Origin of the sequence: Ancrocorticia sp. (assembly GCF_052089425.1) — a bacterium.
GTDB lineage: Bacteria > Actinomycetota > Actinomycetes > Actinomycetales > Actinomycetaceae > Ancrocorticia.
In genome coordinates, this window is sequence record NZ_JBQCZW010000005.1 from 1 (window position 1) to 57,671 (window position 57,671).

53 protein-coding genes (2 of these 53 only partly in view) are annotated in these 57,671 nt (G+C 59.5%); 33 read left to right on the forward strand and 20 right to left on the reverse strand.

The genetic code is table 11. The features are described from left to right. Window positions 1-239: 239 nt before the first annotated feature. From ACTHV6_RS03100 to ACTHV6_RS03125, 6 genes are all read right to left on the reverse strand, one after another. Window positions 240-860 carry a 4Fe-4S dicluster domain-containing protein gene (locus ACTHV6_RS03100; protein WP_441385803.1) on the reverse strand — a complete coding sequence of 207 codons (621 nt, stop codon included), beginning with the start codon at window positions 858-860 and terminating at the stop codon, window positions 240-242. 48 nt (window positions 861-908) lie between these two features. Further along, entirely contained in the window at window positions 909-2,066 is a 1,158-nt protein-coding gene (locus tag ACTHV6_RS03105; RefSeq protein ID WP_441385804.1) for a hypothetical protein, read from the reverse strand. 154 nt (window positions 2,067-2,220) lie between these two features. Continuing rightward, the gene (locus tag ACTHV6_RS03110; protein WP_441385805.1) at window positions 2,221-4,695 is read right to left on the reverse strand and encodes a molybdopterin-containing oxidoreductase family protein; all 2,475 of its coding nucleotides are present in this window, start codon (window positions 4,693-4,695) and stop codon (window positions 2,221-2,223) included. 357 nt (window positions 4,696-5,052) lie between these two features. Then, entirely contained in the window at window positions 5,053-6,156 is a 1,104-nt protein-coding gene (locus ACTHV6_RS03115; RefSeq protein WP_441385806.1) for a DUF559 domain-containing protein, read from the reverse strand. Window positions 6,157-6,342: 186 nt separating this feature from the next. Further along, the gene (locus ACTHV6_RS03120) at window positions 6,343-6,600 is read right to left on the reverse strand and encodes a hypothetical protein (protein ID WP_441385807.1); all 258 of its coding nucleotides are present in this window, start codon (window positions 6,598-6,600) and stop codon (window positions 6,343-6,345) included. 830 nt (window positions 6,601-7,430) lie between these two features. Beyond that, window positions 7,431-7,997: an ArsR/SmtB family transcription factor gene (locus tag ACTHV6_RS03125; protein ID WP_441385808.1), complete on the reverse strand. Its 567-nt coding sequence runs from the start codon at window positions 7,995-7,997 to the stop codon at window positions 7,431-7,433. Window positions 7,998-8,170: 173 nt separating this feature from the next. Here ACTHV6_RS03125 and ACTHV6_RS03130 point away from each other — a divergent pair, with 173 nt between their 5' ends. Then, window positions 8,171-9,565 (forward strand): MFS transporter, encoded by a 1,395-nt coding sequence (locus ACTHV6_RS03130; protein ID WP_441385809.1) that lies wholly within the window; start codon window positions 8,171-8,173, stop codon window positions 9,563-9,565. A gap of 59 nt (window positions 9,566-9,624) precedes the next feature. Here the strand turns inward: ACTHV6_RS03130 and ACTHV6_RS03135 are convergent, their stop codons facing one another. The 6 genes from ACTHV6_RS03135 to ACTHV6_RS03160 all read right to left on the reverse strand — a co-directional run bounded on the left by ACTHV6_RS03135 (window position 9,625) and on the right by ACTHV6_RS03160 (window position 14,837). Next, window positions 9,625-10,368, reverse strand: a complete 744-nt coding sequence (locus ACTHV6_RS03135) for a glutamine amidotransferase (protein WP_441385810.1) — start codon at window positions 10,366-10,368, stop codon at window positions 9,625-9,627. 84 nt (window positions 10,369-10,452) lie between these two features. Continuing rightward, window positions 10,453-11,877 (reverse strand): ABC transporter permease, encoded by a 1,425-nt coding sequence (locus ACTHV6_RS03140; RefSeq protein ID WP_441385811.1) that lies wholly within the window; start codon window positions 11,875-11,877, stop codon window positions 10,453-10,455. A gap of 2 nt (window positions 11,878-11,879) precedes the next feature. Further along, window positions 11,880-12,659, reverse strand: a complete 780-nt coding sequence (locus ACTHV6_RS03145) for an ABC transporter ATP-binding protein (protein WP_441385912.1) — start codon at window positions 12,657-12,659, stop codon at window positions 11,880-11,882. Between the two features lie 16 nt (window positions 12,660-12,675). Further along, window positions 12,676-13,701 (reverse strand): efflux RND transporter periplasmic adaptor subunit, encoded by a 1,026-nt coding sequence (locus ACTHV6_RS03150; protein ID WP_441385812.1) that lies wholly within the window; start codon window positions 13,699-13,701, stop codon window positions 12,676-12,678. Between the two features lie 142 nt (window positions 13,702-13,843). Continuing rightward, window positions 13,844-14,206: a hypothetical protein gene (locus ACTHV6_RS03155; protein ID WP_441385813.1), complete on the reverse strand. Its 363-nt coding sequence runs from the start codon at window positions 14,204-14,206 to the stop codon at window positions 13,844-13,846. A 100-nt stretch (window positions 14,207-14,306) separates the two neighbouring features. Beyond that, window positions 14,307-14,837: a molybdopterin-binding protein gene (locus ACTHV6_RS03160; protein WP_441385814.1), complete on the reverse strand. Its 531-nt coding sequence runs from the start codon at window positions 14,835-14,837 to the stop codon at window positions 14,307-14,309. 206 nt (window positions 14,838-15,043) lie between these two features. On the opposite strand from ACTHV6_RS03160, the gene ACTHV6_RS03165 reads away from it, so the two are divergent. The 5 genes from ACTHV6_RS03165 (at window position 15,044) to narI (ending at window position 23,141) form a co-directional block, all read left to right on the forward strand. After that, complete coding sequence (locus tag ACTHV6_RS03165) at window positions 15,044-16,408, forward strand: nitrate/nitrite transporter (RefSeq protein ID WP_441385815.1); 1,365 nt, start codon at window positions 15,044-15,046, stop codon at window positions 16,406-16,408. 47 nt (window positions 16,409-16,455) lie between these two features. Then, entirely contained in the window at window positions 16,456-20,151 is a 3,696-nt protein-coding gene (locus ACTHV6_RS03170) for a nitrate reductase subunit alpha (RefSeq protein ID WP_441385816.1), read from the forward strand. Continuing rightward, window positions 20,151-21,683 (forward strand): nitrate reductase subunit beta, encoded by a 1,533-nt coding sequence (gene narH, locus ACTHV6_RS03175; RefSeq protein WP_441385817.1) that lies wholly within the window; start codon window positions 20,151-20,153, stop codon window positions 21,681-21,683. Before ACTHV6_RS03170 ends, narH begins: the two co-directional genes overlap by 1 nt. A gap of 97 nt (window positions 21,684-21,780) precedes the next feature. After that, window positions 21,781-22,374: a nitrate reductase molybdenum cofactor assembly chaperone gene (gene narJ / locus ACTHV6_RS03180; protein ID WP_441385818.1), complete on the forward strand. Its 594-nt coding sequence runs from the start codon at window positions 21,781-21,783 to the stop codon at window positions 22,372-22,374. Then, entirely contained in the window at window positions 22,371-23,141 is a 771-nt protein-coding gene (narI, locus tag ACTHV6_RS03185; RefSeq protein WP_441385819.1) for a respiratory nitrate reductase subunit gamma, read from the forward strand. Before narJ ends, narI begins: the two co-directional genes overlap by 4 nt. A gap of 49 nt (window positions 23,142-23,190) precedes the next feature. Here narI and ACTHV6_RS03190 read toward each other — a convergent pair whose 3' ends face one another. Continuing rightward, the gene (locus ACTHV6_RS03190; RefSeq protein ID WP_441385820.1) at window positions 23,191-23,937 is read right to left on the reverse strand and encodes a Rossmann-like domain-containing protein; all 747 of its coding nucleotides are present in this window, start codon (window positions 23,935-23,937) and stop codon (window positions 23,191-23,193) included. Window positions 23,938-24,116: 179 nt separating this feature from the next. On the opposite strand from ACTHV6_RS03190, the gene glyA reads away from it, so the two are divergent. The 18 genes from glyA (at window position 24,117) to ACTHV6_RS03280 (ending at window position 42,251) form a co-directional block, all read left to right on the forward strand. Then, the gene (glyA, locus tag ACTHV6_RS03195; protein WP_441385821.1) at window positions 24,117-25,406 is read left to right on the forward strand and encodes a serine hydroxymethyltransferase; all 1,290 of its coding nucleotides are present in this window, start codon (window positions 24,117-24,119) and stop codon (window positions 25,404-25,406) included. Beyond that, the gene (locus ACTHV6_RS03200; protein ID WP_441385822.1) at window positions 25,407-26,291 is read left to right on the forward strand and encodes a bifunctional methylenetetrahydrofolate dehydrogenase/methenyltetrahydrofolate cyclohydrolase; all 885 of its coding nucleotides are present in this window, start codon (window positions 25,407-25,409) and stop codon (window positions 26,289-26,291) included. A 10-nt stretch (window positions 26,292-26,301) separates the two neighbouring features. Then, window positions 26,302-27,096 carry an exodeoxyribonuclease III gene (locus ACTHV6_RS03205; protein WP_441385823.1) on the forward strand — a complete coding sequence of 265 codons (795 nt, stop codon included), beginning with the start codon at window positions 26,302-26,304 and terminating at the stop codon, window positions 27,094-27,096. A gap of 6 nt (window positions 27,097-27,102) precedes the next feature. After that, window positions 27,103-28,179: a YihY/virulence factor BrkB family protein gene (locus ACTHV6_RS03210; protein ID WP_441385824.1), complete on the forward strand. Its 1,077-nt coding sequence runs from the start codon at window positions 27,103-27,105 to the stop codon at window positions 28,177-28,179. Beyond that, the gene (locus ACTHV6_RS03215; RefSeq protein WP_441385825.1) at window positions 28,179-29,270 is read left to right on the forward strand and encodes a mannose-1-phosphate guanylyltransferase; all 1,092 of its coding nucleotides are present in this window, start codon (window positions 28,179-28,181) and stop codon (window positions 29,268-29,270) included. Before ACTHV6_RS03210 ends, ACTHV6_RS03215 begins: the two co-directional genes overlap by 1 nt. A gap of 171 nt (window positions 29,271-29,441) precedes the next feature. Continuing rightward, complete coding sequence (locus tag ACTHV6_RS03220) at window positions 29,442-30,530, forward strand: BMP family lipoprotein (RefSeq protein ID WP_441385826.1); 1,089 nt, start codon at window positions 29,442-29,444, stop codon at window positions 30,528-30,530. Window positions 30,531-30,641: 111 nt separating this feature from the next. Next, the gene (locus tag ACTHV6_RS03225; RefSeq protein WP_441385827.1) at window positions 30,642-32,195 is read left to right on the forward strand and encodes an ABC transporter ATP-binding protein; all 1,554 of its coding nucleotides are present in this window, start codon (window positions 30,642-30,644) and stop codon (window positions 32,193-32,195) included. Next, window positions 32,192-33,373, forward strand: a complete 1,182-nt coding sequence (locus ACTHV6_RS03230) for an ABC transporter permease (protein WP_441385828.1) — start codon at window positions 32,192-32,194, stop codon at window positions 33,371-33,373. The genes ACTHV6_RS03225 and ACTHV6_RS03230 overlap by 4 nt, the downstream gene beginning before the upstream one ends. Next, window positions 33,370-34,668, forward strand: a complete 1,299-nt coding sequence (locus ACTHV6_RS03235) for an ABC transporter permease (protein ID WP_441385829.1) — start codon at window positions 33,370-33,372, stop codon at window positions 34,666-34,668. The genes ACTHV6_RS03230 and ACTHV6_RS03235 overlap by 4 nt, the downstream gene beginning before the upstream one ends. Window positions 34,669-34,675: 7 nt before the next feature. Then, complete coding sequence (locus ACTHV6_RS03240) at window positions 34,676-35,101, forward strand: cytidine deaminase (RefSeq protein WP_441385830.1); 426 nt, start codon at window positions 34,676-34,678, stop codon at window positions 35,099-35,101. Next, a complete protein-coding gene (locus tag ACTHV6_RS03245) occupies window positions 35,097-36,389 on the forward strand; it encodes a thymidine phosphorylase (RefSeq protein WP_441385913.1) in 1,293 nt (430 codons plus the stop codon). Before ACTHV6_RS03240 ends, ACTHV6_RS03245 begins: the two co-directional genes overlap by 5 nt. Window positions 36,390-36,401: 12 nt before the next feature. Continuing rightward, entirely contained in the window at window positions 36,402-37,061 is a 660-nt protein-coding gene (gene deoC / locus ACTHV6_RS03250; protein WP_441385831.1) for a deoxyribose-phosphate aldolase, read from the forward strand. Window positions 37,062-37,237: 176 nt separating this feature from the next. After that, window positions 37,238-38,176: an ABC transporter ATP-binding protein gene (locus tag ACTHV6_RS03255; protein WP_441385832.1), complete on the forward strand. Its 939-nt coding sequence runs from the start codon at window positions 37,238-37,240 to the stop codon at window positions 38,174-38,176. After that, complete coding sequence (locus tag ACTHV6_RS03260) at window positions 38,173-38,976, forward strand: ABC transporter permease (RefSeq protein WP_441385833.1); 804 nt, start codon at window positions 38,173-38,175, stop codon at window positions 38,974-38,976. Before ACTHV6_RS03255 ends, ACTHV6_RS03260 begins: the two co-directional genes overlap by 4 nt. A 32-nt stretch (window positions 38,977-39,008) precedes the next feature. Next, a complete protein-coding gene (locus ACTHV6_RS03265; RefSeq protein ID WP_441385834.1) occupies window positions 39,009-40,301 on the forward strand; it encodes a sensor histidine kinase in 1,293 nt (430 codons plus the stop codon). After that, a complete protein-coding gene (locus ACTHV6_RS03270) occupies window positions 40,294-40,905 on the forward strand; it encodes a response regulator transcription factor (protein WP_441385835.1) in 612 nt (203 codons plus the stop codon). Before ACTHV6_RS03265 ends, ACTHV6_RS03270 begins: the two co-directional genes overlap by 8 nt. Window positions 40,906-41,088: 183 nt before the next feature. Further along, window positions 41,089-41,448 carry a cupin domain-containing protein gene (locus ACTHV6_RS03275; protein WP_441385836.1) on the forward strand — a complete coding sequence of 120 codons (360 nt, stop codon included), beginning with the start codon at window positions 41,089-41,091 and terminating at the stop codon, window positions 41,446-41,448. After that, entirely contained in the window at window positions 41,445-42,251 is an 807-nt protein-coding gene (locus ACTHV6_RS03280; RefSeq protein ID WP_441385837.1) for a class I SAM-dependent methyltransferase, read from the forward strand. The genes ACTHV6_RS03275 and ACTHV6_RS03280 overlap by 4 nt, the downstream gene beginning before the upstream one ends. A 148-nt stretch (window positions 42,252-42,399) precedes the next feature. Here the strand turns inward: ACTHV6_RS03280 and ACTHV6_RS03285 are convergent, their stop codons facing one another. Both ACTHV6_RS03285 and ACTHV6_RS03290 read right to left on the reverse strand, forming a co-directional pair. Further along, window positions 42,400-44,076, reverse strand: a complete 1,677-nt coding sequence (locus ACTHV6_RS03285) for a phospho-sugar mutase (protein WP_441385838.1) — start codon at window positions 44,074-44,076, stop codon at window positions 42,400-42,402. Continuing rightward, on the reverse strand, window positions 44,073-44,891 hold the full coding sequence (locus ACTHV6_RS03290; RefSeq protein ID WP_441385839.1) for a purine-nucleoside phosphorylase: 819 nt from the start codon (window positions 44,889-44,891) through the stop codon (window positions 44,073-44,075). Before ACTHV6_RS03290 ends, ACTHV6_RS03285 begins: the two co-directional genes overlap by 4 nt. A 34-nt stretch (window positions 44,892-44,925) precedes the next feature. On the opposite strand from ACTHV6_RS03290, the gene dapE reads away from it, so the two are divergent. The 3 genes from dapE to ACTHV6_RS03305 all read left to right on the forward strand — a co-directional run bounded on the left by dapE (window position 44,926) and on the right by ACTHV6_RS03305 (window position 47,085). Continuing rightward, window positions 44,926-46,011: a succinyl-diaminopimelate desuccinylase gene (gene dapE / locus ACTHV6_RS03295; RefSeq protein WP_441385840.1), complete on the forward strand. Its 1,086-nt coding sequence runs from the start codon at window positions 44,926-44,928 to the stop codon at window positions 46,009-46,011. After that, on the forward strand, window positions 46,008-46,829 hold the full coding sequence (locus ACTHV6_RS03300) for a TIGR00730 family Rossman fold protein (protein ID WP_441385841.1): 822 nt from the start codon (window positions 46,008-46,010) through the stop codon (window positions 46,827-46,829). The genes dapE and ACTHV6_RS03300 overlap by 4 nt, the downstream gene beginning before the upstream one ends. Before the next feature lie 88 nt (window positions 46,830-46,917). Further along, the gene (locus ACTHV6_RS03305; RefSeq protein WP_441385842.1) at window positions 46,918-47,085 is read left to right on the forward strand and encodes a DUF3117 domain-containing protein; all 168 of its coding nucleotides are present in this window, start codon (window positions 46,918-46,920) and stop codon (window positions 47,083-47,085) included. 79 nt (window positions 47,086-47,164) lie between these two features. Here the strand turns inward: ACTHV6_RS03305 and ACTHV6_RS03310 are convergent, their stop codons facing one another. The 5 genes from ACTHV6_RS03310 to ACTHV6_RS03330 all read right to left on the reverse strand — a co-directional run bounded on the left by ACTHV6_RS03310 (window position 47,165) and on the right by ACTHV6_RS03330 (window position 52,529). Further along, window positions 47,165-47,794, reverse strand: a complete 630-nt coding sequence (locus ACTHV6_RS03310) for an O-methyltransferase (protein ID WP_441385843.1) — start codon at window positions 47,792-47,794, stop codon at window positions 47,165-47,167. Window positions 47,795-47,899: 105 nt separating this feature from the next. Further along, on the reverse strand, window positions 47,900-49,021 hold the full coding sequence (locus ACTHV6_RS03315; RefSeq protein ID WP_441385844.1) for an Mrp/NBP35 family ATP-binding protein: 1,122 nt from the start codon (window positions 49,019-49,021) through the stop codon (window positions 47,900-47,902). Window positions 49,022-49,115: 94 nt separating this feature from the next. Next, complete coding sequence (locus tag ACTHV6_RS03320) at window positions 49,116-49,712, reverse strand: DUF1003 domain-containing protein (RefSeq protein WP_441385845.1); 597 nt, start codon at window positions 49,710-49,712, stop codon at window positions 49,116-49,118. Then, window positions 49,705-50,991, reverse strand: coding sequence for a magnesium transporter MgtE N-terminal domain-containing protein (locus tag ACTHV6_RS03325; RefSeq protein ID WP_441385846.1), 1,287 nt, complete (start codon window positions 50,989-50,991; stop codon window positions 49,705-49,707). Before ACTHV6_RS03325 ends, ACTHV6_RS03320 begins: the two co-directional genes overlap by 8 nt. Before the next feature lie 50 nt (window positions 50,992-51,041). Further along, a complete protein-coding gene (locus ACTHV6_RS03330) occupies window positions 51,042-52,529 on the reverse strand; it encodes an aminopeptidase P family protein (protein WP_441385847.1) in 1,488 nt (495 codons plus the stop codon). A gap of 439 nt (window positions 52,530-52,968) precedes the next feature. Between ACTHV6_RS03330 and ACTHV6_RS03335 the strand changes: the two genes are divergently transcribed. Further along, on the forward strand, window positions 52,969-53,952 hold the full coding sequence (locus ACTHV6_RS03335; RefSeq protein ID WP_441385848.1) for a siderophore ABC transporter substrate-binding protein: 984 nt from the start codon (window positions 52,969-52,971) through the stop codon (window positions 53,950-53,952). A gap of 76 nt (window positions 53,953-54,028) precedes the next feature. Continuing rightward, the gene (locus tag ACTHV6_RS03340) at window positions 54,029-55,000 is read left to right on the forward strand and encodes an ABC transporter permease (protein ID WP_441385849.1); all 972 of its coding nucleotides are present in this window, start codon (window positions 54,029-54,031) and stop codon (window positions 54,998-55,000) included. An 11-nt stretch (window positions 55,001-55,011) separates the two neighbouring features. Next, complete coding sequence (locus ACTHV6_RS03345; RefSeq protein WP_441385850.1) at window positions 55,012-56,055, forward strand: iron chelate uptake ABC transporter family permease subunit; 1,044 nt, start codon at window positions 55,012-55,014, stop codon at window positions 56,053-56,055. Continuing rightward, window positions 56,052-56,807 carry an iron ABC transporter ATP-binding protein gene (locus ACTHV6_RS03350; protein WP_441385851.1) on the forward strand — a complete coding sequence of 252 codons (756 nt, stop codon included), beginning with the start codon at window positions 56,052-56,054 and terminating at the stop codon, window positions 56,805-56,807. The genes ACTHV6_RS03345 and ACTHV6_RS03350 overlap by 4 nt, the downstream gene beginning before the upstream one ends. Window positions 56,808-56,830: 23 nt before the next feature. Further along, window positions 56,831-57,671, forward strand: partial view of a PHP domain-containing protein gene (locus tag ACTHV6_RS03355; protein ID WP_441385852.1) — the 5' portion only. The gene runs 2 nt beyond the window's last position; 841 of the gene's 843 nt are visible here — the first part of the coding sequence; it begins with the start codon at window positions 56,831-56,833; the stop codon is cut by the window's right edge — 1 of its three bases falls inside, at window position 57,671. Further along, on the forward strand, window positions 57,670-57,671 hold part of the coding region annotated (locus ACTHV6_RS03360) for a MarC family protein (protein WP_441385853.1) (this coding region is incomplete at its 3' end). 249 nt of the annotated region lie beyond the right edge of the window; 2 of 251 annotated nt are visible. The genes ACTHV6_RS03355 and ACTHV6_RS03360, both read left to right, overlap by 4 nt.

Sequence of the window (57,671 nt, forward strand, 5' to 3'; positions counted from 1 at the left end):
ACTGCCCACGTTTCGCCACCGCAACTGCCCACGTTTCGCCACCGCAACTGCCCACATTTCACGAGTAGACAAGTTAAGACGCCTGTAGACATGTTGCAACGTGTCTACAGGCGTCTTAAGTGGTCCTCCCAGCGAAGTCGGTGGCCTCACACAGTGTAGAGGCCGCAGCAAAGGGTTGTGACAGGAGCCGCCGTCGTCGTCACAACTAACGACGTCAAATTATGGCGTATGTACTACTACTACTTGAGGAAGTGTACGGACGGCTTGGTCCCTGCCTCTGGATGCAGCGTGAAGGATTCGCGTGTCTCGAGCAGCTGGGATACTTCGGATTCTGGATCGTCCAGATCCCCAAAGAAGCGTGCACGCGCCGGGCACACCTCGACGCAAGCAGGCTGCCGGTTTTCTTCAAGGCGCTGTTCGCAGAACGTGCACTTGGAAACCGTTGCTGGCTGTTGCGGTTGGATGTCATAGCCGCCCAGCGAAAATGGATTAGCGCGCTGAATAACATCGGCATTGCGTGTGCGGACCCCATCGTAGGGACAAGCTTCCACGCATGCACCGCATCCGATGCACTTGTCGTAATCGATGAGAACCACGCCGTCCTTTTCCCGCTTGTAGGTAGCGCCGGTTGGGCACACGGGCACGCATGGCGGATTCTCACAGTGCTGGCACGCTACTGTCAGGAACCACATGGTGGGCCTTCCCGGTGTTGCTGCCGGCGTGTGGTCTTGTGCGCCGCCAACGGTCCAGACGTTGTTCCACCAGACATCGTCGGGCAGATTGTTCTCGGTTTTGCATGCGATGGCGCAGGTATCGCACCCGATGCATCGTTCTGTGTCCACGATCATTCCCAGATGCATGGTCACTCCTCACTTTCGTTGAGAACTGCCCCTTTAAGGGGTGGCCTCTTAGTTCTTGCGTCCTTCACCGGCGGGACGTGTTCTGGGTGGGTCGATGACGGGTGCGTGAATTCCCGCCTGTAAAACGGCTCGGCGCAGGTGCTCCACACCTACGGCAGCCGCGGCTCCAGCCACGGCCCCCGCCCGCTTGGACGTGGGTGCACACACTGTCAGGACTATTGGCAAGGCGGTGCCGATAATGCCGCCAGCTACCACGAACCGATCTCTCTGGACACCTTCAACGAGGTCTCGGGCGCTGAGGCGTGTGGCCGTCGAACCCTCACCAAGCTTCTTGATGTACCGCGCTGATAGGCCAGCGCTGGCAATACCGCTGGCTAGGCCTAGGCACCGCATCCATCGGGGCTGCTTATCTGCCAGCGCTCCACTGAGGGCCGCGCCAGCCTGAAGCGCGTTGGCGGTGAACAGGGCCGGTACCTCGCGGGGCATCCACGACTGGACTCCCTTGGCATCGTTGATGAACAGGCCGTCATAGACGGCCAGCACACCCGCGCCTGTGTTAGCCACAACGGCAGCGCCAGTACGCACAGGTTGAGGAATACAGGGCAGTAGGCTTACTGCGCCGGCTGCCGCAAAGGCGCCGAACGCCCACGAGCCGCGGGCAATCCACGAGGTGTTCGGTTTGACGAATACGCGAGGGAACCGTTCGGGACGGCCTAGATCAGCCAACAGGAGGATTCCCTTTCCACCGGCCGCGAGAGCCCATCCAGCGGCCATGCCAAGGGGATTGCGGGCCACACTGGAGACCATATAGGTGGTTGCACCTATGCCACCAAAGGCCATCTCCCACCACATTTGGGGTACTGCCCACTGGCGATCACGCCGATAGGGTAGCTCGCGGCGCCCGGACTCCAGCCATTCGATTTCCTCGGTGTCCGCGAACTGTGAACCGGTATCACGGACCTGTACCGATGTTGGCACCGTGACGCGCCCCGGAGGAGTGATTCGTCCGTCCTTCATCACGTGGCCAGCAACGCTCGGACTGTGCTGGGCAATCGAATCTCTCTGAGCTTCGCCTTCCGGCACCCACCCCAAGCCGTCACGGACCACACGCTCCGCACAGGTATCCACCCATGAAGATGCCACGTGTACAACCGATTCCACCACGTCCTTGAAAGCGAGGATCGGCTTTGCCACTGATTCACTCATCGCGCGCCTCCTTGGCTGAACAGCACTGCCCCGGATTTTGCGACAGTTCGGATTGCCACCGCTCCTGCTCCAACAACGCTCAGGATTACGCCTAGTCGCGCCGCTGACACCGCCCGACGGTAGGTCTCCGCATCAACCTCACGGATCTCATTACTCATGCTCGTTCACCCTTCCAGTGGCGGACTTCTACCGCGACATCAAAGAAGCTCTGGTTGACTGAGGTGGGGTTGAGCCTCATGTGTGTCAGTTCTGATGGGGCGCCGGCGATGTGCTGGTGGCCCAACCACCCCTTGGGTAGCGAGACCATGCCGTCAGGCAAAGCATCAGAAACAATGGCCGTGACTACCACGTGGCCACGATCATTGAAGATTTCCACGAGATCGCCGGTGCGAATTGAGCGGGCGGCTGCATCCCCGGGGCTCATCCGCACGGTTGGGTCCGGATCCAGCTCGCGGAGCATGGGAACCTCGGAGTACTGCGTGTGCACGCGCCAGCGTGTGTGTTCTTGGAAGAACGTCAGTGGGTACTTCTCGTGAGTTGGGGACGTTGGCCACGCTTCGATCGGCGGTTCGAAGTAGGGAAGCCGTTCCTTGACAGGATCGAAGTGCAGGGAGGTTGATGATTGCACTCGCGGCGTCGGGTTCGGATTGTAGAACTGTGCGCGGCCGGTGGCCGTTGGGTAGCTACCATCGGCCCCTAGACAGATGTTCGGTTGCGAGGGATCTTGATAGGAGATCTGCAGTGCGCCCTCCTCTTTCAGCCGCTGGAGGTCAAAGTTGTTGGCTTTCGCCCAATCGTCGCTAATAGCAATGTTGATCAGCTCGTCATCAGAGTCTGGGAAGTACTGCTTGACCCCCAGTCGATCCGCCAGCAGGCGCATAATATCGACGTCCGGCTTAGATTCACCCAAAGGCTCAACAGCCTTGTCCGACCATGTGATGAACGGGTGGTTAGCAGCCCACTGAATGTCCTGACGCTCGAACCAGTGACAGGCAGGCAGGACCAGATCGGAGTACTCCACGGTGTCTGAGTTGTAGATGTCCGCAGTGACGATAAAGTCCAGCATTGGCAGCACCTTGTCGATCCACTGATTGCGGTCACAGTAGGCACCCAAGGGGTTACAGCCTGAGGCATACATCGCCTTGATTGCGTCGGGCTTGCCTTGAATGGTGCCTTCATTCGCGAGTTCAAAAATATCGTCGGTGTAGATATCGCGGGCCATGTGCCCGTCCGGCATCATCCAATTGACGAAATCGTAGTTCTCAGCAAAGTACCACTTGAAGCCCAGTTGCGAGCCCTTGCGCGAGACGTTGCCGGTGACGCAGGCTAGTGCCGATTCGGCGAAGGTGGAAAGATGCCCGTTGTCCCAGTGATCGATCCCCATAGCGTGATACATCGAAGCTGGTGTCTCCGTGGCCAAGGTGATCGCCATGTCATGGAGAGTCTGAGCCGGGATGGTTGTCACTTCCTCGGACTTCTCCAGCGTCCACTCGTCCACGGCATCCCATAGCAGATCCAACGCTGTGCGGACCTTGATGCCCTGCACTTCAAAGGACCCGTAGAGTCGCGTGTCCATGAACCCATCGGCAAGTTCCACCGCGTGGTCCTCAGAATCGCTCCACACGATGAAGGGATCCGTGATGACGGTTGGGCCGCCAGCGGAGTACAGACCGTCAGTTGAGGTGACGCCATCAGCCTCATCTTCGGCCGTGCCAGTTGCAGAGCCATCTAGGTCAGAGGCTTCCGCCTCGTTATCCGAGAGCGTACGCGAGAGGTCGCTCGCCCGAAGAAACTGGCCGGTATCCTCGCGCACGAGCAACGGGGCCACGCTTGAGCGGCGGAGGAAATCCTCATTCATGATGCCCTCGTCCATGACCACGCGTGTCATGGCGAGGAACATGGCGGGATCCGAACCCGGGCGAATTCGCACCCACTGATCAGCCTTGGAGGCGGTCGGGGTATAGATCGGATCGATGACGATGACCTTCGCGCCCTTGTCCTTGGCGTCAGAGACGAAGTGCCACGTGTGGATCTGTGCCTCGGTCATGTTCGAACCGATGATGAAGATCGTCTTCGCGTTCGCCAGATCCGCTGGGTCGTTGTTGGGTAGCCCGCCGAACACCTGCATGAGGCCATGGGCCTGAGCAACGTCCAGAGTGTTCGAAAGGACGGTGGCGTCCAGCGCGGCAAATAGGCGGCGCACGGCTCCGAAGTGTGAGGAGCTGAGTGTTCCGTAATTGCCTGAGCCCTCCGTCAGTGCGATCGCGCTGGAGCCATATTGCTCTTTGACAGCGGTGAAGTTCTCCACAACCATGTCGATCGCTTCGTCCCAGGAGATTTCTTGCCATTGGCCAGACCCGCGGGGCCCGACCCTCTTCTTGGGATGGAGAATGCGCCGGGCGCTGTATTGCTGCTCGGGTTGGGTGAGCCCGCGCAGGCAGACGCGGTTGTACTTGGGATCGGGAAGTGGTGCGGGGGAAACCCCGATCACTTTCCCCTCACGGACGTGCGCCATGAGCGGGCAGCCGCCAAAGCAGTTGGGGCGGCAGTATGTGCGCACCCATTTCTCGCCTGCTTCGGACGCCGCTGATGCTGACGGAGCATCCATTAACTGGGGACCCATAACCATGGCGATTCCCCCTCCTCATCCTCGGAACTGATCTGATTGATCGTCACTGACAACTGCGTTACAACTGTCACTTAGTTGGATTCAAGGTATCAGCGAGTGTAGAGCCGGGCATGGACTTTGGTCTTAGTGGGCGAAAACGGGGCGCGGAGTCTTCAATGTGACTCCCAGAAGCCGCGGAATACCGCCACTGTCCAGCTTCCGTTCATTAACGGAATGATTCATGCGTATAAATGCCGCCAGAAAGGAGCAGACTTCACGAGTGGACAAGTTAGGTAGACGAGCTAGTGCGCCTCGAGACACGTTGCAACCTGTCGACAGGCGCCGTAAGTGGTCAACTCCGCGAAGTAGGCGGTGCGCTCAATGGCGCCGCTCGTGGCCCAGAAGGTCCGAAGGGACCATCTTCCACAGAAGGCCGGACGGAGGTTTGACAGGAACGCCGTAGCTTCGCAGCTGATCCTTCAAGCGCTCGGCAAGTGCCAGCGGATCGTCCAACTGTGCGGAGCTTACCCGGATCACCCTCCATCCATCCGCATGCAGATCACCTTGCCGCTCCAGAAATCGCCGCTGGGCTCTTTGTCCGCTCACTTTCTCGCTACCATCAAACTCGATGATCACCCGATGCTGCGGAACTGCGATGTCAGCGAAGTAGCGCCTGCCGTTCGCGATAATCTCAAACTGAGTGAAGATCCGTGTGGCGCCTCCCCTTCCTCCCAGCGGGCCATAGCCGTTCTGGGCGTCATTGATGATGCAATGAAGCAGCCAAAGTAGGTACCCTTCTCCGGGTGTGTCCATGCCGGCATCGGCAATCTCAACGATTCTTCGCATTCGGCGCGATCCAGGAAATGGCGGCATTGAGTCGATATGGCAGAGTATCTCAGCACGCAGCTTCCGTTCATTTTCACGCGGCTGGTTCTGCCGGTGCATGTCAAACTTCGTAAGCTTCGATAGTACGGAGCTCATTGCCACCGTACCTGCTATCGGATGGAGCATCCGGGCGCTGTCAACGCCGACCGCCCACAGCGGCGCTGTGAGTACGCCGGCGATTTCTGTTGTGTCTGACGTGATCGGGGATGAGTGAATGCGGCGCTCTTTGACCTGCGCGATCGTCATTTTGCCGCATGTGATAGCGGGTAGGTGTGCCGCCGTGCCACGCCGAGGTGAATCGCTTCGCCGGTACTCGATATCTGTTGTGTTGAGCCACGATGTCAGGTCGTGCACCGCCAGCGCCGCCTCGGCAGTGAGAATCGGAGGGGATTCTGGGTTCTTGAACAGGGACAGCGAAACGGCCCGGGCCTGAGTGATCGCACGCGCGTTGTCCCATGGCTGCGCATGCGCTGGCACTTTGGATGAGGGTAGGTACGCGCCGCGGCGGATCCGAATCAGGTCAGGATTTGCGCTGAATAGGCGGGAAGGGCCGCGTTCGGCGGTGGAAACCACCAAGTCGTCCAATGTAATGGTCATGCCACAATTAGGTCAGATTCGCCAACGATCTGTGCTCCTCAGCTTGCCCCTGTGGATAAGGGCTACGTCAAGCATCTCTGTGGAAACCGCGAGCTCCGATACGTCGAGGCGGGCATGCGCCGGGGCACTCAGAATGAAAAAGCCCACCACGCGGGCAGGCTTAGACAGGTTGTAAATAGTTATTGCTTAAACAATGTTCATGAAGGCAGCAGGAAGATATACATCCCCATCACGCTGATCAAGTTCCGTGCTAAGCATTAGCAGCTCTTCGGACATCGTGATCTGGTACGTTTCTGCCATATCGAGGGCATAGCTTATGTACCATTCGACATCGCCGATAGGTATCGAGACACCTTCCGGTAAGAGCGGTTTGATGTCACGATCAACTAGAGTGGCGGCACGCTCGACCTTGTCCCAGTAACGTGTGTCATCCAACCTGATCATGGCTACATACTACCCTTCTTGAACCCACTGCGAACCGTTCCATTTCATGCAATGTTTTCCTCCCGCCGGGTAAACAGAACCAGCAGTCCATGTCCCATTTGCCCTTCTCATCGGTAGGGTAACGATTGTGTCGTCAATGATTGCAGTAACCACCACGTAGTTGTGGGAATGCCTGACAGCACTACCTGTCTCCCTGACAAGGTCCGCCAAGTTGATAGCGCCTTCAATAGGATCTGAACCAGAGTCGAAGCTACCAAGAAAGCCAGTCGTGAACACCCTGTCTGATGAATGTCGTGAGAATGGTCTGTTCGGGCCGTCATGCATCTGAGCCGCATGCGCAGCTGCCTTATATGAAAGCTTCGGTGTCTCTTCGCGAGAGAATGGGATGTCATTATCGAACGGCGGCCATTGTGTCATGTTTCGTGATTGATGGCGTCTCCGCCTGAAGGAGCTGCCAAGTCATCTAATGTAATGGTCATGTCACAATTAGGTCAGATTCGCCAATGATCTGTGCTCCTCAGCTTGCTCCTGTGGATAAGGGGTACGTCAAGCATCTCTGTGGAAACGGCGAGCTGCGACACGTCGAGGCGGTCGCAAAAGCCCCATTTCACGAGTGGACAGGTTGAGACGCCTCGAGACACGTTGCAACATGTCTCTAGGCGCCGTAAGTGGTCAACTCGAGAAACTGAGCGGGCTTGGTTGAGCTAGATCGGGCGTGGGTGGGCTTGGGAGGGCTTGAATAGGTGGGGGGCCCGCTCCGTGAAGAGAATTTCGACGACGACGGAGCCTCCCGCGCGTTTCCCTGCGCCGTTAGCTTCGTGAGGAGTTCGTCAGATCTGGTCGTCTGCGGCGACCATGTCGATCTGCCACAGGCGCCGGTTTGGATCGGACTTGTCTCCGGAATCATTCATCTCGTCCAAAGTCTCGGTGAGCTTTTCGAGCAATTCTCTGAACTGGTCCGGTGTGAGGAAGACGGAAGAGCGGGCGAATGTGCCGTGGATTTCTGGGTCTCGGCCTGCCACGTATTCGGGCGCCCACGCCACAAGGCGGTCTAAGATCTGACGGTGTTCCTCAGCGAATACCTGCAAAAGTGAGAGGCCGAGGGCTTCATCCGCCACAGGTTGCGTGGGACTGCCAAGGCTTTGCGAACCCGTCACGGTGGTCCACACTCGGTCACGGCGGTCCCGTGCCTGCTCCGGCGCCTCTTTGATCAGTCCGGCATCCGCTAAAACCCGTAGGTGGAAGCTCAGCTTGTTGGCCGGGACTTCTAGATCTGTGGCAAGATCGGCGGCGCGCGCGTACTCATATCGGTTGAGCGCAGTGAGGATCTGACGGCGCAGGGGATTGGACATTGCCTTAAGCATTGCGGTGGTCATCGTGGACTCTTCAAGCGCCATGGCTAGATTCTACCAATCAGGAAGCAAACATTGCGCAATAATAGTTGCGCAAAAATACTTGTGTAAGTATGCTTGCCCGTGAGGGCGATGGATAGATGCCAGATGGCAAGCCTCTAGAGATATTGGCCTCTGAGGAAGAATGAACGCAGCCCTTACAACGATCGGAGCACACGATGCGGGAAGCTGAACCGAGGGGCTCTGAGGCTGCCAACAGCCCGGAATTGGCCGAGTCCGAGGCCTTCCGTTTGTGGTCCAGCAAGCGCTACATCACGTGGCTGATTTCCGACACAAGTAAGGGATTAGCTGGCACGCTACTGAACTTTGCGATCCCGCTCCTTACCCTCATGGTCACGGATGATCCGGCACAAGCCGGGATCATCGGTGGCGTTGGCATGGGTGTCCAAGTGACGACGATGTTGGCTGGGGGAGTGCTGGCAGATCGTCACTCCCGAATCCGCCTCATGGTGATGGGCGGGGGAATAGGTGCCGTTCTCTCGGCAATCTTCGCCGCCGTGGCCTGGGTGGGCTCTCTCAGTTTCACTTTCCTTCTGGTGATGGAGGTCCTGCTGGCGTTGCGCGGTGGCATCTTCAACACGGCGGGCGAGGCACAGCTCAAGAGCGTGGTTCCAGCGAGCGCCATGGGGCGTGCGCAAGCGGCGAACCAAGCGCGTGACGCGGCCCTTCAGATCGCTGGTAATCCCATCGGAGGTTTCCTGCTGGGCATCGGCGGCTGGATGATCGGTGCGGTCATGGGCCTCGCTCACCTCCTCTCGGCCGCCACGGCCGTTATCCTTGGGCGGATGGGCGATCGTGCATCGGACGGCCAACCGATAGAGCACGTGGAAATGGGACGAGAAAAGGACGTGCCGAAAAGCGGTGCAGCTGCGGCGCCGGACATGCAAACGGCTGAGCCTCCACTTCCCAGTAAACCTAACGCATTCTCGGAGATCAAAGAGGCCTTCGGCTGGCTGTTCTCGCGCCCGGATCTGCGCAACGTCATGTTCATCGCCACGATCGTCAATCTGGGCTTCAACGCGGCAATCACCACTGCCATCTACGTGCTTCAGCAAACTGGATACACCCCGGTGCAAATAGGCACAATGTCATCAGCCATCGGCATCGTCATGCTAGTTGGGGCCCTTGTAGCTCCCATCCTCGTCCAGCGGGTCGGCACTGGCTTTCTGGTAGTGGGTGGCCTGATCGTGCTAGCTGCGGGTGTTGCGACGCTTACCGTGACGGATTCTCTTGTGGGCATGGTGATCATCCTGAGCATCGCGAGTGTGTTGATACCCGCGCTGAACTCCGGATTGCTGGGCTACTTCATGGTGGCTGTGCCTACACACTTGTTGGGCAGGGCGAATAGTGCGATCGGAATTATGGCGATGGGCGCGACGCCTCTCGCCCCGCTGGTGGCTGGCTTCGGGCTGTCGTGGATTGGCCGCACCGGCACCATTATGATCTGCGCGGGCCTCTGCGCACTTGCGGCCCTGATCGCCACGTCCAGCAGGGGCGTTCGCAGCCTTCCGAAAGAAGCTGGCTGGGCCGATCACGCCGAGCAGTTCGCCTAGATCTGCGACCTTATCGGTCCAGAGAGTCGAGGGTGGACCATCGCACAGAAAGACGAGCTTTAGAGGGCATCCAGCCAGCCGGCGAATACCTCCCGGCCAGCAGCTGCGAGCTGTGGTCCGATCCGCCCCGCGTCACGGCGGATCACCCCGGGATCGATGCCCGCACCGGCGATCTCTACCGCGTGGCCAACGAGCCAGCGTTCGATCCGCCTGTGATCGGCTTCGAGGTGGAACTGAAGCCCAAGAATTCGCGGCCCCGCGGCGAAGGCCTGGTTCGGGAACCCCGACGTCTCGGCCAAGCGTGCCGCACCCTCCGGAATCTCAAACTGATCGCCGTGCCAGTGAAGGACGGGCACGGCACCGCCAGCACCCGCGGCCTCTTCGCCATAATCACCCAACGGCGCCAGCACACTGCGCGCCCCAGCCTCGGTCAGACCCAGCGGCGCGAACCCGATTTCCTTGCGGCCAGTAGGGGTGACGGCCGCACCTAGTGCTTCGGCGATGAGCTGGGCGCCCAAGCAAATGCCGAGGATCGGACGTTCCGCTTCGATCCACTGCTTGATCGTCCGCTTCTCAGTGCGAAGGAAAGGATAATGATCCTCTTCGTACACACCAATTGGTCCGCCCAGAACGATCAGTACATCGGAGGCACCCGCTGAGTTCACGGCATCCAGATCGGCTCCAGCTTCGAAGAAGCGGATCTGGTAGCCGTGTTCGCGTAGCAACGGTTCGAGAATTCCCAGATCCTCGAACAGCAGGTGCTGAAGCACGTATGCAGTTTTGCCCTCGTTGTTCTGCCCCATGGCCAGCTCCTCTACACATTCCCGGATAGCCACCTGCACCCTATAGAGAGGATACTGCGGCGGGCAGAGTTCGCCGTCGTCGTCCTAATAACGAATCGCATCAATCGGACGTACCCGCACCGCGGCAACCGCGGGAATAATCCCGCACAGGGCCCCAACTGCGGTGGCGATCCCAACTCCGGCGAGTGCTGCGGACATTGGAAAGGCCGGGGTGTCTTGGAGCAGGATATCCAAGCGGTCCAGGGGAACAACGCTCATGATGATGATGGCGATCCCCACCCCGATCACGCCGGCCACGAAGGTGGCAACCACTGATTCCATGAACACGGAGAAGAACACGCGCTTGGCGGAGGCTCCCACGGCGCGGCGAATGCCGATTTCGCGGATGCGTTGGCGCACGGTCACGATCGCGACGTTCAGGAGCCCGAGCGCGCCCAAGAAGATCACGATGCCGCCGATGGCCATGATGATCAGGCGCATGGTGGCCATCTGATCGCCTTCGCTGGCCCACGATTCGCCACCGTAGGCGTCAGCCTGCCAACCCTCCCCAAGGACCGAGGAGAGGGCGGCCGGAAGGATCGATCGGGCATCATCCGCTTGATCGGGCCCAACCCACACCACCATTTCGCTGGAGGAATCGGCCATACCCGCCTCCCTTGGCTGCATGAGCTGCCACGAATCGTAGGGCATATAAACAATGGAGCTCCACGGATCCTGAGCCTTGACCACGCCCACAACGCGGAGCTGCTGCGGCGAATCACCGTCCAGATGGATGATAAAGGGCTGGCGGTCAATGTCCGGCGCCCCCAACTGCTCACAGACCACTGAGTTGAGCACAACCGGAGTCACGCGCTGATTGACATCTCCGGGGCGCAACCACCGGCCCTCTTGGATGTTGAGGCGGAATAGGGTGGCGTAGTCCGGATCAACGGCAGAGAACTGGGGTGACATCCAGCCGTCCTCAAGCGTGTTCGATTCGACGGGCACCCCGTTTACGGTTCCCATCGACGTGACTTCGTCGAACTCGCGGAACTGCAGGTTCGGAAGCTCATACAGCATGGAGACCCGCGACCAGTAGGTAATCTCGAAGCGCTCGGCCACCTGAATCATGGCGTTGCCCAGCGGATCGGAGATGGTACCGCGCGCCGCGGCCACCTCTGGATCGGTGCCGCCCCCGGCTTCTGAAGGATCATCATCGGAGGAGGTTGCCACGCATCCAGAACCGATGCAGCCTCCGTAATCCTCGAAGCCCATGCCGTCCATTCCCGCCATGGCACCCTCCGGATCCTCCTGATAGGCGCTGATGTGGAGCGTGACTTCGCGGCCCTCCCATGCCTCGTTCATTTCGCGGGTGGACTGCTCGAGGAGGTCCCCAAGCGCCATGACGGTGGACATCGCGGCCACGGCGGCGGCCACACCCACAAGTGACAGGATCACGCGGGCCTTCTGGACTTTGACTTCGCCCCACGCCTCGATCAGAGCTGCGATGAGTTTATTGAGGATCTTCACGCTTACTCCCTATCCTCCCCGCCCGTCCCATCCGCCCCGCCCGAATCCACCGAGCCGGCTGTTCCGGCGGCCAGCCCATCGGAGGAGACAGAGGGCACCAGCACCTCGCGCGGATCGTCCACGGCGTGAAGTACACCGTCATACAGGGTCAGCACGTGATCGGCTCGGATAGCTACATTGAGATCGTGGGTGATGACGATCAGGGCGGCGTCATTTTCACGGGCTACGTCTTCCAGCAGCCCCATGACCTCGCGTCCCGTATCCGGATCGAGCGCCCCGGTCGGCTCATCGGCAAGAATGATCCGGGGCTGGCGCACGAGGGCGCGCGCGATGGCAATGCGCTGCTGTTCCCCGCCGGACATTTCGGTGGGGTAGGAATCCAGCCTGTCCCCGAGCCCAACGCGCTCCAGCATGTCAGCAGCGATCTCGTGGCGGCGCCAGAAGTCCCGCGCGGCGCCATACAAAAGAGGCACTTCCACATTTTCCTGAGCGGTGCGTGCCTGAAAGATGTTGAACTGCTGAAACACAAAGCCGAAGCTCTCCCCGCGCATGTTCGCGCGCTTTCCCTCAGAAAGCCCCACCGCGTCCATGCCGTCGATCTGATAGGAGCCATCGGAAGGCTTGTCCAGCATCCCAATAATGTTGAGGAGCGTGGATTTTCCCGTTCCCGAGCGGCCAACGATGGAAACGTGCTCGCCTGAATCCACCGCAAGATCCACTCCTTGCAGGATGTGGAGGTCATCGCCGGAAGGAAGGGGAACGTGCCGGGTCACGCCCTGCATATCAATGAGCGCCACGTCAGCATCCTTCGCCCGTGAACTCGTTGCATTCCATCTCGGAGTTTCCGGGTACGAACTCGAGGAGTTCCTGATCCTCGCTGATGCCTTCCTTGATCTGGATGAATTCACCATCCGTGATCCCGATTGTCACGGCGATCTTCTCCGGGTCACCACCCTCATAGTTCGGCGCATACACGAAGCCCTCCTGATAGCGCCCCTCCACTGCGGAAACGGGGAGCGTGAGAACATCAGTGGCCTTGCCGGCTTCGATTTCTAGTGAGACCTGCAGGCCGTTGAAAACCTTCTGATCGGAGGGGATGGCGCAGCGGGCTTCGATGGAGGTTCCGGGATCGCCTTCACCATCTGCATCTGGGAGTTCAGAATCTTCGCTGGTGCCAGGTCCAGGAGTCTTGATGGCGAGTCCCTCGCACTTAAAAGGTGCAGGCCCATTCTTGATGGTGACGGTGGCCGTCTCCGGAGGCTTTTCCATTCGGTACATCTGGTCTGGAGTCAGGGAAACCACCGCTGAGTACGTGGGTGGCTGCACGGTGCCGAGCGAATCCCCGATGGCGAACTCCTGATTCTTCAGCGCCGTGAAGCTCACGGTGCCCGAAGCCGGGGCAGTGACGTATTCGTGCGTCCACACGGATTCGCCGGGGCTCACGGTTTCGTTGCCGTCTTCGTCCACATCCACGATGTCCTCGCCGGGTTCCTCGTGCTCAAGGATCAAGAGCGTGTCTCCCTTTGTGACGGCATCACCATCGTTGACATAAAACTGGGTGACCTGCCCGGCAAACGTTGCTTTGATCGAGCTGGCGGCATCCGCTTGCACCGTGCCGTCCAGACTCAAGGAGTTCGTGATGCTGCCCTTCTCCGGGAAAACGGTGAGCTCCCCGTACACACCTCCCGGCTCCAGCCCGTCCACATCGTCGGCTTGGACGGAGGGGAAGAACGCGATCTTGATGAGGGCAGCAGCGATGATCGCCCACACGAGCAGCCGAAGAATGGGCATAACCGCCCCGCGTCGATTGGTACGAGCACTCATTCAAACTCCTTTGTCAGGTGCATAAGCACAAGCTAAGAGTAACCCCGTGGGGTGGGGGTGAATCGGCGCCACGCCGCAGTTTCAGGGTTAAATCAGGGTATGAAGAACGACGACGACGGACGCCCCGCGATCCCGCAGCACCCTAGACGGGAAGCTCGGGCCCATCCTTGTGGCGGCTTGGCCTGTGCAGCATGGCCGATTCGGGGGTGACTATCAGGGCGGGTGGCGCATCGGACCCGTGCGTGATTGTGCCCTTTCCGTCAGCGATGAGCGTCCAGCCGTGGTGCACTCGCGGTTGCCACACGAGGGTCACATGGGGATCGCGGCCTACGTTGGCTGCCACGGAGGCGGATGGGCCCATCACGGTGATGGCGCCGTCCGGCCCAATCTCCGGATCTACCGTGAGGAGCTTGGCGTAGCCATCCGCGGGCAGGGTGATGAGGATGGCGGCATCGTAGTGTGCAGCCACGTTGGCTAGATTGTCAGAACTGACGGGGATACTCATGGTCCCAACTTACGCCGAGGGCCGCAAGGCTCCCAGTTTCTGTGCGATGAGGTCGTAGGACAAGCGTGGTCTATGCTGCGTGGGCTAAGCGTTGGTCCGGTTAGTCTTGATCGTCCAGCTGTTCAAAGATGTGTGGCAAGAGCGGACAGACAACCGCGAGAGAATCTTTAACGCCGCCGCGTGAACCAGGGGCGTTGACAATGAGAACACCTCCCTTACCGCGATGTGTGATGCCGACAAGCCCTCGGGAGAGGGAGGCGAGCGGCGTTTGTGTTAGGCCATGGTCACGAACTTGTTGCGCGATCCCATCCATTCGGACGTCAAGGAGTGGCGCAGTAGCTTCCGGTGCCACGTCTCCCGCGCTGATGCCGGTGCCTCCTACAGTGAGAATGAACCGTGCGCCAGTTTTGATGACGTCCTGAAGATGGCGAGCTACGGCAGGTTGCTGTTCGGGGCAGTGGAGAAGACCGTGTGGGCCGGTGGCATTAACGCGGCTCTCTCCGAGAATCGTAACTGCCAGAGGTCCTGCTGAATCTTTGCGCTCCCCGCTGACGATATGGTCGTTAATGACAATGACGGCACCGGAGATGTCACGGTCCATCTGTCGTATTGGGCGTTCTGGTTGGTCCATGGAGTGATTCCTCTTCCTAATATGGCGACTGGTTGACCGACTGAGACTATAAACAACCGGAATTACACAAGAGAATCCGCATCTAATTGTTTGCAGTATTTGGGACCTTTGTCGCAAATACTCATGGTTGTTGTCCTAGTCTTAGGTTAACTAATAGCACGGTAAAGGGCGTGTTAAAAGATTCTAACGCGGTGTGAGGAGTCAGCATGAGCACCACGGATGATGCGTCATCCCTAGGAGAACTACCGGAATTGGACACACGCGGGCGTGTGCTCAAAGGGTGGGACCCTGAAAAGGCAGACCACTGGGATCAAGGGATTGCTTGGAAGACTCTTATTGTTTCCACGTACTCACTCTTTCTTGGGTTCTGTGTGTGGTTCTTGGTTTCGGCCATAGCACCAAAACTCAATGAGATTGGTTTCGACCTCTCCACAGCGCAGCTGTACTGGCTTACCTCGATGCCGGGCCTGTCAGGTGGCCTACTGCGGCTGGTGTTCATGGTGCTTCCTCCTATCATGGGGACGCGCAAGCTCATCGGATTTTCTTCGCTGCTATACATTATTCCCATGGTCGGCTGGTTCTTCGCGGTCCAGGACACTAGTACATCCTTTGGTGTGCTTATGATGCTCTCGGTTTTGTGCGGAATCGGCGGTGGAACCTTCTCGGGATACATGCCTTCCACCGGTTACTTCTTCCCCAAGCGCCTGTCTGGTACTGCCCTCGCCTTGCAATCGGGCATTGGCAATCTCGGTATGTCGGCCATCCAGGTTGTTGGCCCGTGGCTGATGGGTTTCGGACTTTTCGGCATCACTTTTCTCGCCCCTATGCGCGCAGAGGATGGAGCACTCTGGGTGTTCAACGCCGCTATCTTCTTTGTCCCGTGGGCGATCGTTGCCGCGATTCTCGCCTTCTGGCTACTTAAGGATGTGCCGGTCAAGGCCAATATTCGCCAGCAGCTCGATATCTTCGGCAACAAGAACACGTGGTACATGACCCTGTTGTATGTCATGACCTTCGGGATCTACTCCGGCATTGCTGCCCAGTTCGCTCTGATCATCAATAACGCTTTCGGAAGTGACTCACAGTTTGCCAATCAGGGCATCTCCGGACTTCCTTCGGGCCTCACCTATGCCTTCCTCGGTCCGCTTATCGGCTCACTTGTTCGAGCGGCGTGGGGCCCATTGTGCGACAAGTTCGGTGGCGCGATCTGGACCTTCGTTTCCGGTATCGGTATGGCAGCTACGCTGGCTGTCTGTGCCGTTAACCTCAACCCAATCGATCATGCACAATTCACCCCGTTCCTTATCGGGATGCTCGGATTCTTCTTCTTCGCCGGTATCGGTAACGCGGGAACGTTCAAGCAAATGCCGATGATTATGCCCAAGCGTCAAGCCGGAGGAGCCATCGGATTCACCGCAGCTATCGCGGCCTTCGGCCCATTCTTGGTGGGTGTTGCTCTTGCCAGTTTCAGTGCCCAGTCTTTCTACATTGCCTGCGTTATCTACTGCCTCGTGTGTTCGGTCATGTGCTGGATCATGTACGCCAGAAAGAATGCACCCTTCCCTGGCTGACAGTCCGAAGTGGCGGATCATCCGGAGCGATTTACTAAGGAGTTCATATGAATTCACCGAAGGATTCTTCCCTATTCTCGCTGGGCGCACACGTGCGTAAAGGCGAGGCATCAGCCGATGCACGGCAAATCTTTCTGGAGGGCGGACGTGAAGCAGACGCCTTCTATCGCCAGAGGTTCAGCCACGACAAGATTGTCCGTTCCACCCATGGTGTGAACTGCACGGGGTCATGTTCGTGGAAGGTGTACGTCAAGGACGGCATGATCACGTGGGAATCTCAAGAGGTTGATTACCCCACCACAGGGCCGGATATGCCCGAGTACGAGCCACGCGGTTGCCCTCGTGGGGCGGCCTTCGCATGGTACGAGTATTCGCCAACACGTATTCGGCATCCCTATGTGCGTGGTGTGCTGTTGGACGCCTATCGCGCCGCCAAGAAGCGTACTAGGGATCCCGTACTTGCCTGGCACGAGGTAACCAGCAACCCCGAAACGGCGAAATCGTACAAGTCTGCCCGCGGCAAAGGAGGCATGGTCCGCACCTCATGGCAGGAAGCCGTGGAAATCACCGCAGCTGCACATGTGTCCACGATCAAGGATTTCGGGCCGGATCGGGTTGCAGGATTCTCGGTGATTCCGGCGATGTCGATGGTCTCTTATGGTGCGGGCTCGCGCTACTTGGAACTCATGGGAGGGTCCATGCTTTCCTTCTATGATTGGTATGCCGATCTTCCTCCGGCCTCGCCCCAAGTATTCGGAGATCAAACCGACGTTCCCGAAGCGGGCGATTGGTTCAACTCGGACTACCTCATCATGTGGGGCTCCAACGTGCCCATCACGCGCACACCAGATGCCCACTTCATGACAGAGGGGCGTTACCACGGACAAAAGGTGGTGGTGTGTTCCCCTGATTTCGCGGACAACACCAAGTTTGCCGACGAGTGGCTGCGGGTACACCCCGGAACCGACGGCGCGCTCGCGATGGCGATGGGCCACGTGATCCTGAACGAGTTCCACGTCAAGAAACAAGAAGAGTTCTTCCTCGATTACATGCGGCGCCACACGGATTCTCCGTTCCTCGTCACTTTGGAGACAGAAGAAAACGGAAGCATAACGCCCGGAAAGTTCCTCACTGCAGCCGATGTGGGCGGGCAGCTGGGGGATACCGAGCACGCCGATTTCCGGTTGCTCGTCATGGACAGCGATGGCAGCGTCAAGGACCCGGGTGGAACCCTTGCCGACCGCTACGGACCTGACGGGGCAGGCAAATGGAACCTTGATCTGGACAACGTTGATCCGCTGATGTCGCTTTACGACAGCGCGGACGAAGAGGTTGAGATTTCGCTTCCACGCTTTGATCTAGTTGGTGAATCGGGGCCGGGAACCATCGGTGCAGGTGTAATCCAGCGGGGTGTACCTGCCCGGCACGTGGCAGGAAAACTCGTCACCACTGTCTATGACCTATTGCTGGCACGCTACGGTGTGCCCCGAGAGGGACTGCCCGGTCAGTGGCCAACCGGCTACGACGATGCTTCCGCCCCGGGTACTCCTGCCTGGCAGGAGGAGCTCACGGGAGTTCCCGCAGCAGCCGCCGAGAGAATCGGGCGCGAGTTTGCCCAAAGTGCCTTAGACTCTGGTGGACGTTCCATGATTCTCATGGGAGCGGGAACCAACCACTACTTCCATTCAGACACGATCTACCGCACGATGCTGGCTCTGACTTCCATGTGCGCGACGCAAGGCGTCAACGGCGGCGGATGGGCACATTACGTGGGCCAGGAGAAGGTGCGCCCAATCACGGGTTGGCAGCAGTACGCTATGGCGCTTGACTGGTCCCGTCCACCGCGCCAGATGATTTCCACCGGATTCTGGTACCTCACCACTGACCAGTGGCGGTATGATGCTGGGCGCGTCGAACGGATCTCGTCGCCGTTGGCACGTGGTGATCTGGCTGATATGAGTTTTGCCGATTCCTTGGTGGAGGCAACCCAGCGTGGCTGGATGCCGGGCTATCCGCAGTTCGACCGGTCCTCGTTGGATTTGGCTGATCACGCCGAGGCGGCGGGAATGGCTCCCGGGGAATACGTTGCCCAAGAGCTTGCAGCCGGACGGCTCCATTTCGCGGTGGAGGATCCCGATGCTTTCCAGAATCATCCGAAAGTCCTCTTCAACTGGCGCACCAATTTGCTGGGTTCCTCGGCCAAGGGCACAGAGTTCTTCCTGCGCCACATGATAGGCGCGGATAACGATGTTCAGGTAGAAGAGTTGGATGAAGATTCGCGCCCGAGCCGTATGGTCTGGCGCGATGAACCGGTTCAGGGAAAGCTCGACCTGATGGTCACAGCAGATTTCCGCAACACCTCAACAACCTTGCATTCGGACGTCGTGTTGCCGGCGGCCACGTGGTACGAGAAGCATGACATCTCCTCGACTGACATGCATCCCTTCATCCACACGTTCAATCCGGCGATCGCACCCCCGTGGGATGCCCATACCGATTTTGAGCTCTTCTCTGAGCTCGCGGATCTGGCGTCCCAACTAGGCAAGGAACACTTGGGGACACGAACCGATCTAGTTGCTGCCCCACTCGGCCATGACAGCCCAGATGAACTCAACAATCCGCACGGCACCGTGCCCAGCCGTGAGGAAGCAGGATGGGTTCCCGGGGTAACCATGCCCAAGATCATCCCTGTCCAACGCGATTTCGCAAAGATCGCTGAGAAGTTTAATGCTATCGGCCCGTTGCCCGAAAAAGCTGGCATGGCAACCAAGGGTGTGGCCTTCCAACCTGCCGAGCAAATCGAGGATCTAGGCAAGCGAAACGGGACTGTTCCCACCTCGATCGGTAGGCGCCCGGCTGTGGATACAGCCGTTAAGGCCTCGGAGATGATTCTCTCATTATCTGGCACCACCAATGGCAAGCTCTCTGTTCAAGGGTGGAAGAATCTCTCCCAGCGCACTGGCCACGACGCTTCGGAATTGGCAGCTGGCGATGAGGAAAAGCTGATCACCTACCCGGATATTGTTTCCTCCCCTAAGGGAGTGATCACGTCCCCAGAGTGGTCCGGTTCGGAACACGGCGGCAGGCGTTACACCGCCTTCGCTGTGAACAAGGAGTTCTCCAAGCCGTGGCACACGCTCTCCGGGCGCATGCACTACTTCATGGATCACGATTGGATGCGCGAAATGGGGGAGCAACTGCCCGTGTTCCGCCCGCCCGTGGATCTCATGCATTTGTACGGCGAAGCCGCTCCTGGTCAAGTGCTGGAAGACGGTAGCGGACAGGCCGAAGTGTCCGTGCGGTACCTGACCGTGCACAACAAGTGGGCGATTCACTCCCAGTACTACGACAATCTCCACATGCTCACCCTAGGACGCGGTGGACAGACCGTATGGATGAGCCCTCAGGACGCAGACAAGATCGGCGTTCGAGATAACGAATGGATCGAGGTCCACAACCGCAACGGCGTTGTCAGCGCCCGAGCAATCGTCTCCCACCGCATGCCAGAAGGCACAGTGTTCATGCACCATGCACAAGAGCGGACGATGGGAACGCCGCTGAACGAGAAGACGGGCAAGCGCGGAGGAACTCATAATTCGCTGACTCGGATTCTCATCAAGCCCTCCCACCTGATCGGCGGCTATGGGCACTTCACATACGCATTCAATTACATCGGCCCAACGGGCAATCAGCGCGACGAAGTTGCTCTGATTCGCCGCCGTAGCCAGGAGGTGACGTTCTGATGAAAGTCATGGCACAGATCTCAATGGTCATGAATCTGGACAAATGCATTGGATGCCACACGTGTTCAGTGACCTGCAAGCAGGCATGGACCAACCGTGAAGGCACCGAATATATGTGGTTCAACAACGTGGAAACCCGCCCAGGCGTGGGGTACCCAAAGCGTTGGGAGGATCAAGAAGAGAATAAAGGTGGCTGGGTACGTAAGCGCAACGGCAAGCTCGTTCCTCGTCAGGGCGGACGCCTCAAGGGCCTAACCAATATTTTTGCCAATCCCAATCTTCCCGAACTCACTGATTACTACGAGCCATGGACCTACGAATATGAAAAGCTCCTGACCGCGCCGAAGGACTCTACGGCGCTTCCGGTGGCGCGACCAAAATCTCAGATCACCGGGGAGTACATCTCAGCACCGGATTGGGGTCCGAACTGGGATGACGATCTGGGTGGCTCCATGGAGACCATGCAGGACGATCCGATGATTCAAGCATCGGGCGCCACCGTGAAGACGGAAATCGAAAACGCCTTCATGTTCTACCTGCCACGCATCTGCGAGCACTGCCTGAACCCTACCTGCGTTTCAGTGTGCCCCTCCGGTGCCATGTACAAGCGCAGCGAAGATGGCATTGTTCTGGTGGATGAGGATCGCTGCCGTGGCTGGCGGATGTGCGTGTCCGGCTGCCCCTACAAGAAGGTGTACTTCAACCATACGACGGGCAAAGCGGAAAAGTGTACGTTGTGCTACCCGCGTTTGGAGATTGGCGAGCCAACAGTATGTTCGGAGACGTGCGTGGGGCGCTTGCGGTACTTGGGTGTCCTTTTGTACGACGCCGACCGCGTTGGTGAGGCGGCAGCCACGGAACGCGAAGAGGATCTCTACGATGCTCAGCGCGATATCCTGCTAGATCCCAACGACCCGGAGGTCATTGCCGGAGCTCTGGAGGCTGGGGTGCCGCGCAGTTACATAGAGGCGGCACAGGAATCCCCGATCTACAAACTCATTCACGATTATCAGGTGGCGCTTCCACTACATCCTGAATACCGTACTCTTCCCATGGTGTGGTACGTGCCGCCACTTTCTCCCATCGTTGACGAAGTGACAGCTTCAGGTGCCGATGGTGAGGACGGCAAGATCTTGCTGACCGCAATTTCCAGAATGCGGATTCCGCTAGAGTATCTGGCGGCGCTTCTGACTGGTGGGAACCTTCCAGCAGTGGAAAAGACTCTGCGGCGCCTCGCCGCCATGCGCTCCTACATGCGGGACATTCACCTTGGCGATGAGCCGAATGAGGGGATTGCCGCCGCGGTTGGGATGGACGGCGAACAAATCCAAGCAATGTATCGTCTCCTTGCGATCGCGAAATACGAGGACCGCTACGTCATCCCCAACGCACACCCAGAAATCGAGCGCTCGCTTGAGGACTTCCAGTGCTCTCTTGACGGCAAGGGAGGAGTGGGAATGGGTGGCCGCTTCTCTGGAAACAAGGTCATGGTAGAACTCATGCCACGGCGCCCTAGGGGTAATGATGTCTGATCTCTACGTTGGAGGCAATCGTGCCCGGTTTACCACTTCACTGCCTAGTGAGGCTGAGTCGATAGCCCTTGATCAAGCGTCGCGTCAGGGTATCTACATGGCAGCCTCCCTCCTGCTCGATTACCCAGGTTCCGACTTCATACAGCGTGCCCAATCGGTGGCCAGCGAATCTGAGGGCTTTCCGCAGCCGATTGCTCGGAGCCTCTCCGCATTTTGCCGATGGGTGAAGAAGGTTGGGTTGCGCAGCGTTGAAGAGACCTATGTTGCCACGTTCGACGAGCGGCGCAGGTGTGCCCTCGAGCTGTCCTATTACGCTGTTGGAGACACTCGCCAGCGTGGGCAGGCGCTTCTCGCGTTTCGTGAGCTGTACAAAGGCGCTGGATTCGAACAGTGCAGTGGGGAGCTCCCTGATTATCTGCCGGCCATACTCGAACTGTGTGCGAAATCGGATGACCCCGCCGTGGTCAATATTCTTCCATCCCATCGCAGCGCGCTCGAGGTGCTCCGGACCGCCCTGTTCCAACTCGATTCGCCGTGGACGGATGTCCTCACGGCACTGTGCCACGCGCTTCCCGCAATAGATGAAGAAACCAAGAACCGGTATCAGCAACTGATCCGTCAGGGCCCGCCCACGGAACTAGTGGGGATTACCGACCTACCCTTCCCAGTCCTAGCGGAGGTGCGATCATGACAGCTCTGGATGTTGCGGTTTGGGGTGTATTCCCCTACATCGTTGTTGTTACATTCGTTGGAGGACTCGTATGGCGGTGGAAAACTGACCAATTTGGGTGGACCAGTAGATCATCTCAGCTTCATGAATCCAAGATTCTCAGATGGGGATCCCCGCTTTTCCATGTGGGAATCCTTCTGGTTCTGGTTGGGCACATCATGGGAATACTCATCCCTAAGGGGTGGACCGAAGCAATTGGGATCACCGAACATACTTACCACCTTGTTGCCACAATTGGCGGTGTTGCAGCTGCGTTTATGGCTGTTGTCGGTTTCGTTCTGCTCATGATCCGGAGATTCATGAACAAGGGTGTGCGGCGCAAAACCACGGGGAATGACAAGGTTATGCTGATCCTCCTCGTGATTCCTTTGGCTCTCGGCGCGTTTGCGACCTTCCACCATCAGGTGTTCGGAGAAGAAGGCGGATACGACTACCGGGAGACCATCGCACCGTGGCTGCGTTCGATCTTCACGTTCAATCCACAGATCGAGCTGATGACCGGTGTGCCTCTGGACTTCCAGCTCCACGTGATTGCGGGAATCCTGCTGATTGCGATCGTTCCCTATACGCGGCTAGTCCACATGTTCTCCGCCCCCGTTGGGTATGTGACCCGACCCTATGTGGTGTACCGGTCCCGGGAGGCCGCAGTATCAACCGCGAAGCGGCCGCGGGGATGGAACCCGGTGGGACAACGGCGGGTGAACGGCGATCCAGCCGAAGGTGCATAGCAGGCGTTGGCCGTTACGTTTCGTTGGGCTGGACGCTGATACTCGAGCGTCATACTTTCCTTGTGGACTGCGGAAGAGCAGTGAACCTGTGCGTGAAAGGTTGAATCTGAGGTAGCGAGGCACCGAGACCAATGGACGCAGCTGCGCCTTCTTGATCCGAAACATAGGACGTAGCTAGTTCTTGGCTGGTGAATACTTCCGGGGCGAAGGGAACTGAGGCTCCCACCAGAATGACATCGGCATTGCGGCTGAGTTCCAGAAGTCTGGGGAGCGTCTTGTTTGCGATGCTCATTCCGGTGATGAACACCGTATCGGCATGCGGCACAACGTATTCGCAGGCCGGATCGGGTAGATCGCCCGGGCGCGGAGAGCGCTCGAGAACCGTGACCTCTGCTCCGGCAAGCGCATCGATGCCGCCGGGAAAATGTCCGATCATGGCCACCTTCTGTCCCTTCAGATTTCCGGCGCGCGCATCGAATACGTCCCTGTCATACGTGTCAACCTGCAGCCCGGAGTTTTCCAACCGGTGACGTGTATTGAGCCAGCTGTTGATGGCTGCAACGCCGAGGCTCGCATGCGCAAAATCCCATGATTTGCTCAGAGCCGCGACGTCGCGGAGAGATTTGCCAATAATCGAAGGATCGATTGCTTTGCCGCCTCCGTGATCTCGGGCGGCTATCCCACATCCGCCGGCTTCATGTGCCACGAACGCTACTCGGTTGAGCAGGCAGTTCGTTGTTCGCACATCGGCGGGGATCAGATCAATGAGCTCATCGTAGAGCGTCCAAGGGTTCATGGGTCCTCCGTGGCGGTCAATGGGCGAGAACTATGGTACCCGCTGGCCCAGCGTCTCGCCTCGCGAGTTAGCGGGCGTGGGACTTTGGCACTACGGTAGCCTTGAAGGGCCGCCGAGGCGGCGTGGTGGCATCCCCACCACATTTTTCAGCGAAAAGTTTCGCCCTTGCAGGAGGATGCATGTCCGAGCTGAACGAACATATTGCCGATCTTGACCCAGAGGTTGCGGCTGTTCTCGATTCAGAGCTGGTGCGCCAGCGCGATTACCTTGAAATGATTGCCTCAGAGAACTTTGTGCCGCGCGCGGTATTGGAGGCTCAAGGCTCTGTTCTGACGAACAAGTATGCGGAAGGTTATCCTGGCCGGCGGTATTACGGCGGATGCGAGGAGGTGGACAAGGTGGAAACCTTGGCCATCGAACGCGCGAAGTCGCTTTTTGGTGCGGATTACGCCAACGTTCAACCCCATTCCGGGGCTCAGGCGAACGCAGCCGTGTATCACGCTCTGGTCAAGCCGGGCGATACGGTGATGGGCCTTGAGCTGGCCCACGGCGGCCACCTCACCCACGGAATGAAGATCAACTTCTCCGGTAAGAACTACAACATGGTGGCCTATGGCTTGGATCCAGAGAACTATCGGATCAATATGGACATCGTTCGCGACAAGGCGTTGGAAACCCGCCCCAAGATGATCATTGCCGGATGGTCCGCCTACCCCCGTCATCTTGATTTTGAGGCGTTCCGCGAGATTGCCGATGAGGTTGGCGCCTACCTGTGGACTGATATGGCTCACTTCGCTGGCCTCGTTGCTGCTGGCTTGCATCCGAACCCCGTCCCGTATTCGGACGTGGTATCCACAACAATTCATAAGACTTTGGGCGGCCCCCGTTCCGGCATGCTGCTGTCTCGCGACAGCGCAACATTCGGGCGCAAGCTGAATTCGGCCGTGTTCCCCGGCCAGCAGGGTGGCCCACTCATGCACGTGGTGGCAGCGAAGGCAGTTGCCCTGAAGCTGGCCGCTGGCGATGGCTTCAAGGATCGCCAGCGCCGCACGGTGGAGGGCGCACAGATCCTCGCCGAGCGCCTGAACCATCAGGATGTTCGCGATGCCGGCGTTTCGCTGGTGACGGGCGGAACCGATGTTCACCTCGTGCTGGTGGACCTGCGTGATTCGCCGATGGACGGCCAGCAGGCTGAGGACCTCCTCCACGAGGTGGGTATCACCGTGAACCGTAACGCGGTTCCGTGGGATCCGCGCCCGGCGGCAGTCACCTCGGGCCTGAGAATTGGCACCCCAGCACTTGCTACCCGCGGCTTCGGATCGTCCGAGTTCACGGAGGTGGCCGATGTGATTGCTACGGCGCTTGTGGACGCCAAGACCGCTGACGTGCCGGCCCTGAGGGCACGCATCGCCGCGCTGACCGAACAGTTCCCGCTCTACGAAGGCCTGAACCAGACGGGGGCGAACTAGATGGCCGAAACGGCACAGATTCTCGACGGCAAGGCCACCGCAGCCGCCATCAAAGCTGAGCTGACCGAACGGGTTGCCGCCCTCACAGCCAAGGGCATCACCCCCGGGCTTGGCACGATCCTTGTGGGTGAAGATCCCGGCTCCGTCTCCTACGTCAGGGGCAAGCACCGTGACTGCGCTGAGGTGGGAATCGCCTCCATCCGCGTGGACCTGCCGGAAACGGCCTCGGAAGAGGACGTCCGCGCGGCGATCGAGCAGCTGAACAACGATCCGGCCTGTACGGGCTACATTGTCCAGCTGCCGCTACCCAAGGGCATGCCCACGAACGATCTGCTGGAGCTCGTGGATCCGGATAAGGATGCCGATGGCCTCCACCCCACCAATCTGGGCCGCCTCGTCCTCCGAGTGAACGAGGATGTCACCTCCCCGCTCCCGTGCACCCCGGCCGGCATCATCGAATTGATCGAACGCCACGGCATCGATCTGGCGGGTAAGGACATTTGCGTGCTGGGCCGCGGAGTTACTGTGGGCCGCTCGATCGGCCTGCTACTGACCCGGCGCGCGGTCAACGCCACGGTCACCCTGTGCCACACCGGCACGAAGGATGTGGCGGACAAGGTCCGTGCCGCTGACGTGGTGATTGCGGCAACCGGCCAAACCCATATGGTCAAGTCTGATTGGGTCAAGCCCGGAGCGGTTGTTCTGGACGTGGGGGTCTCTCGCGTGTATGACGAGGCCTCGGGCACGTCCAGAATTGCTGGGGATGTGGACCCGGCCGTTCGAGGCGTCGCTTCGTGGGTATCCCCGAATCCCGGGGGAGTGGGTCCGATGACCCGTGCCATGCTCTTGGCCAACGTGGTCAAGGCAGCCGAACAAGGAAGCTAGGAGTAAGCCCATGAGGATCGCCACCTGTAACGTCAATGGCATCCGCGCCGCCGCCCGCAAGGGGATGGGCGAGTGGATTGCCGCTACCGGCGCGGATGTTCTGCTTATGCAGGAAGTGCGCGCCCCCGTAGAGATCGCGGAAGAACTGATCGGCCCCGAGTATCAGGTGTTCACACGCCCGTGCGATATTAAAGGCCGCGCAGGCGTTTCCGTGGCGGTGCGCAACGGCATCCAAGTTGACGATGTTCGCGATGGCGTGGCGGTCCCAACCTCCACAGAAGAGCCGCCCGTGGATACCGGCCGCTGGCTGGAAGTAGATATCCCTGGCCTCACGGTCATCTCCGCGTATCTGCATTCAGGGGATGCGAAGAGCGAGGAAAAGATGGCCGCCAAATACGCCCATCTGGAACTCGTCTCCTCCCGCCTTGCCGCCCTCGCCCCCACCAACACACTGGTGGCCGGCGATTTCAACATCGTGCACACCGCGCTGGACATCACGAATTGGAAGTCCAACCACAACAAGACCTCCGGTGTGCTCGATCCAGAGATCGCCTACGTGGATCGCTGGTTGGAGCTGGGATACGTGGACGTCCAGCGCTCCCTGACGGGGGAGGATCAAGGCCCCTACACGTGGTGGTCTCAGCGCGGCAAGGCCTTTGATAACAACGTGGGCTGGAGGATCGATTACCAGATGGCAAGTCCGGACCTCGCCTCGAAGGCCACGGCCTTCCAGATCGATCGCGCACCGTCCTATGACACGCGGTGGTCTGATCACGCCCCGCTGATCGTGGATTACGAGGAGTGAAGACCCGTGGAAGTAGAGACAGCAGTAGACAAGGCAAAAACCTTCACCGAACGCGTCATGGATCTGCGGATCGTCCGTTCGATCATGCGCTACGGGGCCGGAAAGGGCGGCCTGCTTTCGGGTGGCATCGCCTACTCGGCGCTGTTTTCGATCGCCGCCGGTATCACGATCGCGTGGACGGCCTTCATGGCCGTCCTGGGAAACAACACTGAGCTCAAGGATCAAGTCCTCGATGCCATAGATAACGCATTGCCGGGCATCATTGACACCGGGGACGGTAGCGGCGGAATCGTTGATCCAGATTCGCTGGTGCTTAATTCCGCGGTGAATCTTGCCTCGATCATTGCGGCCGTCGTGTTGCTGTGGACCGCCGTGTCCACGATGGGGGCCTTCGCGAAGTCCATCCGCGCGATGTTTGGCATCCAGAAAGCCAAGGAAAACCCCGTTTTTCTCAACCTGCGCAACCTCGCAGGATACGTGGTTCTTGCGGTGGGGATCGCTGCCTCATCCGTGATTTCCACCGCGGCCGGCTCGCTCAGTTCCACCATCCTCGATTGGATCGGCATTGAGGGTGCCATAGCCCGCGGCTTCATACGCGGCGGTTCCATCCTGGTATCGGTTGGAGTGGACTGCCTGATTATCGCGTTCCTTATCCGCGTCATGTCCGGCGTACGCCCGCCACGCAGGGACCTGTGGATTGGCAGCCTGATGGGTGGCGTGGCCATGTCCGCGATCCGGCTGCTCGGCACCACCGTTGTGGGATCGGTGGGCGATAATGCACTTCTAGCCTCGGTTGCCGCCATCGCTACCCTGCTCCTGTGGCTCAACCTGTGCGCCCGTGTGGTGCTCATCGTGGCCGCGTACATGGCGAACCCGCCACGTCCGGAGAAGATCACCTCCCCGGATGAGCTCCATTTCAAGGAGACCCCCAACTTTGTGACGGAGTCAGAACCGAGCACACTCGATTGGAACTACAACCCGGTGACTGGGGACATCATGGTGCAACCGCCCGAGGTGTCCGAGCCGAGTCCTTCCGGAGTTGTCGCTTCCACGGTTGATTACCAGCCAAGCCAAGGAGAGTAATGGACTTCTATCCGATCATTCCGGCCGGCGGGGTGGGTTCACGCCTGTGGCCGCTGTCTCGGCAGAAACGGCCGAAGTTCCTCACCGATTTGACGGGCAGCGGGCGATCGCTGCTCCAGATGACGGTGGATCGGCTGGCCCCGCTTTCCCGCAACATGGTGATCGTGACGGGCAGTGCACACGTAGTTGGCGTGCGCGAGCAGGTGGGGCAAGCTGACGTCGTCGTCGAACCAAAAATGCGCGGAACGATGGCTGCGATCGGACTGGCCGCGGCGATAATCGAACACCGTCACGGAGATGCGATCGTTGGTTCGTTCGCGGCGGACCACCTCATTGCGGACGAGGAAGCGTTCGCTGGCGCGGTTTCACACGCCATCGAGGCGGCCCAGGCCGGGTATGTGGTGACGATCGGGATTTCACCGGATAGTCCCTCCACCGCGTACGGATATATTCGGGCCGGGAAGAATGTGATGACGACGCCGGAGCCCTCCGCCCGTAGTACCGGTGCGTTTTTGGCGCGAGAGTTTGTGGAAAAGCCGGATGCGGCAACGGCTGAACGTTACGTGCAAACCGGTGAATACTTCTGGAACGCCGGAATGTTCATCGCGAAGGCGTCTGTACTTCTGGACTCGCTGCAGCGATTCCACCCCGAAATTGCCGAGCCGCTTCGCGCCCTTGCCCGCAGCTGGGACGGCCCACAACGCGAGGAGGCGATCGAACAATATTGGGAGCCGCTGCCCACCCAGGTTATTGATCGGGCGATCGCAGAACCGTTGGCGGAGGCTGGGGGAGTTGCCGTGGTGCCGTGCGCCATGGGCTGGTCTGATGTGGGCGATTATGCCTCGCTGGCCGATGTTGTTGCGGGTCCGGGACACGCGGCACCCGGCGGGGTTAGGAAACCCACCGTGATCTTGGACTCACCTGATTCACTGATCTACACCTCGTCAAAGCCTGTTGTAGTGGTTGGGGTTCCCGAGGCCGTTGTGGTGGAAATGGATGACGTTATTCTGGTGACCCAGAAATCGGCGTCACAGAAGGTAAAAGATGTTCTTGATACCCTCGGCTCCTCGGGGCTTGATGACCTGCGGTGAACGAACATGTTACGGCCCTGTTTCGCATCCGAATCAACGCTATAATGATCTACCGATTTTCCTTAGGGCGAGATTCCCTTTTGGCTTAAAAAACTTCGCCTAGGGCTTTAGACTAAGAATGTCTGGTGCCAGCTCAGTGGCACTACGGGCTCACATTTACAGGAGATACGCGTGAATTATAAGAAGTTTGCAGCTGCCATTGGGGTAGCAGCTCTGGCTCTCAGCGCTTGCGGAGGCGACGGCGAAGATACCGAAGGCTCCAACGGATCCACCAATCCACCAGCAGAATCGGTCGATTACCTCGCCTGCATCGTGTCCGATGCTGGCGGCTGGGATGATAAGTCCTTTAACCAGTCCGCAAAGGAAGGCCTAGATCGCGCAGAAAACGATCTGGGCGTTCAGGTCAAAACCGCCGAATCCAAGGATTCTTCTGACTTCGCAGATAATGTTCAGGCCATGGTCACCGCTGAATGTGATCTGACGATTGGCGTTGGCTTCATGCTCGAAGAGTCCGTCGGGGGTGCAGCAACAGAGAACGAAAACTTAAACTTCGCGCTTGTTGACGCAACGTTCGAAGACGCAACGGGCAATGAGCGAGCTCTCGTGTTCAACACGCAGGAGGCCGCTTACCTGGCTGGCTATGCTGCCGCAGCGATGACGGAAACGGGCAAGGTTGCCACCTTCGGCGGCGTCCCGATCCCATCGGTCACCATCTTCATGGACGGTTACGTTGATGGCGTTGCCAAGTACAACGAAGATAACGATGCTTCCGTTGAGGTTATTGGCTGGGACAAGGAAAACCAGTCCGGCCAGTTCACCAACGATTTCGATGATCAGGCCAAGGGCACGCAGGTTGCTCAGCAGCTGATCCAGCAGGGTGCGGACATCATCATGCCCGTGGCCGGCCCCGTGGGCTTGGGCGCTGCAGCTGCGGCACAGGCCGATGGCTCCACCTACATCATCGGCGTGGATTCGGATTGGTACGAATCAGCCGCTGAGTACAAGGACATCGTCATCACCTCCGTGCAAAAGGACATCTCCAACGCTGTGTTCGATACGATCGAGACTGGCGTGAACGATGAGTGGGATGGCTCTAACTACGTTGGCACGCTGGAGAATGACGGCGTTGGCCTCGCTCCCTTCCACGATTTCGAAGATCAGATGCCTGAGGGTCTGGCAGATGAACTCGAGCAGCTCAAGCAGGACATCATCGACGGAACGATCGTTGTTGAGTCCGAGGGTGCGTTCGCAACTGAATAAGACAATATAAGACAGTCCGGACGGCCACGAACGTGGCCGTCCGGACTGTCGTACTTGGCAGGTTTCCATCTGTCTATCCGGGGGATGGGAAACAACGAAAGGCAGGCTGTAGTGCAGCTGGAGCTTAAGGGAATCACCAAGAAGTTTGGTTCCCTCGTTGCCAACGACCACATTGATCTTGTAGTGGAGCCTGGGGAGATCCGGGCATTACTCGGGGAAAATGGCGCTGGCAAATCAACACTCATGAACGTCTTGTACGGCATTTACGATGCCGATGAAGGCGACATCCTACTGGATGGCCAGCCCGTGAAGTTTTCTTCCGCCGGGGATGCTGTGGCTGCAGGCATTGGCATGGTGCATCAGCACTTCATGCTTGTTCCTGTGTTCACGGTTTCTGAATCCGTGGCGCTTGGGTATGAGCCAACGAAGGCCCTCGGCCTCCTTGATATCAAGAAGGCGCGCACGCATGTGCGCGAAGTATCCGAGCGGTTCGGTTTTGATATCGATCCTCAGGCGCTGATTGGCGATCTTCCCGTTGGACTCCAACAAAAGGTAGAAATCGTCAAGGCGCTTTCACGTGATGCCTCCGTCCTGGTTCTTGACGAGCCAACTGCGGTTCTCACCCCGCAGGAAACCGACGAGTTGATGACCATCATGCGTCAGCTGGCCGATGAGGGAACCTCCATCATCTTCATTACGCACAAGCTGCGCGAGGTACGCGCGGTGGCGGATAAGATCACCGTGATTCGCCGCGGCAAAGTTGTGGGCGAAGCATCCCCGGAGGCCTCCCCTGAAGAACTGGCCACCATGATGGTGGGCCGTCCCGTGCTGCTGCGCGTGGACAAGGGGCCGGCCAACCCTCAGGGTCCCGGATTGGAGATCAATGGGGTGTCCCTGCTGGCGAGCAACGGGACCATGGTGCTTGACCATCTGAATCTCACCGTAGAAAAGGGCGAAATTGTTGCCATTGCGGGTGTTCAAGGCAACGGCCAGTCCGAACTTGCTGATGTTATCTTGGGAATTACTACGCCCAACGAGGGCAGCATTGTTCTGGACGGGGCGGACCTCACCCACGAGAACGTGCGCCATCGGCTCAATAGCGGAATCGGATTCATCCCGGAGGATCGCTCCACCGAGGGAATGATCGCCGGATTCTCCATCGCTGAGAACCTTGTGCTGGATCAGTACAAGAAGGCTCCGTTTGCCAAGGGGCCGGCCATGAGGCCGGACGCCGTAGCAGAAAACGCCGAAGATCGAGTCAAGGAATTCGATATCCGCGTGGGCAAGGCAAGCGATGCCATTTCCACCCTCTCGGGTGGAAATCAGCAGAAGGTTGTTGTGGCCCGTGAGCTGTCTCAGGATCTGAGCTTACTCATGGCCAACCAGCCGACGCGCGGCGTTGACGTTGGATCCGTGGAGTTCATCCACCAACGGATCGTGGAAGCACGCGATAACGGGGCGCCCGTCATTGTGGTGTCCTCCGAACTCGATGAAGTTGTGGGATTGGCTGACAGGATCGCCGTCATGTATCGCGGTGGCATCATCGGCGTGGTTCCGGCGGATACCTCCCGCGCGGTACTCGGCCTCATGATGGCCGGGGTCCCATACGAAGAAGCAATTGCCGGGGGATACGTCCATGGAACACGAGGAGGTTTTGAAGGATGAGTGAAAAAACCACTCCTAAGCCGCCACGCGCTTCATTCGGGCAGTGGATCAAGGCGGTGTGGCACGTCGGGCTGCGCTCCAACTGGTTGGTGTACGTTCTTGCCGTGGTTATTGCATTGCTGGTTGGGGCGGTGTTGATTGTGATCGCCGGCGCGAACGTGGGCGAAGCGTATTCCGCGATGTTCCGTGGCGCCATCTTCAACTATCAGGCACGAAGCACGGCCGGAATGTTCGCGCCCTTAACCGCCACGATTCTGGCGGCCTCGCCGCTCATCATCGCCGGGCTGGGTTTGGCGCTGGGATTCCGCGCTGGCCTGTTCAACATTGGTGGAAACGGGCAGATCATGATGGGGGCGATTGCCGCTGCCTACTTCGGCTTCACGTTCACCATGCCGCCGGTTATTCACATGCTCGTGTGCATCGTGGCGGCTATCTTGGCCGGGGCAATCTACGCTGGAATTGTGGGCGTGCTGAAGGCGCGCACCGGTGCCAGTGAGGTCATTTTGACCATCATGTTCAACTCGATTGCGCTGTTGTTTCTGCGCCATCTCCTCACCCTCAAGACGTTCCAGCAGGAGGGTTCCGCGAACCCCCGTACGGATACCATTGAGGACAATGCTCAGCTGCCTGACCTGCTGCCCAGCCCGTTCCAACTGAACCTAGGCATCGTGATCGCTATCTTGGCCGCCATCTTCGTGTGGTGGTACCTGGAGCGTTCCACGTGGGGCTTCGAGCTGCGCGCCGTGGGTGCCAACCCAGATGCGGCCCGCACCGCAGGTATGAACATCGGTAAGGTCACGGCCATCACCATGGCACTGTCTGGTGCACTCACCGGATTGGCTGGCGGCGTCCAGCTCACAGGGACCATCAAATATCTTGATGCCGGCATTGCCGGATCTCTCGGCTTCGATGCCATTACAGTTGCTTTGCTTGGCCGGAACTCGCCGATTGGCACGGTGTTTGCCGGTCTGCTGTTCGGAGCTTTCAAGGCTGGCGGGCGCATCATGCAAGTTGATGCGAGCGTGCCGATCGATATGGTTCTTATCCTGCAGTCCGTTATTGTGCTCCTCATTGCTGCGCCGCCGTTTGTGCGATGGCTCTTCCACTTGCCCAAGCGCGAGCACATGACAATCCGCAAGTACCTGACTCTTCAGGCGGAGAAGGAGGTGGCGGCATGAGCGTCAAGACTCCATCAATGGGTGTGACCCTATCCGAAAACGCGACCGACGTTACTGCCAAGATGAGCTGGAAGATGCCCATCACCTACTGCGTAGCAACGCTTATTTCCGTAGCCTTTGCCCTGAGCTCGCAGGGCGAAGCCGTGTTCCGGTGGAAGCTGAATCGTAACGATCGCTTCGAGCTGCCGGACTGGACAGTGGATTCGGCGCTCTTGTGCTGGGTTGCCGCCGTCATCTGTGCGATCATCTTCGTGTATTCGGTGGTGCGCACGCTGGCCCGGAAGAAGGCGGGCGTGATCCCGGCCATTGTTGCGGGAGTTTCCGTTGTGTTGGCTCTGCTGGCATGGACCGGCGGCGGATCGGCCGGCTTCGTGACCATCACGGCCACGCTGGCCTCCGCGCTGGCGCTTTCTACTCCGCTCATTTTCGGATCGCTTTCCGGTGTGGTGGCTGAACGTGTGGGTATCGTCAACATCTCCATCGAGGGGCAATTACTCACAGGCGCCTTCGCAGGCGTTGTGGTTGCCTCCGCATCCGGTTCCGTGTGGGCTGGGCTGATTGCGGCGCCGATTGCCGGTGCTCTCATGGGAGCGTTGCTTGCCCTGTTTGCCGTGCAATACAACGTGGATCAGATCATCGTTGGTGTGGTTCTCAACGTGTTCGCGCTGGGCCTGACCACATTCTTCTTCTCCTCGGTGCTGTCGGACAAGCCGGAGTTGAATTCCTCGGCAATGAACCTGCAGAACATTTCGATCCCGCTTCTTGCGGATATCCCGATCATTGGGCCCGTGTTCTTTAACCAGACGATCCTCACCTACGTGATGTACGTGGTGATCATCGTTCTGACCATCTTCCTGTTCCGTTCGCGGTGGGGCCTGCGCATGCGCGCATGTGGCGAGCACCCGCACGCCGCCGCTTCCGTTGGCATTAACGTTCGCCGCACCCGCGTGCTCAACACGATGCTCTCTGGAGCACTGGCCGGACTTGGTGGTGCCTACTTCACGATCGGTGCAAGCATCGGGCATTCGTTCAACAACAACATGTCCGCCGGTAACGGCTACATTGCTCTTGCTGCGATGATCCTCGGTAAGTGGCATCCGCTCGGGGCCGTAGGTGCGGCGCTCATGTTCGGTTTCGCGAATGCGGTGGCGATCCTCCTGCCAAGCCTGAACCTCAATGCCCCCTCCAACCTCATCAACATGATTCCCTATCTGGTAACCGTGTTTGCTGTGGCAGGCTTCGTTGGCAAGTCCCGGCCGCCGGCATCAGAGAACACCCCGTACGTGAAGGCGTGAGCGCCCTATGAATATCGAATGGGAACGGCTCCATGCCGAAGCGGTAGCCGCGATGGCTCACGCCTACGTCCCGTATTCGGGCTACCCGGTTGGAGCCGCTGGCCTAGCCAGTGATGGCACGATCTATTCGGGCTGCAACGTGGAAAACTCTGCCTATGGCGTGGCGCTGTGTGCCGAATGCGGGATGATCAGCGATTTCGTCAAGGGCGGGGGCACACACCTCGTGGCCTTCGCCGCCGTGAACGGCAACGAAGATCCGGTTGTGCCCTGTGGGCGTTGCCGCCAGCTGCTGTTTGAACATGGAGGGCATGAGCTCCAAGTGGCGATGCCCGGTGGCATCATGCCCATGAGCTCGGTCCTCCCAGATGGATTCGGCCCGCAGGACCTCCTGAAGGTCCCAACAGCCACATTCAAGGAAGTGACTCATGATTGAAAGGTTCGATGCGGTAGACGTTATCCGGACCAAGCGTGATCGCGAAGTCCTCAGCGATGATCAGATCGACTGGGTGATTGACGCCTACACGCGCGGAGTGGTGGCGGACGAACAGATGGCTTCGCTGGCCATGGCGATCTTCCTCAACGGGATGAATCGCCATGAGATCGCACGCTGGGCGAACGCCATGATCGCCTCGGGGGAGCGGATGGACTTCAGCTCCCTGCCACGGCCCACCTCAGACAAGCATTCGACGGGCGGGGTGGGGGACAAGATCACCGTGCCGCTGGCCCCGCTGGTTGCTTCGTTCGGAGTGGCCGTGCCGCAGCTTTCGGGCCGCGGGCTCGGGCACACTGGTGGCACGCTGGACAAGATGGAAGCGATCAAGGGCTGGCAAGCGAACATCTCCAATGAACAGATGTACCGTCAGCTGGGCACCGGCTCCGGCGCCATCATTTGCGCCGCGGGTTCGGGATTGGCTCCGGCGGATAAGAAGCTCTACGCGCTTCGTGACATCACCTCAACGGTGGAGTGCATTCCTCTGATCGCCACCTCGATCATGTCCAAGAAGATCGCCGAAGGCACCGGGTCACTGGTGCTGGACGTCAAGGTTGGCTCCGGCGCCTTCATGAAGAACATCGAGGATGCTCGCGATCTCGCACACACCATGGTGGATCTGGGAACGGACGCCGGCGTGAACACGGTTGCCCTGCTGTCCGATATGTCTGTGCCGTTGGGCTTGACCATCGGAAACGCGCTGGAAGTGCGCGAATCTGTTGAGGTTCTTGCAGGCGGCGGACCTGATGATGTTGTTGAGCTCACCCTCGCGCTTGCCCGCGAGATGCTCACGGCCGCCGGCCAGCCTGATGCCGATCCGGAGGCCGCCCTCAAGGACGGGCGAGCGATGGACGCATGGCGCGAGATGGTGAGCGAACAGGGTGGAGATCCCGATGCGCCGCTCCCCGTGGCCACCCACCAAGAGGATGTGCTGGCCGATCGCGACGGTGTGCTGACCGATGTGGATGCCCTCAAGGTGGGCGTGGCCTCGTGGCGCTTGGGCGCCGGGCGTGCACGCAAGGAGGATCCGGTTCAGGCCGGTGCTGGCATCGAACTGTTTGCGCGCCCCGGCGATCGGGTCACGAAGGGACAGAAGATCGCCACGCTGCACACCGATACCCCTGACCGTTTTGAACGCGCCAAGGAATCGCTTCACGGTACCCTGACGATCGATCCGGGTGGCCAGCCAACACCCCGCGAATCCGTGGTGCTCGAACGCATTCGCCACTAGGAAAGGAAACACATGACATACACGAAGGATCAGGTGGCTCATCTGATCGATCACACGCTACTTAAGCCAGAAGCTACCGAGCAGCAAATCCGCGACCTCGTTGATGAGGCCAAGCGGGTTGGCACCTACTCAATATGCATCTCCCCGAATCAGATCCCTCTCCCTGTTGGCGTGGAACTGGGAGATGTCAAGCTTGCCGTCGTGTGCGGCTTCCCCTCGGGGGCCCACCACAGCGAGATCAAGGCGCGCGAAGCAGCCCTCTCGGTGGAACAGGGCGCGGATGAAGTGGACATGGTGATCAACGTGTCCGATGCCGTTCAGGATCGTTTTTCCGCAGTAGAGGCGGATATCAAGGCCGTGCGGGACGCGATCCCCAGTGCAGTCCTCAAGGTCATCATCGAATCCGCTGCGCTCACGGACGATCAGATCGTCGCTGTATGCGAGGCTGCCGAGGCCGCCGGCGCCAACTTCGTCAAGACCTCCACAGGGTTCCACCCCGCAGGCGGCGCATCCGTTCACGCGGTGGCCCTCATGAAGAAGACTGTGGGCGATGCGCTTGAGGTCAAGGCCTCTGGCGGTATCCGCGATGGCAAGTTCGCCTCCGAGCTTCTGGACGCCGGCGCCACGCGCCTAGGCTTGTCCTCATCTCAGGCGGTGCTCGATACCCTGTAGCCGCAGGAGGTACATCGTGAAGGCCGGTCCCCGGTATGGGGGCCGGCCTTTCGCATGACATTTGTCAGTCCTGGCCCATGCACTGTTCACGGATTTCGGTGATAAGGGCCAGTACCGGCGCCGCGGATCTGCCCGGAGAATGGAAACAGAACAATCAATTCAGAACTGGGGATCCGATGAATGTACTGGAAGCTGACAGAATCACCCGAACCTATGGAACCGGCAAGAAGCAGTTCACTGCGGTTAAGGGAGTGTCCCTGAGCGTGAGCCAAGGCGAGCTCGTGGCGCTGCTCGGCACGAACGGGGCGGGGAAAACTTCGCTCGTAGAAGTGCTTGAGGGTTTGGCCCCACCATCTACTGGCAGTGCCGCCGTGTTCGGGATGGATCCGATCCGCAAGCGAAAGGCCGTGAGCCCCCGCACCGGCATCATGATGCAGGATGTGGGCTTTGCTCAGGACCTCACCGTCATCGAAACATTGCGGATGTGGAGCGGTACCCTCACGGCCCCGCGGCCGGTGGCGGAGGCGCTGAAGCTCGTGGATTTGGAATCGCGGGCGAAGGTACGTGTGAAGTCGCTATCCGGGGGAGAGCGCCGCCGGCTTGATTTGGCCATGGCTACGTTGGGCCAGCCCGATATTCTGTTTTTGGATGAGCCGACGACGGGCCTTGACCCCGCCTCACGCCGCAGAACGTGGGAGCTCGTGCAGGCAATGATGGATGAGGGAGTGACGGTTCTCCTGACAACGCACTATCTCGAAGAGGCCGAGGAGCTGGCCGATCGGGTCCTCATCATGTCCGCTGGTGAGATTGTCACGAGTGGAACAGTAGCTGAGATCGTTGCGAAGCAGCCATCCAAGATCTCGTTCCGGGACACCGGTGCGGAGGGGAGAATTGACGCCCTGACGCTAGCCGCCCTTCCTGCCGTCCTTGGCGAACCGTTCGTACATCGCGAGAAGGTCAGCCTTGAATCTCAGGATCTCCAAACAACGCTGACGGCCCTACTGGCCGTGGCTAGTGACCGGGGCGTGCGCCTCGCGGATTTGGACGCACGTTCAGCCTCACTGGAGCAAGCCTTCATGGCAGTCAACCAGCTAGAGCAGGGAGCGGAAAAGTGAAAGTATTGAAAAGGATCTGGTCAATCACGCGCGCAGAGACCATTCTCTTCTCGCGCAACCCCACGATCTTCCTGACGGCCCTGCTGCTTCCGGCGGTGATGGTGGTGATCTTGGCGCCAACCTTAGGCCAACAGATGGCCGGTGCCGTGTTTGCCTCATTCTTGGTGCAAACTCTGGCGGCGTGGGGCCTCCTGCTTGTTATCTACGTGAACCTGACAACCATCTTTGTTGCGCGCCGTCAGGAAGGATTCTTCCAGCGCATGGCAACGGGGGAGGCTACGTCCTGGGAAGCCATGATTGGTGGAAGCATCCCCTCCTTCCTCGTGGCGGTGGTGCAAGTAGTGATCGCGGTACTTGGATCGGCACTGTTCGTGGATGGTGCCGGCGTGACGAACCCGCTGCTGGTGGCCGTGGCTGTTCTGGGCGGGGCGATATTCCTCGGCGCCCTCGCGGCGTGGACATCGCGCTTCACCAACACGGTTGAAGGCGCTCAGTATTCCACGATGCCCATCATGATGGCTTTGATCCTGACCTCAGGCACTCTCATGCCACTGAGCCTCTTCCCTGATCGGGTGGCGCAGCTGTTGGAATGGACGCCGTTCTATGCGATGGGAGATCTCATCTCGTTGGGTATGACGGGCGAGGGTGTAGGTGCCGGAGTCGTGGCCGGCGCCCAGGCCGAGGCGCTGAGCGCGAGCTCATGGGAAGGCGCACTGGTTCCCGCAGCGGTTCTTATCGCATGGTGTGGCCTCGCCCTCCTGTTGGCCAAGCGCACCATGGTGTTCGCTCCTCGCCGTTAGCGGCAGGTAGTATCTAAGCGAGGGATATGGGGATGATGAAGCGGCGGAACAAGCCTGAGTTATCGGCACTAGAGCAGATGCGCCGCTACGTGCTGGTACCGCTCTACACCATGTTTCCCATCTGCATACTCCCCATCAGTTACCACCTCCTGATTACTGAACCTGTAGCCGTGTGGAGCGTGCCTTATCTTCTCGCTCTAGTAGCTCACATGGTTGCGTGCCTGATGACGTTGCGCTCCCTCGCCTTGGAGGAGGTAGAAGGGCAAACGGCCCCCAAACGCCTAGTCCCGATCATCGCGGTCACTACCGTTGCGGCGGCCGGGCTGGGGGTGGCCGTGTCCCTAGTGGTTGATACTCCGATCTACTTCCCCTTCGGCACCGTGATTCTCCCGCTTCTCTTCACCGCGTGGGCGCTAGCCCCGCAGATTTCTTGGCAGTGGGCGGCGGCCGTATCCGCCGGCATGGGATTGGTGATGGTTGGGCTCGGGCGAATGTCTGGGACACCCGAAAGCACGGACGTGTTGCTGAGCCTTCGGATGCTATGGTTCCCGGCCTTCCTTCTCACGATGATCATGATGCTGACCATCCGATGGTCCATCGTTGTGACCACATCGGTGAGGGATCAAGCTCAGATGGATTCCATGCGGGCCGATCTGGCCGTTGCCGAGGAACGGCTCCGGATCTCGCGGGATATGCACGACGTTCTAGGGCGCACCCTCACGGCGGTTGCCGTGAAGTCCGCTCTGGCCGCTGGCTTGGCCGGGGCAGGCAAGGTTGACGAGGCGGCTGCAGAATCCAAGGCTGTTCACAAACTGGCCGATGATGCCCTGCGTGAGCTGCGTGGAGTTTTGGCCGGATATCGCAAACCGGAGTTCGCAACAGAGCTTGCCGGCGCAAAGGGCCTGCTCGATTCGGCCGGCGTGACAACCCGTCTTGTCGGGGATGCGGGAGCAATTCCCCCACGTGCTGCTGAACCGTTTTCATGGGTTTTGCGCGAAGCGGCAACAAACATCGTGCGCCATTCGCAGGCGACGCGGTGCACGATCCGCGTTGAGCGCGATTCCGATCGGGCTGTGCTGAGCGTGACCAACAACGGCGCACCAAACGCGCGCTCAGCTGCCTCCGAAGCAGAAGCCCTGCCTGCCGTGGCAGGTTCGGGGCTGGCGGGCCTGCGCAACCGCTTGGAAGGGATTAACGGTAGCCTGACCGTGGAGCGTGCCGGGGCAGCATTCACACTCACTGCCGCTGTGTCATTACGCGCCGGGGAGGGCGCAGGGACCGTCGAGGGTGCTAGGACCACGGAGAGGACCGAAGCCGATGCCTAAAATCCGAGTGATCGTGGCCGATGATGAGCGCCTCCTGCGCGACGCCCTCCAAGCAATTCTCAGCCTGCACGAGGATCTGGAGGTTGTGGCCGTTGCCGCCGATGGGGCCGAAGCGGTTGCACAGATTGCGCGCTTTACCCCGGATGTGGCCGTGCTGGATCTTCAGATGCCCACACTTGATGGAATAGCGGTGACGGAGCAATCTGCCAAAGATTCGCCGGGCACGCGATGCATGATTCTCACCTCGCACGCCAGGCCCGGCTACCTCAAACGCGCGTTGGCTGCTGGCGCACGAAGCTTCATTCCCAAAACTACCTCCGCCGATGATCTCGCTGCGATTATCCGGCGGGTTCACGACGGCCAGCGCTACGTTGATCCTGAGCTGTCAGCCGAGGCCATTGCGGCAGGGGATTCACCCCTGACCGCGAGGGAAGCGGACATCCTTGAGATGGCCTCTCAGGGAACGCCCATCGATGAGATCGCCGCCCGCGCGCACTTGAGCAAGGGAACCGTGCGTAACTACCTGTCCAGCGCGGCGATCAAGCTTGACGCCCCGAACCGGCATGTAGCTGCCGAGATAGCTCGGACCAAGGGCTGGATCTAGGTACCACTGGGCACCCTTCATCGGCGACAACCCGCGAAACCGGGACCTTAGCCGCACTCGCAGCCCACAACGTGGTGTGCAGCACAGGTATTTTCACGGCAATCTACGTGACAATACATGCAGGGCCCGGGTCTCCCCATAGGCTATGAGAGTAGTAAGGCACACCTAACAAGGAGACGCACAATGGCTGGTGCACCAATTACGCCCGCAACAACATCCCAGATCCACACGGACCTACTCTCAGACCTGCCGATCATCCGTGAGGCAACCACGAGCCGCGTGGTGGTCAACAACGATATTCTTCGCTTCGTCCTGTTCTCGTTCGATGCGGGACAACTCCTGACCGAACATGCCAGCCCCAAGGCAGTGATCGTCCAGCTCCTGACTGGAAAGCTGGAGTTCACGGTGGCGGGGCAAACGAGCGAACTAGCCCCGGGGGATATCGTGTATCTGGCCCCGGGAGATCGCCACGCACTCACGGCCGTCGAGCCTTCGCACATGGCCCTTACCATGGTCAACGTGGATGGCGAGGACAATCAATGACCTCCCATGAGAGCACAAAAGGCGGCCGTTCGGGGCCCGAAGAAAAGCGCCTGCAAGGCCACTGGCTCTTGGCCAAGATGGGCAAACGGGTCCTGCGCCCCGGGGGAGTGGAGATGACGCGGCGGATCCTCAAGGCAGCGGCTCCGGCCAGCTCTGATCGCATCGTCGAATTCGGCCCCGGCGTGGGCAAGACGGCCGAATACCTTCTGGCCGCCAGCCCCGCCAGGTACTGGGGCGTGGACGTTCGCAAGGTTGATGACAATCCGATGGACGATGTGATCGCAGGCCATCCGCACGCGGAGCTGGTTAATGCCGATGCGCGAGCTACTGGCTTACCTGATGGCTGCGCTACTCTGGTTGTTGGCGAGGCCATGCTGACGATGCAGTCCAATGATGGCAAGAGCGACATCATGCGCGAGGCGTACCGCATCCTCGCTCCCGGCGGCAGATACGCCCTCCACGAGATGGGCTTTAAGCCAGACACTCCCGATTCTGCGGTTGCGGCCGTCCAGAAGAGCCTCTCCCAGACGATCAAAGTTGGCGCCAGACCCCTCCCGATGGCCGAATGGGCGCGCCTGTTGGAGGGCGCTGGCTTCCGCGTGGAGTTCACCACCATGAACAAGATGGCGCTACTCGAAGTTCGGCGCGTTATCGCGGACGAGGGGCTACTGGGTGCCCTCAAGATCGCCAGCAACGTTGCGCGCAACCCCGCGGCGCGCAAGCGGATCTTCGCCATGAGACGCACGTTCAAGCGCCACCAGCAGTATCTGTGTTCCGTTGGGCTTGTCGCCGTTAAGCCCTAGTTGACGGGCGAGGAACGTGGAGAGTCCGTCGTCGCTTGGACAGCCATGACGGCTTCCTCATCCTCAACAATTCGAGCAAGCTCGATTGCGTTCGGATTTCGTCGTCGTCGTCGTCGAAAAAATAACGACGACGGCGGAGCCCCACGTACTAGAGCGCGAGCGCGGCCGAAACGTCCTCCTTGAAGCGCTCTAGGCGATCGGCAGCCGCTGACTTCGTGGCCTGCACATCACCCTCCACTGGAAGGTAGACCTCGAGATAGCACTTGACCTTCGGCTCCGTGCCGGACGGGCGGATGATCACACGGTCGTGGGCCTTCGTGAACCACGCGATGCCATCGGTGGGGGGCAGCTCGGGCGAACCCTCACTCAGATCCCACACGCGCGAAACGGGCGAGCCGGCAAGCTCGGTGGGGGGAGTAGCGCGAACCTTCGCCATGGTGGCGGGGATGATGGAGAGGTCATCCACGCGAACTGTGACAGGGCCGGAAAGGTACACCCCGTGCTTGGTGTAGAGCCGGTCCAGTTCCCCAATCAGATTTGAGCCACGATCGCGGAGCTTGGAGGCCAGAACTGCCAGAAGGATGCCAGCCGAGAGGCCGTCCTTGTCACGAACCGCGGAGGGGTTCACACAAAAGCCGATTGCTTCCTCGTAGCCGTAGGCGATGTGCGGGGTCCGGGCAATCCACTTGAATCCCGTGAGGGTGGATTGGTAGGCCAATCCGTGCGCGCCGGCGATCTGCTCCAGCATGCGCGAGGACACGATGGAGGAGGCGAAGGTGGGAGTGCCCGATTCGAGAACCGCACCGGGTGCGATGAACTCGCCCAGTAGCGATCCGATCTCATCGCCGGACAGCTGGCGCCACGCTCCCTGATCGGGAACTGCGGCAGAGCAACGATCCGCGTCCGGATCGGAAGCAATGACGATATCGGCCTTGATCGAGGCGGCAAGCTTCTTCGCTAAGTCCAGAGCGCCCTGCTCCTCCGGGTTGGGGAAGGGAACGGTGGGAAAATCGGGATCTGGCGAACACTGCTCGGCCACCTCGGTCACGTTCTCGAAACCGGCGGCGGCGAAAATGCGGCGCATGATCGGCGTGCCCACACCATGCATGGCCGTATACACGATCTTGATATCGCGCGAGTAGGCCGCTGGGACTAGCTTCGCGGTTTCGGTGATGTAGGCATCGATGACTTCTTCGCCGATCGTGCCATATGTGGTGGCCAGTGCGATCTCACTAGCCGGTGGGGCCGCGGCGATTCGTTCGGCTATCTGCGCATCGGCCGGGGGAACTAGCTGGACACCCTTACCGAATTCATCGGCGCAGCGGCCACCAAGGTAGACCTTGTAGCCGTTGTCTTGGGCGGGATTGTGCGAGGCGGTCACCATCACGCCGGCGTCCGCGTTCAGGTGCTGGACGGCGAACGCCAGGAGAGGCGTGGGAAGTTCGCGTGGCATGATGAGCGCACGGATACCGGCGGCGGCCGCGATGGCTGCCGTATCCTCGGCAAACTCCCGCGAGTGGTAGCGGGCATCGTTGCCAATCAGGAGGAGGGCGTCGGGGCCAGCGTTATCGAGCAGGTAGCTGACAAGGCCGGCTGCGGCGCGGCGTACAACGGCGCGATTCATCCGGTTGGGTCCACCGGCCATGGCTCCTCGAAGGCCGGCTGTTCCGAATTGCAAGGTCCCATCAAAGCGATCCGAGAGTTCTTGGGTGGCGCTCGCGGCCCCGGACTCCGCCGATTCGAGAAGGGCGCTGAGCTCCGTGCGATCCTCTTCGGAGGGATCGTGGGCGATCCAATCCTGAACCTCAGTGACGTTGTAGCTCATGCATGTTCCTTTTCAATTCGTGTGATGACATCTGCGAGAAGGCGGGAGATACGCGGGCCAGCGGCGCGGCCTGCCTCTAGAACTTCCGCGTGGTTGAGCTGGCCGGGAGCGAATCCGGCTGCGTGATTGGTAACTAGAGAGATCCCGAGCACCTCCATTCCAGCTTCCCGGGCTGCGATGGTTTCCAGAGCCGTGGACATCCCCACCAGATCGGCGCCGAGCAGGCGCGCCATCTTAACCTCTGCCGGAGTCTCATAATGAGGTCCGGGGAACTGTGCGTACACGCCTTCTGGAAGGTCCGGGTCTACCTCGTGGGCCAGCGCGCGCAGGCGGGAGGAGTAGGCATCGGTAAGGTCAACGAAGTGAGCGCCCTCGATCGGGGAAGTAAAGGTGAGGTTCAGATGATCGCGGATCAGGACGGGCGTTCCGGGCCCCCACTCACCCACAGTGCTTCCGCATCCGTTGGTGAGGACGGCAATTGTGGCGCCGCAAGCGGCGGCGGTTCGGATGCCGTGTGCTACGGCCGCCACGCCTTTTCCTTCGTAATAGTGTGTGCGCGCCCCGAGCACAAGCGCGTGGTGGCCGCTCTCAAGCGTGAGGGAGGTGAGAGATCCAGAGTGTCCCGCCACGCCTGATACTGAGAACCCGGGAACGTCCGACGCCGGGATTGTAGCAACAGGTTCGCCGATCAGCTCGGCTGCGCCACCCCAGCCAGATCCGAGAACGAGGGCAATATCGTGGTGGTCAACCCCCGTGCGCCTCGAGATTACATGAGCTGCCTCGTGAGCAAGCTGTTCAACATCTGTTGTTGTCATACGGTAATGGTAGCTTGCTTAGTAGCATGGTTCCATGAACGTATCCGAGTTGGCCGCACACCTTGTCAATATCCCGTCCGAATCTGGCAATGAGCGCGAGATCGCGGACTTTGTGGAGGGGCGATTGCGTGCCAATCCGTTGCTCGAGGTGCTGCGAGATGGCGATGCCGTGCTGGCGCGGACCAACGGAGGGAAGAGGACTCGGGTCATTCTTGCGGGTCATCTGGATACCGTTCCCATAGCGAACAACGTTCCGGGGACGATGGCCGAAGGCGGCGTAACCCTGTGGGGGCGCGGCAGCGTGGATATGAAATCCGGCTGTGCCGTGTTCCTCAAGGTGGCGGAGGAACTTGTGGCGTTGCCACGCATGGATATCACGTGGATCTTCTACGATCACGAGGAGGTAGCCGCCGAACTCTCGGGCCTGGGGCGCGTGGCGCGTCACCATCCCGAGTGGCTGCACGCCGATCTGGCGGTGCTGGGGGAGCCAACAAATGGTCAGATCGAAGGCGGATGCAATGGCACGATGCGGCTGAACCTTGTGTCCCGGGGAAAATCGGCACATTCGGCGCGGCCGTGGATGGGGGAAAATGCCGTACACGCGCTGGGAGAGCCGCTGCGGCGGCTGGAGGAGTGGGGGCCATCCGTTCACACCGTTGGCGGGTTGGACTTCACCGAATCCTTGCTGGCCGTGGGGATTTCCGGAGGCGGCGCGCGAAACTCGGTGCCTGATGAGGCGACGCTGATCGTGAACTTCAGATTCGCCCCCGATCGCACCCAGAGCGATGCAGAAGCATACGTCCGGTCCCTGTTTGAGGACGTGGCATTAGACATCACCGTGACGGACAGTGCTCCTGCCGCCGAGCCGGGGATGGATCATCCTGAGTTTGATAGGCTGTCGGACCTCCTACGGGAGCAAGGGGCGGGGGAGCCAGTGGCGAAGCTGGGGTGGACGGACGTGGCCCGATTCTCCGCTCTGGGTGTCCCCGCCATCAACTGCGGTCCAGGAGATGCGTTGCTGTCCCATCGCGTGGATGAAGCGTGTCCCGTGGCCCAGATTGAGAATATGTACAACGTGTTCACCCAATGGTTGGAAACCAGTGAGAAGATGGAATTATGACGTCTGAATCTTCAACCTACCGCCGTGGCCCCATGTTTGCTCGGGGAGACAACATTCCGCCGCTGACCGCCGATGCCTCGCTGCTGGCACCCGAACAGGGGTCAGCATGGTCGCGGCAAGACCCGTGGAGGGTCATGCGAATTCAGGCAGAGTTCGTGGAGGGCTTCGGCTCTTTGGCCGAACTTGGGCCGGCCGTATCTGTGTTCGGTTCGGCACGTGAGGCGGCGGGTTCTCACCTGTACACCATGGCCACCGATGTGGGCAGGCGCCTGTCACAGGAGGGACTCGGCGTGATCACCGGTGGAGGTCCGGGGATTATGGAGGCGGCTAACAAGGGTGCGCACGAAGCCGGTGGTACCTCGGTTGGTCTGGGTATTGAGCTCCCCTTCGAACAGGGAATGAACCCCTACGTGAATCTGGGCATCAGCTTCCGGTATTTCTTCGTGCGCAAGACGATGTTCGTCAAGTATGCGCTGGGCTTTGTTGTCATGCCTGGCGGATTCGGCACACTCGATGAGCTGTTCGAGGCCGTGACCCTCGTACAAACAGGGAAGGTCCAGTCCTTCCCAATCGTCCTTGTGGGCACGTCATACTGGGGTGGCCTTGTGGATTGGATTCGTGAACGTTTGGTGGGCGAAGGCATGGCAGCTGCCCGTGATGCGGATTTGATAACGGTTGTTGATACGGCCGAGGAGGCTGTGGAAGCCGTGACACGTGGAATCCACGAGTTGGCGGTGGGCAACCGGAGCCGTGCCGCCGAAAATGGCGGTGCTCCTGCCACATCAACGAACTCAGGGTTCGGTAAGCGCACCAAATAGATACTCAGTAGTTTCGGGCAAATTCGGGGCGGTCCCGGTATAATGGCAGATGTTGTCGGTGCCACACCGCCGACGGGAAGGATGAGACATGGCAGCCATGAAGCCTCGTACGGGAGATGGTCCCCTCGAAGTAGAGCGTGAAGGGCGCGGCATTGTTGTTCGTATCCCTGTGGACGGCGGCGGCAGGTTAGTTCTTGAATTGAACGATGCCGAAGCCGCGGGGCTCAAGGAGGCTCTTGAATCAATAGAGAAGTAAACAGACTTCGAAGTTTCGTGGTGAGGGAGGAAAGCTACCGGCTTTCCTCCCTCACTGTGCTTCTACCGCAAAGAACTTTCTACCGCAAAGAAGCGAGAAGCAGCCCGTCCCCAACGGGGATGAGCGAGGTGCGCAGGTCCGCCGATTCCATGAGCTCGCGATTGAGATCGCGGATGGCCACAACGTCTTCCTCACGCCGCGCCGGGTCTGCCACGCGCCCGTGCATGAGGGCATGTGCGATGATCAGCACTCCGCCTGGACGGAGCATACGTAGCGCTTCGTTGACGTCGCCGCTCATCTCAAGCGGAGCGCCATCGAGAAAGACGAGGTCATAGGACCTATCAGCCAGCCGGGGAAGAATGTCCGCGCTAGGTCCGTTGATGATGCGCGCGCGGCCGGGCCGAATCCCGGCCTTCCGGAAACGCTCTTTAGCGCTGTGTTGTGCCTCGGATTCCACATCGATTGTGGTGAGCATGATGTCGGACGACGATCGCAGCAAATACAGGCCGGAAACGCCAGTTCCCGTCCCTACCTCAACCGCCGAGCGGACCTTAGTGGCGGCAGCGAACAGGCCAAGAAATGAGCCGGTTGCAGGGGAGATGCAGGTGATGTCATATTCGCGGGCATCTTCGCGTGCCCGAGCGGTGATGGAATCCTCGACGCATACGTCTTCGGCATACGCCCACGATTGAGTCTGCTCGCCCGCCATTTTTCTCCCTTCAAACAACTCCCAGCTAATACTACAAGGCGGGCACCGGTTTCCCAGCCAATTGACTGGATTTCCGGTGCCCGCCTTCAGCGTAGGTAGGGCTACCTAGACCGGAGCCACCCCAAGGTTGCGCCCGGCAAGGTTGCGGGAGCGATGTGCGAGTGTCTGCGCAATCTTGCGAAGCTCGCTTTGAGCGGGCGAATCGCCATCGGCAATGGCCCACGGCTTGCCGGTATCTCCGCCTTCGCGAACCTCAGTTTCGAGCGGGATCTCTCCAAGAAGCGGAACCTCGTATCCCAGCAGGCTCGACAGCTGGCCGGCAACAATCTGCCCGCCGCCGGTACCGAAGATGGCGTTCTTCGAGCCATCGGGCATGGTCATGTAGGACATGTTCTCGATAACGCCCACAACGTTTTGCTCGGTAGCCTTGGCGATTTGGCCGGCACGCTCAGCAACCTCAGCCGCTGCAGTTTGAGGCGTGGTGACAACCAGAACCTCAGAGTTCGGGATCAGCTGGGCAACGGACAGCGCGATATCGCCGGTGCCTGGCGGAAGGTCAAGAAGGAGGACGTCTAGATCGCCCCAGTACACATCGGCGAAGAACTGCTCAAGCGCACGGTGGAGCATCGGGCCGCGCCACACCACGGGGGAGTTGTCCTCCATGAACATGCCAATGGAGATCACCTTCACGCCGTGCGCGACGGGGGGAATGATCATGTCATTGATGCCCTGCGGCGGTGTTTCAACACCCAGCATGCGCGGGATAGAAAAACCGTAGATATCGGCGTCAACAAGCCCAACCTTCAGGCCTTCAGCAGCGAGAGACGCGGCTAGGTTCGCCGATACGGACGATTTGCCCACGCCGCCCTTACCTGAGGCGATGGCGTACACCTTGGTGAGCGAATCCTTTGCAGCAAAGGGAACTTTTCGCTCGGGTTCGCCGCCGCGCAGCTTGGACTGAAGCGCTGAGCGCTGTTCTTGGTTCATCGAGCCCATCGTGACGTTCACCGCGGTGATGCCTTCGAGCTTGCTGACGACTTCCTTGACATCGGATGCAATCGTTTCGCGAAGCGGGCACCCAGCCGTAGTGAGAAGAATGTGGACCGACGCCACGCCTGCATCACTCACATGGACATCTTCAACCATGTCCAATTCGGTGATGGGGCGCCGAAGCTCGGGATCGATAACGTTCTCGAGACTCTTGCGGATCTCATCGGGGGTAATCATGCTTCCATGCTACCCGCCATGGCCTGACGCATGCGAACACAGGTGGCGGCTCACAGGGCCGTTAGTCCCACGTCAAGCCGTGGCCAGAACTCAGCTACTCTCCGGATTCGGCAGCCCCCTTGTGGAGCGCCTCCAGTTCCTCTTGCAACTGCGCAATTCTCTCATCGCGTTCGGCAATCCGCTCTTCACTATCGCGTTCTAGCTCAGTGAGCGCATCGCGAAGTTCCGAGCGGACAAAATCGCGGGTTGCCACTTCGCCAAGGGATTGGCGAAGCCCGGCAATCTCCCGCAGGAGATACTCGGTATCGGCGAGGTTACGCTCAACATTCTGGCGGTCTTGTTCCGCGATCACTCGGTCACGATCATCCTGCCGGTTCTGAGCCAGCAGAATGAGAGGTGCCGAATAGGAGGCTTGGGTGGAGAACGCCAGATTCAACAGGATGAACGGGTAAGGATCCCACGCGTACTTTTGCGCGAAGGCCACGAGCACCACGTTCGTGGTGACCCACACGATCACGAATACCGTCATGTACAGGATGAAACGGGGGCTTCCCATAAAGCGTGCGGTGGACTCGGCAAACTTACCGAAGGCGTCAGGATCAGATTGGCGTTTGCGCCGCCGCTTTTGAGTATCGAGGGGCGTATCGAAGCTGTCCGGTTCGCTGGTTCCTCCACGGAAGCGCTCAGCCATGGCGTGCCTCCAATGCTTCGTCTGTTTCCTCTTCGTTTGCCTCGCGCCAATCCTCTGGCAGGAGGTGATCTAGCACGTCGTCCACGGAAACCGCTCCCAGAAGCAGCCCGTCATCCGCCACTGGGACGGCCGTCAGATTGTAGGTTGCCAGAAGCCTCGTAATGGTGCCGATCCCGTCACTTGGGCTCACAGCATCCACGTCCGTGTCAAGGATGGATCCAATCATGGTGGAGGGTGGTTCTCGCAGTGCACGTTGAAGGTGGACAACCCCAAGAAAGCGGCCCGTGGGTGTTTCTAGTGGAGGGCGGCACACGAACATGATGGCCGCCAGAGCGGGCGGGGTATCGGCCCTCCGTGCCATCGCAAGCGCCTGGGCGATGGTTGCATCTGGCGGAAGGATGATGGGATCGGAGGTCATGAGGCCGCCGGCCGCTCGCTCATCGTACGTGAGCAGGCGCCGAACATCGCGTGCTTCCTCAGGTTCCATCTGTTCCAAGAGTTCAGCAGCTTGTTCTGTTGGCAGATCGGCCACCAGATCCGCAGCGTCATCAGGCTGCATGACATCCAGAACGTCCGCCGCTCGATCAATGCCCAGCGCGGTGAGGATGCTCGCCTGATCGTCTGATCCCAGTTCCTCCATGACGTCCGCCAAGCGTTCGTCGGTCAGTTCATGGGCCACGGCCTGCATACGATCGGACGGCAGATCGCGCAGAACGTCCGCAACGTCCGCCGGTTTGAGACCGACGATCTGCGAAAGGATCGAGGACACTCCTTGATTTGGAGCCGGCCTCATCAGCCCACTGACCTGAGAGACCGGAACCGTGAGTGTGCGGCTCCCTCCGGTGCTCTTCTTATCTGTCCGGATGAACAGGGTAGTGAGCTGCCATTCGCGCCCGCGTACGTTGGAGATGGCGGCGTCCAGAACCGTACCGGATTCGCCCGTCTCCTTGAGCGTGATCGTGCGTTCCAACAGTTCAGCCAATACGAGGGTTTCGGCGGGACGTTGAGCAAACCGGCGCATGTTGACCAGCCCGGTGGAGATGACCTGGCCGTTATCGATCGACGTGACACGAGTCAGCGGCAAGAAGACACGCCGCCTCCCACCAACCTCTACGACGAGCCCCACAGCCATGGGGTCGCCCCGAAATCGCAGGAGCACCACCACGTCATAGACTGTCCCCACTTTGTCACCTATGGGGTCAAAGACGGGACTTCCCACGAGCCGGGCAGTGTAGACCAGCTTCTTGGCAGGGGAGTGTGTAGATGCCGAACGTGCCACGATGCCTCCTCGTAGACTTTGAGCCATTAAACCCGGGCAACCATCACATGCTAAGCGTTGATGGAGCGGATCCACGCTTCAACATCGGCGATGGTGCGCGGAATGGACTCGGAGAGCCGAATGGCACCTGTTTCGGTCACGAGGATGTCATCCTCGATGCGTACGCCAATGCCGCGGTAGCGCTCGGGCACCTTGAGATCGTCCTCGCGAATATAGATTCCCGGTTCGATCGTAAAGCACATGCCGGGCTCTAATTCGGCATCCAGATACATTTCCTTGCGAGCAAGCGCGCAATCGTGCACATCAATACCAAGGTGATGCGAGGTGCCGTGAGGCATCCAGCGGCGGTGCCACTGGTTCTCCGGAAGTAGCGATTCTGCGGCGGTTCCGGGCAACGCCCCCCACTTCTCGAGGTGTTCGGCAACCACCTCCATGGCTGCGGCATGGACATCGCGGAACTTGCAGCCGGGCTTCTGCGCTTCGGCCAAGGCACGTTCGGCCGCGTCTAGCACCGCCTGATACACCTCCGCCTGAGCATCGCTGAACGTGCCGGACACGGGTAGAGTTCGCGTGATATCGGCGGTGTAGAGCGAATCCACTTCGATGCCGGCATCCACCAGGATCAGCTGGCCTGCCTCAAGCGGCCCATTATTGTCAATGAAGTGCAAAGTGTTGGCGTGGTTGCCGGCCGCGGCGATCGTGTCATAGCCCAGCCCATTGCCTTCTTCGCGGGCCTTGGCCCCGAACGCGCCTTCCACAACGCGTTCTCCGCGATGATGCGACAGGGCGCGGGGGAACGAGGCAATGATGTTGTCGAAGCCCTCCCGGGTGCGATCCACCGCCTTCTGCATTTCAGCTGCTTCCCATGCGTCCTTCCGCAGGCGGATTTCGCTGAGCGCCTCGGACAGTTCGGCGTCCGCTTCTTCAGCGCCTTCGGCTATCTGCTCGCGTTCGCGTAGCTCCTGCACCTGAGATTCGATGCGTGCGTCCGATTGGGGTACAACGCGTAGGCTGACCTGCCCTTTGCCCAGATCCTTGGACAGGGCATCGGACAGATTATCGCTGGAATCGCAGCGTAGTCCCGTCATTGTGGACATTTCTTCGAGGGTTGGCCGGGCGCCCACCCAGAATTCGCCATAGCGCGAATCCGCGTAGAATTCCTCCGAGGTGCGTGGAGCACACGGATGGAAGTACAGCGTTGCCTCGTGGCCGCCCTCAACGGGGTTGAGAACCAGAACTGCATCCGGTTCAAGCTCAGCGCCGAGCCCCGTCATATGGGCGAAGGCGGAATGCGCACGGAATCGATAATCGCAATCGTTGTTCCGCACTTTGTAACCGCCAGCAGGAATCACCAGCCGCTCGCCAGGGAACCGTTCGGAGACCAGTTGATGACGGGCTGCCAGATAATCGGCAACCTCGCTGCGTTCCACCGTTGAAACGCGAGGCCCCCAATCTTCCCCGATGAACTCCCGGAAAGCGGAGCTTGTGGGTTGTTGTGACCTATTATTTCCACGGCTCTTCATATCTTCCTTTGTCATGGGGCCATTCTTCCACCAACTCGCCAACTTCGCTTGCCTCGGTTGGCCACGTGGGAAGAAACACGTGGGTGTGAGGGCGGGCGTTGCGGGGGAGGCCTCGCCGTCGTCGTCCATTATTGCCGACGACGACGAACGCACCCTCGCCATAGAACGGTGGCATCGCGTTCCACAAACTGGAATGAGTCAAACTGCAGGTAACACGAGCCGTTTCCCGGGCGAAGGGCCTAACTGGGACGAAAACGGGGCTACATAGCCATGGGACTTAGGACCTATCCCTGTGCTCCTGTGAGCGTCAGGGAAGGATACCCTTATGTGACTTGCTCCTCACTCACCCCTCTGTGATTGCGATATCGTAAATGAATTAAGTAACGTGGGAAGTACGTTAATGCGAGTAAGGATGACCTTACTGAGCACCACGCACGACACACAGGAGACGCACATGCGCCGTTCTTTGCTTGCTACCCTCGCAGGTAGCGCACTCATTCTTTCTGCTTGCGGATCCAATGGGGATTCAACAGAAGAAGAGACCACCCCGGCTGGCGATGCTTCAACGATTGAGATTGAAGACAACAATGGCACGCACGAGGTTCCGGTTCCGCCCACGAGCGTGGTGGCTACCGACAACCGTACATTTGAAACACTTTATGACTGGGATGTGGATATCGCCGCAGCGCCCATGCCACTGATGCCCAGCACCGTAGGTTACATCGATGATGAGAACATCGTTGATCTCGGCTCGCATCGGGAACCAGATCTGGAACCCATCGTTGAGGTGAATCCTGATGTGATCATCAACGGTCAGCGCTTTACTCAGTACCATGACGATTTCGTTGAGTTGGCACCGGATGCCTCCATCATCGAACTTGATCCACGTGATGGCGAGCCCTTCGATACTGAGCTGAAGCGCCAGATCACCACGCTGGGTCAGGTTTTCGATAAGGAATCTGAGGCCGAGGCGCTCAATGGCGATCTGGACGCCGCCGTGGAGCGGGTTACCTCCGCCTACGATCCTGAGCAGACCGTCATGGCTGTCAACACCTCCGGTGGAGAAATTGGCTTCATCGCGCCGGGCGTTGGCCGCGCGATCGGACCGCTGTATGACGTGCTTGGCCTGACCCCCGCCCTTGAGGTGGAAGGTTCTTCGGACGATCATCAGGGCGATGATATTTCGGTTGAGGCTATTGCCGATTCGAACCCTGACTGGATCCTTGTGATGGACCGCGACGCGGCAGTTGCCGCTGACGATCCCGAGTATTCGCCAGCCAACGAACTTCTGGAATCCTCCGAGGCACTCGCCAATGTGACGGCCGTGCAAGAGGGCCAGATCGTGTACATGCCTGCTGATACGTACACCAACGAAGGTATCCAGACATACACGGAATTCCTCAACGATTTCGCGGATGCGCTTGAAGCCGCGAACTAAGGAATAACGCGATCACCGGCGGCGAGCCGTGCCCCTTAAAGGCTCGCCGCCGGTCCACCATGTTCGGAGATAACTGATGACAACAACCGTCAAGGCCGGCAAGCTGTTTGATTGGAAGCTGGCAATCGGCGTGGTTGCCGTGGCGGGGCTTCTGCTCCTATCGCTGTATACGGGCGTTTACGATGTGCGTCATGGAGACGACGGTTCCATGATGTTTTCCGTGACCCGAATTCCGCGGACCGTTGCGCTTCTGCTTGCCGGGGCGGCCATGGCAATGTGCGGTCTGGTCATGCAACTGCTCACGCAAAACCGCTTCGTTGAGCCCACCACCACGGGCACCACCGAATGGGCGGGGCTTGGCCTGCTCTTCGTCATGATCCTGTTTCCCGGTGCCAGCATCACGGTCCGAATGATCGGGGCCGTGATCTTTGCATTTGTGGGGACGATGGTGTTTTTCGCATTCTTGCGGAGGGTATCGCTGAAATCCTCACTCATCGTGCCGATTATCGGCATCATGCTGGGTGCTGTGGTGGGGTCCATCTCCACCTTCGTGGCGCTTCGTGCCGATGCTCTGCAGAATCTGGGGGTGTGGTTTGCCGGTAGCTTTACATCGGTGCTGAAGGGGAACTACGAGATCCTGTGGATCGTGGCCTTCGTAGTGCTTGCCGTGTTTGTGGTTGCTGATCGCTTCACCGTGGCCGGGCTAGGCAAGGAAATCGCCACAAACGTGGGGCTCAACTATGATCGGGTGATTCTGCTAGGCACAGTGCTCGTGGCGATCGCTACCGGGGTGGTGACGGTGGTGGTAGGCAACCTGCCCTTCCTTGGGCTGATAGTTCCCAACATCGTGTCCATGATCCGAGGCGACGATCTGCGATCCAACCTCCCGTGGGTGTGCCTGTTGGGCATCGCGATTGTGACCGTGTGTGATCTGGTGAGCCGAACCATCATTTCCCCGTTCGAAGTGCCGGTTTCCCTTATTTTGGGAGTACTGGGCGCTGCCGTGTTTATTACGCTGCTGCTGGGCCAGCGGCGCAGGATGAGCTGAGAGAGGGAAACATGACTCAGGCACTCAAGGCCAGCAAGCCGGCCGAAGCCGCTGAGCGGAGTTCGGCGGCACTTCCCTCAAAGAAGGCGCGGCGCAGGTTCGTCATCTTCACAACAATTCTTAGTGTGTTGGCCGTAGGCTTCGCGTTCGGAATTCTCATGCTAGACAACCCGATGCCGTTTGGCTCTGATGGATTCAAACGCATCGCAAAAATGCGCATGACGAACGTGACCGTCATGCTGATCGTGGCCTTCTGCCAAGCAATGGCCACCGTGTCCTTCCAGACCATCACAAACAACCGCATCATCACCCCGTCCATCATGGGCTTTGAATCGCTGTACACCGTGATTCAAACCAGCTCTGTGTACTTCCTTGGCGTGGCGGGAGTGGTGGCACTTCAAGGGCGCGGCCAGTTTGTGCTGCAAGTGGCCGTGATGGTGGTTCTGGCTCTGCTCCTCTACGGCTGGTTGCTGCGGGGGCGGTACGGCAATCTCCAAATCATGCTCCTGGTGGGCATCATCATCGGGGGAGGCCTAGGCTCTGTTTCCAGCTTTATGCAGAGGTTGATGACGCCGAGTGAGTTCGATGTTCTGACAGCGAGGATGTTCGGGTCCATCTCCAACGCGGATGCGGACTACCTGCCAATCGCGATCCCGCTGTGCCTCATAGCCGGCGGGGCGCTCTGGATGAAGTCGCGTCACCTCAACCTCATGGCGCTGGGGCGTGACACGGCTGTTGGGCTGGGGCTCAACTACAAGCGCGAACTCATGCAGGTGTTGTTCTTCGTGTCCATCCTCATGGCGGTATCCACCGCGTTGATCGGGCCAATGACATTCCTCGGGTTCCTTGTGGCCACCTTGTCCTACCAATTCGCCGATACCTACGATCACCGCAAGATCTTCCCAATCGCCGTGCTGGTGGGCTTTGTGGTGCTCACCGGCGCCTACTTCGTGATGAAGAATGTTTTCTATGCCCAGGGTGTTGTTTCCATCATCATTGAGATGGTTGGCGGCGTCACCTTCCTCATTGTTATGCTCCGAAAGGGCCGTCTATGATCTCCCTGACTGACGTCAAGAAAGTCTATTCCTCAACCGTGACCATTGGGCCGGTTGACTTGGAAATCCCGCAGGGTGGTATTACGGCGCTGGTGGGTCCGAACGGGGCCGGCAAATCCACGCTGCTCACGATGATCGGGCGCCTGCTTGGGATGGATTCTGGCACCATCGATGTAGCCGGATACGATATCGCCTCAACAAAATCCCGTGATCTCGCAAAGATCCTCTCCATCCTGCGGCAGGAAAACCATTTTGTCACGCGCTTGACCGTGCGCCAGCTCGTGGGCTTCGGGCGTTTCCCCTATTCGCAGGGGCGGCTCACGGCCGAAGATGAGAGGATCGTGAGCCAAGCCATCGATTTCTTGGATCTGACGGAGCTTGAGGGGCGCTATCTTGACCAGCTGTCAGGAGGGCAGCGTCAGCGAGCCTACGTTGCCATGGTGCTCAGCCAAGATACTGAGTTCATTCTGCTGGATGAGCCGCTGAACAACTTGGATATGAAGCATTCGGTGGACATGATGAAGCACCTGCACGAGGCCGCCACCACCACGGGGCGCACGATCATCATCGTGCTCCACGATATTAACTTTGCCGCTAGCTATGCGAACTACATTTGCGCGATGAAGGACGGGTGCGTGGCGGAATTCGGGCGCCCCGAAGAGATCATGCAGCCTGATACCCTCACGAGGATCTTCGATACGCCCGTCAACGTGATCGATGGGCCGAGCGGTCCACTTGCATGCTATTACTAGAGCGGGCGTGCTAATACTAGAGCATGAGAATTGATCCCCACACGCACACGACTCGCTCCGATGGGCGCTCAACTCCGGCCGAGCTGATGCGTGAGGCGGGCCAGGCGGGCATTGACATGATCGGGCTGACCGATCACGACACGGTGGCCGGCTGGGATGTGGCGGCGCGCGGCGTGGGGGCCAGCGGGGTGGCGCTTATTCGCGGCATGGAGATTTCCGCGATGTACCACGGGATCACCTTGCATATGCTCGGGTATCTTTTCGATCCGGACAACTCGGCGATTCAGCGCCACGTCCGGGAGGTGCGCGATTCACGGGTCAACCGGGCGAGGGACATGGTGGATCGGCTCTCGCGTGACTTCCCGATCACGTGGGCGGATGTTCAGCGGCACATCGAACCGGGGGCAACGGTGGGCCGCCCGCACATCGCGGATGCGTTAGTGGAAGCCGGGGTGGTGCCCGATCGGGGCGCGGCGTTTACCGATCTCTTAAGGGCCAGCTCGCCATACTATGTGTGGCATCAAGCGGCAGAGGCCTCCGAGGCCATCGAGTGGATCAACGGGGCTGGTGGACGCGCGGTTTTCGCCCATCCGGCGGCGCCCCATCGCAACCGAATCGTCCCTCCCGAGGCCTTTGAAGAGTTCGCGGAAGCTGGTCTGTTCGGAATAGAAATTGACCACCGCGATAACCTCGAATCTGCCAAGCCTGAGTTAGCGGCAATGGCTGATCGGTTGGGTCTCGCGCGATTTGGTTCCAGCGACTACCATGGGCTGGGCAAACCCAACCGCCTCGGTGAGAACACAACTTCTCAGGCGGTGATCGAAGCTCTTACCCAGAGCTGCCAACTGGAGGTTCTCTATCCGT

Bases quoted from the DNA above. Each gene is read 5' to 3' on its own strand.
- ACTHV6_RS03340 (WP_441385849.1), top strand. From the start codon at position 54,029: ATGACAACAACCGTCAAGGCCGGCAAGCTGTTTGATTGGAAGCTGGCA.
- ACTHV6_RS03190 (WP_441385820.1), bottom strand. From the start codon at position 23,937: ATGAACCCTTGGACGCTCTACGATGAGCTCATTGATCTGATCCCCGCC.
- narH (WP_441385817.1), top strand. From the start codon at position 20,151: ATGAAAGTCATGGCACAGATCTCAATGGTCATGAATCTGGACAAATGC.
- narI (WP_441385819.1), top strand. From the start codon at position 22,371: ATGACAGCTCTGGATGTTGCGGTTTGGGGTGTATTCCCCTACATCGTT.
- ACTHV6_RS03330 (WP_441385847.1), bottom strand. From the start codon at position 52,529: ATGACAAAGGAAGATATGAAGAGCCGTGGAAATAATAGGTCACAACAA.
- ACTHV6_RS03235 (WP_441385829.1), top strand. From the start codon at position 33,370: ATGAGCGTCAAGACTCCATCAATGGGTGTGACCCTATCCGAAAACGCG.
- ACTHV6_RS03290 (WP_441385839.1), bottom strand. From the start codon at position 44,891: ATGACAACAACAGATGTTGAACAGCTTGCTCACGAGGCAGCTCATGTA.
- ACTHV6_RS03305 (WP_441385842.1), top strand. From the start codon at position 46,918: ATGGCAGCCATGAAGCCTCGTACGGGAGATGGTCCCCTCGAAGTAGAG.
- ACTHV6_RS03300 (WP_441385841.1), top strand. From the start codon at position 46,008: ATGACGTCTGAATCTTCAACCTACCGCCGTGGCCCCATGTTTGCTCGG.
- ACTHV6_RS03165 (WP_441385815.1), top strand. From the start codon at position 15,044: ATGAGCACCACGGATGATGCGTCATCCCTAGGAGAACTACCGGAATTG.
- ACTHV6_RS03255 (WP_441385832.1), top strand. From the start codon at position 37,238: ATGAATGTACTGGAAGCTGACAGAATCACCCGAACCTATGGAACCGGC.
- ACTHV6_RS03110 (WP_441385805.1), bottom strand. From the start codon at position 4,695: ATGGTTATGGGTCCCCAGTTAATGGATGCTCCGTCAGCATCAGCGGCG.
- ACTHV6_RS03205 (WP_441385823.1), top strand. From the start codon at position 26,302: ATGAGGATCGCCACCTGTAACGTCAATGGCATCCGCGCCGCCGCCCGC.
- dapE (WP_441385840.1), top strand. From the start codon at position 44,926: ATGAACGTATCCGAGTTGGCCGCACACCTTGTCAATATCCCGTCCGAA.
- deoC (WP_441385831.1), top strand. From the start codon at position 36,402: ATGACATACACGAAGGATCAGGTGGCTCATCTGATCGATCACACGCTA.
- ACTHV6_RS03320 (WP_441385845.1), bottom strand. From the start codon at position 49,712: ATGGCTGAGCGCTTCCGTGGAGGAACCAGCGAACCGGACAGCTTCGAT.
- ACTHV6_RS03315 (WP_441385844.1), bottom strand. From the start codon at position 49,021: ATGATTACCCCCGATGAGATCCGCAAGAGTCTCGAGAACGTTATCGAT.
- ACTHV6_RS03310 (WP_441385843.1), bottom strand. From the start codon at position 47,794: ATGGCGGGCGAGCAGACTCAATCGTGGGCGTATGCCGAAGACGTATGC.
- ACTHV6_RS03145 (WP_441385912.1), bottom strand. From the start codon at position 12,659: ATGCAGGGCGTGACCCGGCACGTTCCCCTTCCTTCCGGCGATGACCTC.
- ACTHV6_RS03285 (WP_441385838.1), bottom strand. From the start codon at position 44,076: ATGAGCTACAACGTCACTGAGGTTCAGGATTGGATCGCCCACGATCCC.
- glyA (WP_441385821.1), top strand. From the start codon at position 24,117: ATGTCCGAGCTGAACGAACATATTGCCGATCTTGACCCAGAGGTTGCG.
- ACTHV6_RS03100 (WP_441385803.1), bottom strand. From the start codon at position 860: ATGCATCTGGGAATGATCGTGGACACAGAACGATGCATCGGGTGCGAT.
- ACTHV6_RS03240 (WP_441385830.1), top strand. From the start codon at position 34,676: ATGAATATCGAATGGGAACGGCTCCATGCCGAAGCGGTAGCCGCGATG.
- ACTHV6_RS03270 (WP_441385835.1), top strand. From the start codon at position 40,294: ATGCCTAAAATCCGAGTGATCGTGGCCGATGATGAGCGCCTCCTGCGC.
- ACTHV6_RS03230 (WP_441385828.1), top strand. From the start codon at position 32,192: ATGAGTGAAAAAACCACTCCTAAGCCGCCACGCGCTTCATTCGGGCAG.
- ACTHV6_RS03135 (WP_441385810.1), bottom strand. From the start codon at position 10,368: ATGGGGCAGAACAACGAGGGCAAAACTGCATACGTGCTTCAGCACCTG.
- ACTHV6_RS03125 (WP_441385808.1), bottom strand. From the start codon at position 7,997: ATGGCGCTTGAAGAGTCCACGATGACCACCGCAATGCTTAAGGCAATG.
- ACTHV6_RS03105 (WP_441385804.1), bottom strand. From the start codon at position 2,066: ATGAGTGAATCAGTGGCAAAGCCGATCCTCGCTTTCAAGGACGTGGTG.
- ACTHV6_RS03335 (WP_441385848.1), top strand. From the start codon at position 52,969: ATGCGCCGTTCTTTGCTTGCTACCCTCGCAGGTAGCGCACTCATTCTT.
- ACTHV6_RS03155 (WP_441385813.1), bottom strand. From the start codon at position 14,206: ATGAGTATCCCCGTCAGTTCTGACAATCTAGCCAACGTGGCTGCACAC.
- ACTHV6_RS03150 (WP_441385812.1), bottom strand. From the start codon at position 13,701: ATGAGTGCTCGTACCAATCGACGCGGGGCGGTTATGCCCATTCTTCGG.
- ACTHV6_RS03130 (WP_441385809.1), top strand. From the start codon at position 8,171: ATGCGGGAAGCTGAACCGAGGGGCTCTGAGGCTGCCAACAGCCCGGAA.
- ACTHV6_RS03215 (WP_441385825.1), top strand. From the start codon at position 28,179: ATGGACTTCTATCCGATCATTCCGGCCGGCGGGGTGGGTTCACGCCTG.
- ACTHV6_RS03170 (WP_441385816.1), top strand. From the start codon at position 16,456: ATGAATTCACCGAAGGATTCTTCCCTATTCTCGCTGGGCGCACACGTG.
- narJ (WP_441385818.1), top strand. From the start codon at position 21,781: ATGGCAGCCTCCCTCCTGCTCGATTACCCAGGTTCCGACTTCATACAG.
- ACTHV6_RS03120 (WP_441385807.1), bottom strand. From the start codon at position 6,600: ATGATCAGGTTGGATGACACACGTTACTGGGACAAGGTCGAGCGTGCC.
- ACTHV6_RS03275 (WP_441385836.1), top strand. From the start codon at position 41,089: ATGGCTGGTGCACCAATTACGCCCGCAACAACATCCCAGATCCACACG.
- ACTHV6_RS03160 (WP_441385814.1), bottom strand. From the start codon at position 14,837: ATGGACCAACCAGAACGCCCAATACGACAGATGGACCGTGACATCTCC.
- ACTHV6_RS03280 (WP_441385837.1), top strand. From the start codon at position 41,445: ATGACCTCCCATGAGAGCACAAAAGGCGGCCGTTCGGGGCCCGAAGAA.
- ACTHV6_RS03265 (WP_441385834.1), top strand. From the start codon at position 39,009: ATGATGAAGCGGCGGAACAAGCCTGAGTTATCGGCACTAGAGCAGATG.
- ACTHV6_RS03345 (WP_441385850.1), top strand. From the start codon at position 55,012: ATGACTCAGGCACTCAAGGCCAGCAAGCCGGCCGAAGCCGCTGAGCGG.
- ACTHV6_RS03350 (WP_441385851.1), top strand. From the start codon at position 56,052: ATGATCTCCCTGACTGACGTCAAGAAAGTCTATTCCTCAACCGTGACC.
- ACTHV6_RS03200 (WP_441385822.1), top strand. From the start codon at position 25,407: ATGGCCGAAACGGCACAGATTCTCGACGGCAAGGCCACCGCAGCCGCC.
- ACTHV6_RS03115 (WP_441385806.1), bottom strand. From the start codon at position 6,156: ATGACCATTACATTGGACGACTTGGTGGTTTCCACCGCCGAACGCGGC.